Origin of the sequence: Streptomyces humi (assembly GCF_001005085.2) — a bacterium.
GTDB classification, from domain to species: Bacteria; Actinomycetota; Actinomycetes; order Streptomycetales; family Streptomycetaceae; genus Streptomyces; species Streptomyces humi.
In genome coordinates, this window is the sequence record NZ_LBMU02000065.1 from 56,835 (window position 1) to 99,347 (window position 42,513).

Annotated in this window: 31 protein-coding genes (1 of these 31 cut by a window edge); 16 read left to right on the forward strand and 15 right to left on the reverse strand. The window is 72.8% G+C overall.

Annotation, left to right across the window (positions count from 1 at the left end; all coding sequences use genetic code 11):
* The 3 genes in view from AAW13_RS27085 to AAW13_RS27095 are tightly spaced (each overlapping or abutting the next) and all read left to right on the forward strand, a layout consistent with a single transcriptional unit that may run on beyond the window.
* A protein-coding gene (locus AAW13_RS27085) for a glycosyltransferase family 4 protein (protein ID WP_046731979.1) crosses the window boundary here: on the forward strand, positions 1–1,087 show its 3' portion. Its footprint begins 44 nt before the window's first position; the window shows 1,087 of its 1,131 coding nt (coding positions 45–1,131); its start codon lies beyond the left edge, outside the window; it ends in the stop codon at positions 1,085–1,087.
* The gene (locus tag AAW13_RS27090; RefSeq protein WP_079178986.1) at positions 1,084–2,334 is read left to right on the forward strand and encodes a glycosyltransferase; all 1,251 of its coding nucleotides are present in this window, start codon (positions 1,084–1,086) and stop codon (positions 2,332–2,334) included. Before AAW13_RS27085 ends, AAW13_RS27090 begins: the two co-directional genes overlap by 4 nt.
* Positions 2,331–3,182 carry an SGNH/GDSL hydrolase family protein gene (locus AAW13_RS27095; RefSeq protein ID WP_046731980.1) on the forward strand — a complete coding sequence of 284 codons (852 nt, stop codon included), beginning with the start codon at positions 2,331–2,333 and terminating at the stop codon, positions 3,180–3,182. The genes AAW13_RS27090 and AAW13_RS27095 overlap by 4 nt, the downstream gene beginning before the upstream one ends.
* A 26-nt stretch (positions 3,183–3,208) precedes the next feature.
* Here AAW13_RS27095 and AAW13_RS27100 read toward each other — a convergent pair whose 3' ends face one another.
* The 5 genes from AAW13_RS27100 to AAW13_RS27120 all read right to left on the reverse strand — a co-directional run bounded on the left by AAW13_RS27100 (position 3,209) and on the right by AAW13_RS27120 (position 7,814).
* The gene (locus tag AAW13_RS27100; RefSeq protein WP_046731981.1) at positions 3,209–4,078 is read right to left on the reverse strand and encodes a 5-oxoprolinase subunit C family protein; all 870 of its coding nucleotides are present in this window, start codon (positions 4,076–4,078) and stop codon (positions 3,209–3,211) included.
* Entirely contained in the window at positions 4,075–4,692 is a 618-nt protein-coding gene (gene pxpB, locus AAW13_RS27105) for a 5-oxoprolinase subunit PxpB (protein WP_046731982.1), read from the reverse strand. Before pxpB ends, AAW13_RS27100 begins: the two co-directional genes overlap by 4 nt.
* 188 nt (positions 4,693–4,880) lie before the next feature.
* Entirely contained in the window at positions 4,881–5,639 is a 759-nt protein-coding gene (locus AAW13_RS27110; RefSeq protein WP_046731983.1) for a LamB/YcsF family protein, read from the reverse strand.
* A gap of 19 nt (positions 5,640–5,658) precedes the next feature.
* Positions 5,659–6,498, reverse strand: a complete 840-nt coding sequence (locus tag AAW13_RS27115; protein ID WP_107483416.1) for a putative hydro-lyase — start codon at positions 6,496–6,498, stop codon at positions 5,659–5,661.
* The gene (locus AAW13_RS27120; protein ID WP_046732009.1) at positions 6,495–7,814 is read right to left on the reverse strand and encodes an MFS transporter; all 1,320 of its coding nucleotides are present in this window, start codon (positions 7,812–7,814) and stop codon (positions 6,495–6,497) included. Before AAW13_RS27120 ends, AAW13_RS27115 begins: the two co-directional genes overlap by 4 nt.
* A 150-nt stretch (positions 7,815–7,964) precedes the next feature.
* Between AAW13_RS27120 and AAW13_RS27125 the strand changes: the two genes are divergently transcribed.
* The 4 genes from AAW13_RS27125 to AAW13_RS27140 all read left to right on the forward strand — a co-directional run bounded on the left by AAW13_RS27125 (position 7,965) and on the right by AAW13_RS27140 (position 16,046).
* A complete protein-coding gene (locus AAW13_RS27125) occupies positions 7,965–8,660 on the forward strand; it encodes a GntR family transcriptional regulator (protein WP_046731984.1) in 696 nt (231 codons plus the stop codon).
* Between the two features lie 221 nt (positions 8,661–8,881).
* Positions 8,882–10,408, forward strand: a complete 1,527-nt coding sequence (locus tag AAW13_RS27130; protein WP_046731985.1) for a hypothetical protein — start codon at positions 8,882–8,884, stop codon at positions 10,406–10,408.
* 133 nt (positions 10,409–10,541) lie between these two features.
* The gene (locus AAW13_RS27135; protein WP_046731986.1) at positions 10,542–11,411 is read left to right on the forward strand and encodes a hypothetical protein; all 870 of its coding nucleotides are present in this window, start codon (positions 10,542–10,544) and stop codon (positions 11,409–11,411) included.
* A 39-nt stretch (positions 11,412–11,450) separates the two neighbouring features.
* The gene (locus tag AAW13_RS27140) at positions 11,451–16,046 is read left to right on the forward strand and encodes a coiled-coil domain-containing protein (protein WP_046731987.1); all 4,596 of its coding nucleotides are present in this window, start codon (positions 11,451–11,453) and stop codon (positions 16,044–16,046) included.
* A 36-nt stretch (positions 16,047–16,082) separates the two neighbouring features.
* Here the strand turns inward: AAW13_RS27140 and AAW13_RS27145 are convergent, their stop codons facing one another.
* Positions 16,083–16,550, reverse strand: coding sequence for a hypothetical protein (locus tag AAW13_RS27145; protein WP_046731988.1), 468 nt, complete (start codon positions 16,548–16,550; stop codon positions 16,083–16,085).
* A 443-nt stretch (positions 16,551–16,993) separates the two neighbouring features.
* On the opposite strand from AAW13_RS27145, the gene AAW13_RS27150 reads away from it, so the two are divergent.
* Genes AAW13_RS27150 through AAW13_RS27170 form a run of 5 tightly spaced genes read left to right on the forward strand, consistent with a single transcriptional unit; the run spans position 16,994 to position 24,952 of the window.
* Entirely contained in the window at positions 16,994–19,819 is a 2,826-nt protein-coding gene (locus AAW13_RS27150) for a sensor histidine kinase (RefSeq protein ID WP_046732010.1), read from the forward strand.
* On the forward strand, positions 19,816–20,250 hold the full coding sequence (locus tag AAW13_RS27155) for a roadblock/LC7 domain-containing protein (protein ID WP_046731989.1): 435 nt from the start codon (positions 19,816–19,818) through the stop codon (positions 20,248–20,250). The genes AAW13_RS27150 and AAW13_RS27155 overlap by 4 nt, the downstream gene beginning before the upstream one ends.
* Positions 20,251–20,259: 9 nt before the next feature.
* Positions 20,260–20,655 (forward strand): DUF742 domain-containing protein, encoded by a 396-nt coding sequence (locus AAW13_RS27160; RefSeq protein ID WP_046731990.1) that lies wholly within the window; start codon positions 20,260–20,262, stop codon positions 20,653–20,655.
* A gap of 24 nt (positions 20,656–20,679) precedes the next feature.
* On the forward strand, positions 20,680–24,366 hold the full coding sequence (locus tag AAW13_RS27165; RefSeq protein WP_071659699.1) for a hydantoinase B/oxoprolinase family protein: 3,687 nt from the start codon (positions 20,680–20,682) through the stop codon (positions 24,364–24,366).
* Positions 24,347–24,952, forward strand: a complete 606-nt coding sequence (locus AAW13_RS27170; protein WP_046731991.1) for a GTP-binding protein — start codon at positions 24,347–24,349, stop codon at positions 24,950–24,952. Before AAW13_RS27165 ends, AAW13_RS27170 begins: the two co-directional genes overlap by 20 nt.
* Positions 24,953–25,009: 57 nt before the next feature.
* Here AAW13_RS27170 and glpK read toward each other — a convergent pair whose 3' ends face one another.
* From glpK to AAW13_RS27195, 5 genes are all read right to left on the reverse strand, one after another.
* A complete protein-coding gene (gene glpK / locus AAW13_RS27175) occupies positions 25,010–26,530 on the reverse strand; it encodes a glycerol kinase GlpK (RefSeq protein WP_046731992.1) in 1,521 nt (506 codons plus the stop codon).
* Positions 26,531–26,571: 41 nt separating this feature from the next.
* Positions 26,572–27,309 (reverse strand): MIP/aquaporin family protein, encoded by a 738-nt coding sequence (locus tag AAW13_RS27180; RefSeq protein ID WP_046731993.1) that lies wholly within the window; start codon positions 27,307–27,309, stop codon positions 26,572–26,574.
* Positions 27,310–27,615: 306 nt separating this feature from the next.
* On the reverse strand, positions 27,616–29,256 hold the full coding sequence (locus AAW13_RS27185; RefSeq protein WP_046731994.1) for a GGDEF domain-containing protein: 1,641 nt from the start codon (positions 29,254–29,256) through the stop codon (positions 27,616–27,618).
* Positions 29,257–29,368: 112 nt separating this feature from the next.
* On the reverse strand, positions 29,369–30,559 hold the full coding sequence (locus AAW13_RS27190) for a lipid-transfer protein (protein ID WP_046731995.1): 1,191 nt from the start codon (positions 30,557–30,559) through the stop codon (positions 29,369–29,371).
* Positions 30,556–31,002, reverse strand: coding sequence for a Zn-ribbon domain-containing OB-fold protein (locus AAW13_RS27195; protein ID WP_046731996.1), 447 nt, complete (start codon positions 31,000–31,002; stop codon positions 30,556–30,558). Before AAW13_RS27195 ends, AAW13_RS27190 begins: the two co-directional genes overlap by 4 nt.
* A 189-nt stretch (positions 31,003–31,191) precedes the next feature.
* Here AAW13_RS27195 and AAW13_RS27200 point away from each other — a divergent pair, with 189 nt between their 5' ends.
* Positions 31,192–31,725 (forward strand): NUDIX domain-containing protein, encoded by a 534-nt coding sequence (locus AAW13_RS27200; protein WP_046731997.1) that lies wholly within the window; start codon positions 31,192–31,194, stop codon positions 31,723–31,725.
* Positions 31,726–31,735: 10 nt separating this feature from the next.
* Here AAW13_RS27200 and AAW13_RS27205 read toward each other — a convergent pair whose 3' ends face one another.
* On the reverse strand, positions 31,736–34,096 hold the full coding sequence (locus AAW13_RS27205) for a glycoside hydrolase family 31 protein (RefSeq protein WP_046731998.1): 2,361 nt from the start codon (positions 34,094–34,096) through the stop codon (positions 31,736–31,738).
* A gap of 213 nt (positions 34,097–34,309) precedes the next feature.
* Here AAW13_RS27205 and AAW13_RS27210 point away from each other — a divergent pair, with 213 nt between their 5' ends.
* On the forward strand, positions 34,310–36,286 hold the full coding sequence (locus AAW13_RS27210; protein ID WP_046731999.1) for an acetoacetate--CoA ligase: 1,977 nt from the start codon (positions 34,310–34,312) through the stop codon (positions 36,284–36,286).
* A gap of 18 nt (positions 36,287–36,304) precedes the next feature.
* On the opposite strand, the gene AAW13_RS27215 is transcribed toward AAW13_RS27210, so the two are convergent.
* Positions 36,305–37,624 carry an aminotransferase class I/II-fold pyridoxal phosphate-dependent enzyme gene (locus AAW13_RS27215; RefSeq protein ID WP_046732000.1) on the reverse strand — a complete coding sequence of 440 codons (1,320 nt, stop codon included), beginning with the start codon at positions 37,622–37,624 and terminating at the stop codon, positions 36,305–36,307.
* A 111-nt stretch (positions 37,625–37,735) separates the two neighbouring features.
* Between AAW13_RS27215 and AAW13_RS27220 the strand changes: the two genes are divergently transcribed.
* The gene (locus AAW13_RS27220; RefSeq protein ID WP_046732001.1) at positions 37,736–38,944 is read left to right on the forward strand and encodes an MFS transporter; all 1,209 of its coding nucleotides are present in this window, start codon (positions 37,736–37,738) and stop codon (positions 38,942–38,944) included.
* Positions 38,945–38,968: 24 nt separating this feature from the next.
* The gene (locus tag AAW13_RS27225; RefSeq protein ID WP_046732002.1) at positions 38,969–39,862 is read left to right on the forward strand and encodes a hypothetical protein; all 894 of its coding nucleotides are present in this window, start codon (positions 38,969–38,971) and stop codon (positions 39,860–39,862) included.
* A 69-nt stretch (positions 39,863–39,931) separates the two neighbouring features.
* Here AAW13_RS27225 and ptsP read toward each other — a convergent pair whose 3' ends face one another.
* Together ptsP and AAW13_RS27235 are read right to left on the reverse strand one after the other, a co-directional pair.
* Positions 39,932–41,602 carry a phosphoenolpyruvate--protein phosphotransferase gene (gene ptsP, locus AAW13_RS27230; RefSeq protein WP_046732003.1) on the reverse strand — a complete coding sequence of 557 codons (1,671 nt, stop codon included), beginning with the start codon at positions 41,600–41,602 and terminating at the stop codon, positions 39,932–39,934.
* Positions 41,603–41,721: 119 nt separating this feature from the next.
* Positions 41,722–42,171, reverse strand: coding sequence for a PTS sugar transporter subunit IIA (locus AAW13_RS27235; RefSeq protein ID WP_046732004.1), 450 nt, complete (start codon positions 42,169–42,171; stop codon positions 41,722–41,724).
* Positions 42,172–42,513: the final 342 nt, after the last annotated feature.

The following is a 42,513-nucleotide window of genomic DNA, read 5'->3' on the forward strand; positions in this document are numbered from 1 at the left end:
CGGCGTGGCCCACTGCGCGCTTCAGACCGCCCGACACCTCGTCGACCGCGGTCACGTTCCCCTCGTCGTCGCTCCGGCCCCCGCCCCCGGAAACAGGCTTGCCGCGGCCGCCGCGCCCTGCCCTGTCGTCCACGTCCCCTCCCTTCCGCTCCCGGGCTATCCCCAGGTCCGCGTGGCTCTCCCCAGCCGCAAGCTCGCCGCCGCGCTGATCGAGCACCGCCCCGACGTGGTGCACCTGGCCAGCCCCTTCATCCTCGGCGTCCGCGGCATGGCCGCCGCCGCCCGGCTCGGTGTCCCCACCGTCGCCGTCTACCAGACCGACCTGGCCGGATATGCCCGCACCTACGTGGGCGCCGGCGAGGCGGCCGCCTGGCGGCGGATCCGGTCCGTCCACGGCGCGGCCGACCGCACCCTCGCCCCGTCCACCGCCTCGATCGGCGACCTGGAGGCACACGGGGTGCCCAGAATCCAGCTGTGGCAGCGGGGCGTGGACACCGTCCGATTCCGCCCCGAGTTCCGCGACGAGGCACTGCGCCGGGAGATCGCCCCGAACGGCGAGGTCATCGTCGGCTACGTCGGCCGGCTCGCCCCCGAGAAGCAGATCGAACTCCTCTCCGGGGTCTGCGGCCTGGACGGCGTCAAGGTCGTGATCGTGGGCGACGGGCCCAGCCAGGCCCACCTCACCGAGGCCCTGCCCGGCGCGGTCTTCCTCGGCCGCCGCACCGGCGAGGACCTCGCCCGGATCTTCGCCTCGTTCGACGTCTTCGCCCACACCGGCCCCTTCGAGACCTTCTGCCAGACCGTGCAGGAGGCCATGGCGAGCGGCGTCCCGGTGGTGGCACCCGCCGCCGGCGGACCCATCGACCTGGTCGACCACGGCCGCACCGGCTTCCTGGTCCCGCCGCGCGACGCCGGCGCCGTACGGGAGGCAGTCGCCTCTCTCGTCGCCGACGCCCGCCTGCGGACCGCGTTCGGCGCCGCCGCCCGCGCCACCGTCGAGGGCCGCACCTGGGCCGCGGTCGGCGACCAGCTGATCGGCCACTACGAGGACGTGCTCGCGGCGCGCCGGCCGGTGGTGGCGGCATGACCACCTCCGCGTCGACCTCCCCGTCGGCCTCCGCGTCGGCCTCCCCGTCCAGCGCGCAGGCGCCGCTGCGCATCGTCCGGCTGGCCAACTTCGTCGCCCCCTCCTCGGGCGGGCTGCGCACCGCGCTGCGCGAGCTCGGCAAGGGCTTCGTGACCGCCGGCCACGACACGGTCCTGATCGTGCCCGGCGAGCGCTACTCGGACCGGGACGAGGAGCAGGGCCGGGTCATCACCCTCCCCGGCCCGCTGCTGCCCGGCACCGGCGGCTACCGCGTCCTCGTCGACAAGCGGCGGGTGCAGACCCTGCTGGAGCACCTCGCTCCGGACCGCCTGGAGGTGTCCGACCGCACCACCCTGCGCTGGACCGGCCGCTGGGCCCGGCGTGCCCGGATCCCCGCCGTGATGGTCTCCCACGAGACCGCCGACGGGGTCCTGCGCACCTGGGGCATGTCCGAGAACATGTCCCGGCGCACCGCCGACGCGCTCAACCTCCGTACGGCGCACACCTACGCGCGCGTGGTGTGCACCACCGAGTTCGCCGAACGGGAGTTCATCCGGATCGGTGCCCGCAACGTCGTACGCGCTCCCCTGGGCGTCGACCTGATCGGCCGTCACCCCTCGCTGCGCGACCTCGACCTGCGGGCACGCTACGCGCGCGAGGACGAGACGCTGCTCGTCATGTGCTCGCGGCTGTCCGTGGAGAAGCGGCCCGGCACCGCGCTCGACGCCCTGGAGGCGATGGTGCGGCGCGGCCGCCGGGTGGTGCTGCTCGTCGCCGGCGACGGGCCGTTGCGGGAACGTCTCGAACAGCGGGCGCGGGACCGCAGGCTGCCGGTGACCTTCCTCGGGCACGTCTCCGACCGGAGCACCCTGGGCGCGCTCCAGGCGTCCGCGGACGTCTGCCTGGCGCCCGGACCGGCCGAGACCTTCGGGCTCGCCGCCCTGGAGGCGATGGCCTGCGGGACGCCCGTGGTCGCCAGCGCCTCCTCCGCGCTGCCCGAGGTCATCGGGTCCGCGGGGGCCGTCGCCGCCGACCGCGGGGAGGCGTTCGCCGACGCCGTGGAGATGCTCCTGGAGCGCCCCGGCATCGAGCGCCGGGAGGCCGCACGCGCGCGTGCGGAGTGCTTCGACTGGGGGACGGCCGTGGAGGCGTTCCTGAACGCCCACGACGCGCCGGTGGCGTGCCGGCGTGACGAGAGCGGGACGGCGGTACCCGTCCGGCGTGTCGTGCCGGAGGGCGTGGCATGAGAACCGTTCGGTTCGTGGCGCTCGGGGACTCCCTGACCGAGGGCGTGGGCGACCCCGCAGGCGACGGGTGGCGCGGCTGGGCCGCGCTGCTGGCCGGCGGACTCGCCGTGCGGGACGTGGACTTCACCAACCTCGCGGTCAGCGGGGCACAGACCAGGGACGTACTGGAACGCCAGACCCCGGTCGCCCTGGAACTGCGCCCCGACATCGTCGCCGTCGTCATAGGCGTCAACGACACCCTGCGCTGCACCTTCGACATCCATGCGGTGGCCGAACGGCTGGACCAGGTCTACGCGGCCTTCACCGCGTCGGGCGCGACCCTGCTCACGGCCTGTCTGCCCGACCCCGGTTCGATGCTCGGGCTCCCGGGCGCCCTGGCCCGCCCGCTGGCCCGCCGGCAGCGTGCCGTGAACACAGTGGTGCACGCGCTGTCCGACCGGTACGGGGCCGTCCACCTGCACGCGTCCGAGGGGGCCTGGCTGGCCGACCGCGCCATGTGGAGCGCGGACCGGCTGCACCCGGGGGAGCGTGGCCACCGGCAGCTGGCCGCCCGTTTCCACGCGCTGCTCGCCCCGCTCGGCAAGGCCACCGGGACGGCGCCGTCCGCGGAGCCCGAGTTCCCGGCGCCGACCAAGAAGGCGAGCCTGGTCTGGCTGGCCACCGCCGGTACCGCCTGGGTGGTCAGGCGCTGCCGTGACCTGCTGCCCCAACTGCTGCGCCTGGCCCTCGACGAGATGCGACACCGACGCAAGGGCACCAGCGCCCGCCTGGACCTGAGCGCGTCGGCCGCCGTCTCCGCCGCGCTGGCCGCCCTCCAGGCACCGGAGCGCCCGGCCGACGCCGCGTGAGGAGGGCGCCGGGGCGGCTCAGCGGCTCAGCGACGGCGCACGGCCAGGAAGCGGACCGGGATGCCCGGGGCCGCCTGGGCCGCGGCAGGGAGGTCGGCGGTGCGGACCACCGCGATCACCGGATAACCCCCGGTGGTCGGATGGTCGGCCAGGAACACCACCGGGCGGCCGTCCGGCGGGACCTGGACGGCGCCCAGCACCATCCCCTCGCTGGGGAGTTCACCGGGCCGGGCCCGCTCCAGGGCGGGGCCTTCGGTGCGCAGCCCGATACGGTTGCTCGCCGACGACACCCGGTACGCGCGCGAGGTGAACACCCGGAAGGCCTCGGGTGTGAACCAGTCGGCGCGCGGGCCGGGCGTCACCCGCAGCACCAGTTCCGCCGGCGGGGACGGCTGCGGGGCGACGTCCACGCGCGCGTGCGGGCCCGCCGGAGCGCCCAGCGGGAGCACCGTGCCGTCGGTCAGCGGGGCGGGACCGAGCCCGGAGAGCAGGTCCGTGGCCCGGCTGCCCAGCACCGGCTCGACGGCGATCCCCCCGGAGACGGCCACATAGCTCCGTACCCCCGACACGACCGCTCCCACCTCGAGGAGTTCGCCGGCCGGCACCGTGACGGGCGCGCCCCACGCGGCCGGGCGCCCGCCCACCCAGACCGGGCACGGCGCGCCCGCGACCGCGACCACCACCGCGGAACGCGGCCGCAGGGCGCAGCCGTTGAGGGTGGTCTCCAGGACCGCGGCCTCGGGCGGGTTGCCGGCCAGCCGGTTGACGAGGGCCGCGGCGGGCGCGTCCAGGGCCCCGGACCGGGGGACACCGAGATGAGCGTGCCCGGACCGCCCCCGGTCCTGCACGGTGGTCAGCGCCCCGGCCCGTACGACGACGAGCGCGCGGTCCGTCATGCGTCCCCCACCGGCACGAACCGCACCCGCGTCCCCGGCGCCAGCAACGCGGCCGGCACGCGCGCGTGATCCCACAGCACCGCCTCCGTCGTCCCGATCAGCTGCCAGCCGCCCGGCGACGAGCGCGGGTACACGCCGGTGTACGGCCCGGCCAGTGCCACCGCGCCCGCGGGAACGGCCGTGCGCGGGGTGGCCCGGCGCGGCACGTCGTAGCGGGCCGGAAGCCCGGTCAGATAGCCGAAGCCGGGCGCGAAACCGCAGAAGGCGACGGTGAACTCGGTGCCCGCGTGGATACGGGCCACCTCCCGCTCGGACACCCCCCAGTGGGCGGCGACGTCGGCGAGGTCCGGGCCGTCGTACCGCACGGGAAGCTCGATCGCGGCACGCGCGCGCGGGGGAGTGCGGGGGAACTCGGCGGTGGTCAGCTCGGCGGCCCGGCGGGCGGGGTCGTCGAGGCCGTCGAGCAGGACCGTGCGGGCGGCCGGCACGATCTCGCGGACCGTCAGCGAGCCCTCCGCGCGGCGGCGCACCAACTCGGCGTGCAGGGACTGCGCTTCCGCGCCGGAGCCGACCTCGATGAGCAGCGCGTCGTCGCCCACGAGGAGGGCGGTCATGGGCATGGCGCTTCCGGTTGCGGTTGCGGCTGCGGTTGCGGTTGCGGCTCCGGGTTCGACTGCGGCTGCGGCTGCGGCTCCGGTTCTGGTTTCGGCTCCGGGTTCGGCTGCGGTTCCGTTTCCGGCTGTGGCTGTGGCCGCGGCTCCGGTTCCGGTTCCGGTTCTGGTGCCGGTCTCTGCTGGTGTGCTCATGCGAAGGCCGCCACGGTCACGCCCGCCTCCGTGAGCCGTGCGCGCACCTTGTGCGCCAGCTCCACGGCGCCCGGGGTGTCGCCGTGCAGGCAGAGTGAGCGGGCGCGTACGGCGATGCGGGCGCCGGAGTGCGCGGTGACCGCCCCGGAGCGCGCCAGTTCCACCGAGCGCTCCACGACCACCTCCGGATCGCTGACCACCGCGCCCTCGTGCCCGCGCGGCACGAGCGTGCCCTGGTCGGTGTAGGCGCGGTCGGCGAACGCCTCCGTGACGGCCGGCAGCCCCGCCTGCCCGGCCAGCGCCAGCAGCCGGGAGCCGGGCAGCCCCAGGACGGGCAGCGAGCCGTCCGCGAGGCGCACCCCGTCGATCACCGCGGCGGCCTGCTCCTCGTCGTGCACGACCCTGTTGTAGAGCGCCCCGTGCGGTTTCACGTACGCCACGCGCGAGCCCGCCGCGCGGGCGAAGACCTCGAGGGCGCCGATCTGGTAGGCCACCTCGGCCGCCAGCTCGGCGGGCGGCACGTCCATCGCGCGCCGCCCGAACCCCGCCAGGTCCCGGTAGGACACCTGGGCGCCGATCGTCACCCCGCGCCCGGCCGCCAGCTCGCACACCCGCCGCATGGTGGCCGCGTCCCCGGCATGGAAACCGCAGGCCACGTTGGCGCTGGTGACGACGGACAGCAGCCGCTCGTCGTCGGTGAGCCGCCAGCGGCCGAACCCCTCACCGAGGTCGGCGTTCAGATCGATCGAGGTCATGGATCCGCTGTCTCTCCTGTCAGGCCACGCGGAACTGCTCGTCGCGGGCGTCGCTGATGAACATCTGACCGGGCGCGTGAGTGATCGCGAACGGCGGCCGCGAGGCCATCACCGCCGCCTGCGGGGTCACCCCGCACGCCCAGAACACCGGGATGTCGTCCGGATCGGCGTCCACCGGGTCGCCGAAGTCGGGCCGGCCGAGATCGGCGATGCCCAGCGCCGAGGGATCGCCGCAGTGTACGGGGGAGCCGTGCACCGCAGGGAGCAGACTGCTCTCCCGGATCGCCGCCGAGAGGTGCCGTGGCGGCACCGGGCGCATCGACACCACCATCGGCCCGCGCAACCGCCCCGCCGGGCGGCACGGGCGGCTCGTCACGTACATCGGCACGTTCCGGCCCTGCTCGACATGACGGATCGGCACCCCGGCGCCGGCCAGTGCCCACTCGAACGTGAAGCTGCACCCGAGCAGGAACGACACCAGGTCGTCCCGCCAGTACGCCGTCACGTCCGTCGGTTCGTCGGTCAACTCCCCGTCCCGCCACACCCGGTAGCGCGGCAGGTCGGTGCGCAGGTCCGCGCCCTCGGCGAGCACGGTGCCCGTGGCGCCGGCGTCGGTGACGTCGAGCACCGGACACGGCTTGGGGTTGCGCTGGCAGAACAGCAGCATGTCGTACGCCCAGTCGGCGGGCACCGAGATCAGGTTGGCCTGCGTGTGGCCGGCCGCGACGCCGGCGGTGGCGCCCGTGAGGCCCTCCCGGAAGCGGGCCCGGGCGGTTTCCGGGCGCCACGCGTGCGCGTGCCCGTCGGTCAGGACGACAGGGCGGTCCTCCGTCACGAGGACGGGTTCCGTGTGGTTCACGCCAGTTCCTTTCCGCGCGTCTCCGGCAGCCCGAGCAGCGCCAGGGCGGCGAGTCCGTAGCCGGCCGCGCCGAACACCAGCGCGCCGCCGACGCCCCAGCTGTCGGCCAGGAAGCCCACCAGGGTCGGGAAGACCGCGCCGACCGCGCGGCCCGCGTTGTACGTGAAGCCCTGCCCGGTACCCCGGACCGCCGTCGGGTACAGCTCGCTCAGGTACGAACCGAAGCCGCTGAAGATCGCCGACATGCAGAACCCGAGCGGGAAACCGAGGAGCAGGAGCAGCGTGTCGGCGCTGGCGGGGATGTTCGCGTACGCCAGCACGCAGACCGCCGACAGCAGCGCGAACAGCCAGATGTTCCGCCGCCTGCCCAGCCGGTCGGTGAGGTGGCCGCCGGTCAGGTAGCCGAGGAAGGCACCGGAGATCAGGAAGGTCAGGTAGCCGCCGGTACCCACGACCGACAGCCCGCGTTCGGACTTGAGGTATGTCGGGATCCAGGTCGCCAGCGTGTAGTAGCCGCCCTGCACGCCGGTGGACAGCAGACCCGCGAAGACCGTGGTGCGCAGCAGACCGGGCGTCTCGGCGGTACCCGGCCGGAAGATCGCCGTGAACGAGCCGCGCTCCGCGTTCTGTTCGCGCACCGCCGTCGCCTGCGGGGCGTCGTGCACCCGGCGGCGCAGCCACACCACGAGGAGCGCGGGCAGCGCGCCGGTCCAGAACATCACCCGCCAGGCCATGTCGTCGCCGACGAACGAGTAGACCAGCGTGTAGACGATCGCCGCGAGGGCCCAGCCGACGGCCCAGGAGCTCTGCACGGCACCCAGGGTGCGGCCCCGGTGCCGGGCGCTCGCGTACTCGGCGACCAGGATCGCGCCGACCGCCCACTCGCCGCCGAAACCGAGGCCCTGGAGCGCGCGGAACACCAGCAGGGTCTCGTAGGTGGGTGCGAAACCGCAGGCCACCGTGAAGACCGCGTAGGTGATCACCGTGATCATCAGTGCCCGGACCCGGCCGACCCGGTCCGCGAAGACACCCGCCACGGCGCCGCCGACCGCGGAGACCACCAGGGTGACCGTGGTGAACAGGCCGGTCTGGCCGCTGTCCAGACCGAAGTACGCCGCGAGCGCGACCATGCTCAGCGGCAGGGTGAAGTAGTCGTACGAATCCAGGGCATAGCCGCCGAAAGCACCGGCGAACGCGCGTCGGCCACGCGGGCCAAGGGCGCGCAGCCAGCCGAACGCGCCGTCCTCGGCGGCGCGTTCGCCCCTGGCCGGGGATGTGTCGGAGGTCACGGCCTGCGGTGGAGGGGTCGTGCTCATGGGCACCTCGCAGATGAGGGACGGAGGGTGCGGGGACTGAGCAGTGCGGAGCCGTTCCATGAGGAGCGTGATGAGCACCGTAGAGGATTGTTCAACGATCCCTCAATACCTACGTTGTCTCGTTCTTGGGTCTGCGGTTGAATTCCGGGCATGGCAGAGCAGCTGACGGGACTGGCCGACGACCGCGCCCTCCTCGGGCGGACCAGCACCGCCGAACGGGTCTCCGACATCCTCAGGAGCCGGATCGCCGACGGCTTCTTCCCGCCGGGCACCCGCCTGTCGGAGGACGGCATCGGCGGCGCCCTGGGGGTGTCCCGCAACACCCTGCGCGAGGCGTTCCGGCTGCTCACCCACGAAAGACTGCTGGTCCACGAGCTCAACAGGGGCGTGTTCGTGCGGGTCCTGACCGTCGAGGACGTCGAGGACATCTACCGCACCCGCGTCCTCGTGGAGTGCGCCGTCGTGCGCGGCCTCGGCGAGCCGCCGTACGTCCTGGACGCCCTGTCCGCGGCGGTCACCGAGGGGCAGTCGGCGGCGGCCGCGGATGACTGGAAAGCGGTGGGCACGGCCAATATCCACTTCCACCGGGAACTCGTCGCCCTCGCCGGCAGCGAACGCACCGACGAACTGATGCGCAGTGTCTTCGCCGAACTCCGCCTGGCGTTCCACGTGGTGGACGACCCCCACGCCCTGCACGAGCCGTACCTGGCCCGGAACCGCGAGATCCTCCAGGCGCTCAGGACCGGCGACCGGTGCGGGGCGGAACGCCTGCTCGAGACGTACCTCACGGACTCCCTGGAACGAGTGGTGGACGTCTACCGCCGCCGAGTCGACAGCGCCCCGTGATCCCGGCGCGGCGATCCCGGCGTGGCGATCCCGGCGTGGCGATCCCGGCGTGGCGATCGCAGCGTCGTGATCTCGGCGCCCCGTGAGAGGCGCGGGGAACTGCGCGACCAGCCACGTACGGCCCGCACTCCCACGAACCACCCGCAGTCGCCCGGCGCTCCCGGCGGAGCCGTCCCGCGCCGTTTGGGTCGTTGTCAGACCAAGGACCTAGTCTGTGCACCGTGACTTCGCCTGCACCGACGGACAGCGTTCCGCCCCAGCTCAGCGCGGGGCCGCGCCCAGCACCGGGCCCGGCCGCCGACGAAGGGCTGGCGCGGCGGCTGCGCGCGCTCGCGTGCACCGCGCCGCTGCACGACCTGGACGCGCGCAAGGCGAACCTGGCCGGCGAGTACTCGGTGTACGGCATGGCCGAGGTGGCCCTCTCCGCCATCGACCTGGTCACGCTGAACATGGACTTCGACACCGGCGCCGACCACGAGCAGATCGTCGCCCGGCTCATCCCGCGCATCTCCGCCCAGACCCCGCACCGTCCCACCGCCGAGCACGAGCGGGTCGCCCGCTGGGTCCTGGAGAACCTGATCAACGTGGGCAGCGTGGACCGCGGCTTCCGCGCGGTGTACGGCACCTTCGCGCCCGACGGCTCGTACGTCCGCCGGGACTACGACTTCAAGCTGATCGAGGAGGTGCCGGGCCCCGGCGGCACGGTCTACCTCCGCACCACCGACGAAGCGGTCAACGTCCTGGTCGGCGCCCTCGACACGGATGTCACCAGCGCCCAGATCGCCGCCGAGGTCAAGCTGGAGGTGCTGATCAACCGCGGCCGGCTCGCCGACGCCCAGCTCGCCGCGGAGCAGGCCCGCTACCGGACCGTGCAGTACTCGGAGACCCTGCGCCGTGCCCTGGAGGCCACCCGGCGCAACGTGCGCGCGGTGGACTGGCTCAACGCCGTGCCCGACATGATCGCCGAGGCGCTGGACCACGTCGCCGACCGGTACCGGCACGAGAACGCGATCCTCACCAACATCCGCAAGGCCCGTGACGAGACGGAGGACGCCGAGAACAAGCGGCGCGCCGCCGAGCTCGTCGACATCGTCAAGGACTGCATCCGACGCCACACCCAGTTGCAGTCGCGACTGCTGGAAGCCGGGCCGCTGTTCCGCGCGGAGCAGGACCGGCAGGCGTTCGCGACGCCCATGACCACGTCCGGTACGGACCTGTACGGGCATCTCCTGGCGCCGCTGCTGCCGTTGCCGCTGGAGCAGGCGAGCCGGGTCACGGGGGCGTTCTTCGCGCGCGGGGCAGGGCTGCGGACGCCGGTGTCGGTCCGGGTGGGCGACCTCGTCGACATATTGCTCACACCGCCCGTGGAGCGGGAGCACCTGGGCGCGGAGATGCCGGAGCCGGACCTCATCGCCACGCCGGACGACAGCCGGTTCAGCGAGGAGCAGCTGGCTGCCGCCATGGAGCTGCTGGACCTCCCGGCCGACGCCCCGCGGAGGCTGTCGGGGCTGCTGGCGGAGGCCCGGCGGTCGGATCCCGACCTGCCTTATCTGGTCGCCTTGTTGGCGGTGCATGCGGCCAGTCCGGCCGTCGGAACCGCGTATCGGCAGGGCGAGGAGAAGCTGTTGTTCGCGGTGGACGACGGGACCGAGCTGGACGATCCCGAGTTCGGCGGGGCGGATCTGATCGTGGGGACCGCTCTGCTGGACGCGGTGGGGATGGCCGCCGACCGGACCGAGGCCGCGTGATGTCGTGTGCCGGGTGCGGGTCCGTCGTGGCCGGTCGCGCGGTTCCTCCCCCAGCCTTCGGCCGGGGGTACCCCCAGCGCCCTTCGGGGACGCATCAGCACATCCCTGTTCTTGAGTTCGAGGAGTTGTCGTCGTGAGCGAGTACGTCGAGGCTGAGGCGTCCGCCGGGGCGGCGCCCGCTGCCGTCACGCCGGCCGATGCCGCCGATGCCGCGCGGCTCGTCGCCTTCGGGCTTCAGCCCAAGCTTCAGCCCGCGCGTGATCAGGAGTACACCGAACTGCTGCGGCGCTACCGCGAGGACCCGGCCTTCGCGCGGCTCGCGGACGCCGTGGCCGCCGGGCTCGGGCTGGTGGTGCTGGAGGTGTCGCCCCGCGCGGGGATGGCCGTGACCGCCGCCGAGGACTCGGTGTTCGCCGTTCGCATGGGCGACTACGCGCGTCGTACGTCAGCGGACGGCGGCGACCGGTTCCTGCACGGGCTCGCCCATCTCGCCGTCGCCGCGCTGGCGTTCCCGCGCCCCGAGGACCTGGCCGACGACGGCTACATCGGGCGGATCACGGTCAACGGCGTCGACGCCTTCGTCCGCCAGGCCTGCCGGCGCCTGGAGGAGCGTGCCGAGGAACTGGGGGAGAACACCGACCCGGCCACCGACGCCCCCGGCCTGGAGGCCGCCTGGCGGATCTGGGCCAGACGCAGCGCGACCGGCGCCACCAAGGACGCCCGCAGGCTGGCCGGTTCCACCACCGGCATCATCGGCAAGGCGGTCGCCTTCCTCACCGACTCCGGCTTCCTCCAGCGCACCGGCGACGACCAGGGCGGCACCTACCGCACGACCGCCCGCTACCAGCTCCAGGTGCGGGACATGGCCGGCGGCGCCGCCATGGCCGAGCTGCTGGAACTCGGCGTCGTCCCGGTCACCGACGGCACGGCCACGCTGATGCCCGCCGAGCACACCGAGGACCTGGACCTGGTCGCCGACGCCGGGCTGCCGTTCCACTCCTGAGCCCTCAGAACCCTTTCCCACGTCTTACGAGAGTCCGCCATGTACGAGCTGTCCCGGGTCCGCCTCTACTCGATCGGGCCGGCCGGTGCGCGCTACGCCGACACCGTGCTGGACCTGCGGGGCGTCGGCGAGCCGGTGCCCGACCCCGCGCCCGCCCAGGCCGAGTTCTTCGAGGAGGAGCCGGTCGGCCCGCCGCGCCGGCCCGCGCCCGCCGGCGTGCTCTTCCTGGAGAACGGCGGCGGCAAGTCGGTACTGCTCAAGCTGATCTTCTCGGTGATGCTGCCCGGGCACCGCAACACCCTCGGCGGCGCGAGCTCGGGTGTGCTGCGCAAGTTCCTGCTGGCGGACGACTGCGGGCACGTCGCCCTGGAGTGGCAGCACACGCTCACCGGTGAGTGCGTGGTCGTCGGCAAGGTCAGCGAATGGCGGGGACGGCAGGTCTCCAACGACCCGCGCAAGTTCGCGGAGGCCTGGTACTCGTTCCGGCCCGGGCCCGGCCTCTCCCTGGACAGTCTTCCGGTCGCCGAGTCCACCGCCGTACGGCCGCCCGTGGAGGGCGCCTCCGGAGCACAGGGGCGGCGGCGCACCATGAAGGGCTTCCGGGACGCCATCACCGAGGCGGGCAAGTTCTACCCCCACCTCGAAGTGCACTGGGAGGAGATCCACGACCGCTGGATCGAGCACCTCGGCGACCTCGGCCTGGACCCCGAACTCTTCCGCTACCAGCGGGAGATGAACGCCGACGAGGGCGAGGCCGCCGGCCTGTTCGCGGTCAAGAAGGACTCCGACTTCACCGACCTGCTGCTGCGCGCCGTCACCGACACCCGGGACACGGACGGGCTCGCCGACCTGGTCGGCGGTTTCGGCAACAAACTGGGCCGACGGGCCGAACTGATCGCCGAACGGGACTTCACCGCCGGCTCGGTGGACCTGCTCGGGCGGATCGTGGAGGCCGCCGAGGCACGCTCCCGCGCGCGTGACATCCACGCGGGCGCCGAACGCCGTACCCGCACGCTGGCCAGGCGGCTGACCGCGCGGGGCGCCGAGGAGCGGACGCGCGCCGCCGACCTCGCCCAGCGGGTCACGGCCGCCGCCCACACCGTCACCCACTCCGAGGGCGCCCGCGAGCGCAGCGCGCTGATCGCCGCCGAACTCGCCTACCGGCACGCCTCGCTGGCGCTGGCCGCGGGCGAGAAGTCCGCCGCCGCACAGAAGCGCGAGCTGGCCGACGCGCGCACCCTGCACTCCGCCTGGCAGGCCGCCGAGGCCGTACTGCGGCACCGCGCCGCCGCCGACCGCGTCGCCCGGGTCGCCGCCGCCATCCAGGAGGCCGAACGCGACGCGGCCCCCGCCCTCGCCGCGCGCGCCAAGGCCGCCGTCGACCTCGTACGGGCCCTGCACGCCGCCGCCGAGAACGCCGAGAACCTCGCCAACGAGGAGGAGGAGCGGTCCGCCGCGCTCCAGGAGGTCAGCGACTCCGCGTACCGGGACTCCACCGCCGCCGCCACCGAGGCGCAACGTGCCCGCAGCGAGGTGGGGCACCTGCGCCAGCGCCTCAGCGAGGTCCAGCAGGAGACCGCGGAGGCGGTCCGCGCGGGCTGGCTCGACGACACCGCGCCCGACGCCGACCCGGCCCGGGCCGCCCTGGCCGCGAGCGACGCCGAGAAGAGCGCCGTGGCCGCCTGGGACACCGCCCGCGAGGCCTCCCGCCGGTCGGCCGAACTCGCCCGCGAGGCGGCCTCCGCCGAGTCCCGCGCCGAACTCACCGCGGCCCGCGCGGCGGACGCGGCGACGGCGGCCGGGCGCTCGTACGACGCCGAGAAGCGGCTCGCCGAGGGCCTGGCCGCGGAGGAGCGGCTCGCCGAACTACTGGGCCTCACCGGTTCCCGTACGACCATTCCGCGGCCCCGGCACGAGGGCGGCGACGACACGCTCACCCCCGAGGAACTGGACCGGTTCGCCGACGAACTGCGCGAACTCCTCGACGACGCCGTGGGCTCAGCCGAGCGCCACCTGTTCGAGCTGCGCACGGCGGCCGCCGACGACTCCCGCATCCTCGGCGCCCTCGGTGACGGCGGTCTGCTGCCGCCCGGACCCGACGTGCTGGCCACCGTCGAGTTCCTCGGCGAACACGGCATCCCGGCGCTGCCCGGCTGGCGCTACCTCGCACAGGCCGTCGACCCCGCCGACCACGCGCGCGTCCTCGCCGCCCGCCCCGAACTGGTCGACGGCGTCATCATCACCGACCCCGACACCCACGCCCGGGCCCGCGAGGCGCTGGGCGACGCGGCCCTGCTGCCGCGCTCCGCCGTCGCCGTCGGCACGGCCGCCGCCCTGCTCGCACCGACCCCGCCCGCCGACGCCACCCCCGGCGACGTGTTCCTCGTACCGCCGAACCCGGCCATGCACGACGAGCACGCCGCCGACGAGGAGCGGCAGACGCTGCGGGCACGGGCGACCGAGCGGGACGAGGAGATCCGCGCCCTCGCGGCCCGGCTCGGCAAGGACCGTGAACTGGCGGCCCGGCTCGCCTCCTGGCGTACCGGCTGTCCGGCCGGGCAGCTCGTCGAGCTGGCGCGGGCCGCCCGGGAGGCGCGGGTGTTCGCCGAGGAGTCCGAGGCCGAGCTGGCCGAGGCCCGGACCGTGCGGGCCGAGACCGAGGAGGCCGCCGCCGAGGCCGCGCGGCTGCGCGACGAACGGCAGGAGGCCGCCCAGAAGGCCCGGCGCGCCGCCGACGCCCTCGCCGGCCTCGCGTTCCGGCTGCGGGAGCGGGCCGGCTGGCAGGTCAAGCTGCGCGAACTAGCCGACGAGGCCACCGAGTCGGAGGCCCGGGCCCAGTCCTGCCTGGAGCGCGCGCGAGCCGCCGACGAGGACCGGCGCGGCGCCCAGCGAGCCGCCGACGACGCCCGCCGTACCGCCCGCGCGCTGCGTGCCGAGCGCTCCGAGATCGCCGGCGCCCCCGACGACGTACCGGAGGCGGACGAGGACGCGCCGAAGTCCTCGCTGCCCGCCCTCCGCGAGGCCTACCGGACCGCCTCCCAGGTCTACGAGAAGGTCGGCGTCGGCGCCGACCTCCGGGCCGAGCAGGCCCGCGCGGAGAGCGACGACAGCGCCGCCCTCGCCGAGCTGAACCGGCTGAGCAACAAGGTCCGCACCCGCGCGGAGCAGTTGCTCCAGTCGCCGGACGGCTCCGACGGGCCCTCACGGCAGGCCGCAGCCGCCCGCGCGGAGGAACTGGTGCAGCTCCTGGAGACGCGCATGTCCACAGCGAGCGAGCAGCTCGGGCGGTTGCGCGGGGAGGCCGAACGGCACGCCCCCGAGGACGGCGAGGCCCACACCGAGCTTCCCGAGGAACTCCAGCCGCGCGACGCCGAGCACGCGCAGGCCCTGCTGCGCACGACCACGGCCGAACTGGCCTCCCGCACCGAGGCGCTGACCCAGGCCCGCGAGGCCCACGCCGAACTGCTCGACGCCCACCGGGCGGCCGAGGACGCGGCAGGTGGCTTCGACGAACTCGCCGCCATGCTCCGTGACCTGCTGCGCGAACACACCGCCGAGGAGGAGCAGGGGGAGCCCGAGCCCTATCCCGGCAGCCCGGAGGAGGCCCGGCAGGCTGCCGCCGAGGCCCGCAGGTCACTGCGCGGCTGCGCCGGTGACCTGTCCGCCGCCGAGGCCGCCGTGCGCGAGGCGAGTGACGTCCTCGTACGGCACGCCAACTCCACCCGCTACGAGGCGGTGCGCACCCCCGCCCGGCAGCAGATCCGTGAGCTGCCCGCCGCCGCGCTGCCCGAGCACGCCCAGAAGTGGGCCGACGCCTTCGCGCCCCGGCTGCGGGTGCTCACCGACGAACTGGCCCAGCTGGAACGGAACCGGGACTCGATCGTGGACCGGCTGCGTGGGCTGGTGGAGTCCGCGCTGGCCACCCTGCGGTCCGCCCAGCGGCTGTCCCGGCTGCCCGAGGGGCTCGGCGAGTGGTCCGGGCAGGAGTTCCTGCGCATCCGCTTCGAGGAGCCCGACCAGGCCACCCTCACCGAACGCCTCGGCGAGGTCGTCGACGAGGCGACCCGGGCCGCCGTGAAGAAGAACTCCGATCTGCGACGGGACGGAATGTCCCTGCTGCTGCGAGGTGTCGGCGCGGCACTGCAACCGAAGGGCATCGCCGTCGAGATCCTCAAGCCGGACGCGGTGCTGCGCGCGGAGCGGGTGCCGGTGGGGCAGATGGGCGACGTGTTCTCCGGCGGGCAGCTGCTGACCGCTGCCATCGCCCTGTACTGCACGATGGCCGCGCTGCGGTCCAACGACCGGGGGCGGGACAAGCACCGGCACGCCGGCACCCTGTTCCTCGACAACCCCATCGGCCGGGCCAACGCCACCTACCTGCTGGAGCTCCAGCGAGCCGTGTCGGACGCGCTGGGCGTGCAACTGCTCTACACGACCGGTCTGTTCGACACCACCGCGCTGGCCGAGTTCCCGTTGGTCATTCGCTTGCGCAACGACGCCGATCTGCGGGCCGGTCTGAAGTACATCAGCGTGGAGGAACATCTCCGGCCCGGACTGCCGCAGCAGCCGCAGGCAGGCGAGGCGGTGCACAGCGAGATCACGGCCACCCGGATGTTCAAGAAGCCGTCGGCCTGAAGTCCCTCCGCCAGGCTCCGGGCCGCCGCGGCGGCCTCAGGGGTGGGACAGCTGCCCGGTCCGGCCGCCGCGCCGCCGTATCCGCTCCTGCTCCCGCTCGGCGGCGCGCTCCTGCCGTCGGACGGCGCGCCGCTCCCGGCGCAGCGTCCGCGCCGTGCTGCTCGGTTCCGAGACCACGCCGTTGCGCTGGTTCCACACCTGGCGGGTCACCCAGACGTCGACCACGCTCCAGGTGGCCACCAGCGTGCTCGCCACGCTGCTGATCACCATCGGGAACGCCAGCCAGGACTCCGCCATCGTGCAGAAGAACGCCACCATCGCCTGGATCAGCGTCACCGAGATGATGATCAGCGCCCGCACCCCCGCCGTGCGTACCGGATCCGGCATCCGGTACCGCTTGGCGGGTTCCTCGACCCACAACGGCCGGTACTGCGCCTGCTGTTGCACCGTCGAGCGCGTCGCCGCACCGTCCTCGGACGCCAAGCGCCGCTGAGCCGTCCCCATCAACGTGTCACTCCCCACCGCCGGCAGACCCTTGCCCCGGGGTCCGATGACCCCGACTCCCCAGTGGCTGCCCGGCTTACGTTGTTTTACGCCGCCCAGGTACGGGATGCGGCTCCTGTGGCCGATTCCATACCCGTCACTCATCAACAAGGACGAACGAACTCGCCCGAAGATTCCCAACCAGCGAAAAATTCCGGCCAACTGATCCTTCGTGGCGTTCCCGCCCCACTCGCGCGAAGCCGACGCGATCGCGGTGGCAATCTCCCGCAATGCCCGGACAACTCCTCCTGTCTGTTCCTGTCTGTCCGCCATGTCTCGGCCCCGATGCGGAAGTTCACCGTCCGGACAGGTCTTCGAGTTATCCATGTGGCGGTAGTAGGCTCGCGCCGTTTGTTGACGCACATATGTACCCCCGCGCGACGGGGGTCGAGCTGGGGGAGGCCATGCGCTTTCGCGGGAAGTCGATCCGCCGGAAGATCGTGGCGCTGCTTCTCGTGCCGCTGGTGTCCCTGACCGCCGTCTGGGGCTTCGCGGCCGTGCTCACCGGACGCGAAGTCAGCCGGCTGTTCCAGGTGTCGACCGTCGTCGAGGACATCGGCTACCCGACCGACGACGCCATTCAGGTCCTCCAGCAGGAACGCCGGCAGACCCTCGTCTATCTCGCCGACCCGCGCGCCGCCGACGCGCTGGCCGCCCTGCGCCGCACCCGCACCGCCACCGACAGCGCGGTCGCCGAGCTCCGCGGCAACGCCAAGAAGGAGAACGTCCGCGACGGCCTGAACGCCGACGACGGCGAACGCCTCACCGCCGTGCTCGACGCGTTCGACGGGATCGCCCCCCTGCGCCGCAGCGTCGAGGGCGGCACCGTCGCCCGCGCCCAGGCCTTCGACCTGTACAACCGCCTCGTCGATCCCTGCTACGCGCTGCTCACCAGCCTCGACGGCATGGACGACGTCGCGATGGAGAAGCAGGGCCACGCCCTCGACAACCTCACCCTCGCCCGGGAACTCCTCTCCCGCGAGGACGCGCTGCTCGGCTCGTCCCTGGTGGTCGGGAAGGTCTCCCGTGACGAGTCCCGTGAGATCTCCGACCTCGTCGCCCAGCGCACCCTCCTGTACGACACGAGCCTGCCGCTGCTGCCGGCCTCGGAACGCGACCGCTTCGACCGCTTCTGGAAGGACGCCACGACCGCTCCGCTGCGGGCCGCGGAGCAGTCCGTGATCGCCCTCGGTTCCGGGACGCCCGACGACGTCAGCGCGAAGAGCTGGGACACCGCCGCCGGCAACGTCCTCAAGGAACTGGGCACACTCGACGACCAGGTCGCCGACGGCTACCAGAACCGCATCCGGCCCGTCGCCGTCAGCGTGATCGCCCAGGCCGCCGTGGTGGGCGTCCTCGGTCTCGTCGCCGTCCTGTTCTCGCTGGTCATGTCGGTCCGGGTCGGCCGTGCCCTCATCCGCGACCTGCGGCTGCTGCGCCAGGAGGCGCACGAGGCCTCCGGGGTCCGGCTGCCGAGCGTGATGCGACGGCTGTCCGCGGGGGAGGAGGTCGACGTGGAGACCGAGGTCCCGCGCCTGGAGTACGACAGGAACGAGATCGGCGAGGTCGGCCAGGCCGTCAACACCTTGCAGCGCGCCGCCGTGGAGGCCGCCGTCAAGCAGGCCGAACTGCGGTCCGGCGTCTCCGAGGTCTTCGTCAACCTCGCCCGCCGCAGCCAGGTCCTGCTGCACAAGCAGCTCACCCTGCTCGACACCATGGAACGCAGGACCGAGGACACCGACGAACTCGCCGACCTCTTCCGCCTCGACCACCTCACCACCCGGATGCGCCGGCACGCCGAGGGCCTGGTGATCCTCTCCGGCGCCGCCCCCTCGCGGCAGTGGCGCCGGCCCGTCCAGCTGATGGACGTGGTGCGTGCCGCCGTCGCCGAGGTCGAGGACTACGAGCGCATCGAGGTACGCCGACTGCCCCGCGTCGCCGTCACCGGCCCCGCCGTCGCCGACCTCACCCACCTGGTGGCCGAACTCCTCGAGAACGCCACGGTGTTCTCGCCGCCGCACACCGCCGTGCAGGTCGTCGGCGAACGCGTCGCCAACGGCTTCACCCTGGAGATCCACGACCGGGGGCTCGGCATGGCCGCCGAGGCGCTGCTCGACGCCAACCTCAGGCTCGCCGAGACACCGGAGTTCGAGCTCTCCGACACCGACCGGCTCGGCCTGTTCGTGGTCAGCCGCCTGGCCCAGCGCCAGAACGTCCGCGTCTCGCTCCAGCCGTCCCCGTACGGCGGCACCACCGCCGTCGTCTTCATACCCGACGTGCTGCTCACCGACGACGTCCCCGACACCAACGGCATCGGCTTCCGCCTCGACCGCGATCACTCCGCCGTGGAGCCGGCGGCCGAGGAGAGCCGCGCCACCGCCCTGACCCAGGTCCCGGCGCAGCGGCCCGGCATGCCGGCCGCTCTGTTGGACGGGCCGGTGGAACTGGAGGCCCCCGTCGACCTGGACGCGCTGGACGGCTTCCCGGGCGCCCTCACCGGTGACGACAGCGAACGCGGCGGACTGTTCCGCCCCCGCCGCTCCCGCGCGCGGGCCGGAGACGACACCGGGGCCGCCATGAGCGAGCTTCACCAGCCCGAGCCCGGCACCACGGACGGCTTCCACGACGAGCGCCCCGGCGAACCCGTGTCGCTGCCCAGGCGGCGACGGGCGCCCAAGCTGGTCAGCTCGCACGGCAAGCCCGTCACCGAGCAGCGCTCCCGCCGCGCCACGCCCGACGAGCGGGAACCCGCCGATCCGCCCCGCACCGAACCGGGCGGACTCGCCCCGCTGCCGTCCCGCCGCCGCACCGATCCCGCCGCACACGGCGCCACCGGCCCGGCCGAACGCGCCGCGGAACACCCGGCGGCTCCGGCAGCACCCACCGGGCCCGCCGCCCTGCCCCGGCGCGCCCGCCGCTCCGAGATCACCGCCGGCAGCGGCACCGACGACTCCGTCCCGCCCCTCGGCAGCGCATCCCCGGAGGCCGAGTCCGGCACCCGGCCGCTGCCCCGGCGGGTACGGCAGGCCAACCTGGCCCCACAGCTGCGACAGGACCCCGCACGACCCGCTCCGCGCGAACCGGAACCCGTCGAGCGCGACGCCGACGAGGTCCGCAGCCGCATGGCCTCGCTCCAGCGCGGCTGGCAGCGCGGACGTGAGGAGAACGCCACGGGCGACGGGTCCCGGAACGGCACAGCACAAGGAACGACTAAGGGGGACGGTCGATGACCGATCCGAAGACGACCGGCCACACGGCGACGAACAAGGGCGAGCTGAACTGGCTCCTGGACGAACTCGTGGACCGGGTGGCCAGCATCCGCAAGGCCGTCGTGCTCTCCGGCGACGGCCTGCCCACCGGTGTCTCCAAGGACCTCACCAGAGAGGACAGCGAGCACCTGGCGGCCGTCGCCTCCGGCTTCCACAGCCTCGCCAAGGGTGTGGGCCGGCATTTCGAGGCGGGCAGTGTCCGGCAGACCGTCGTCGAGCTCGATGACGCGTTCCTGTTCGTCACCGCCGCCGGCGACGGCAGCTGCCTCGCCGTCCTCTCCGACGCCGACTCCGACGTCGGCCAGGTCGCGTACGAGATGACTCTGCTGGTCAAGCGGGTCGGCGTACATCTGGGGGCCGCTCCACGCACCGATCTGCCCGCGGGCGGGTAGTGAGATGACATGAGCGGAGACGTCCAGGGAAGAAGTCACTGGTTCGACGACGAGGCCGGACCGGTCGTCCGTCCGTACGCCATGACGCGGGGCCGCACCACGAGTGCGGCCCAGCACCGCCTCGACCTGATCGCGGTGGTCGTCACGGAGCCCCACGCGGACGACCCAGAGGCCGACCGGATGCTGTCCCCGGAACACGTCGACATCGTCGAGCTGTGCCGCGACGTCCCGCAGTCGGTCGCCGAACTGGCCTCGGAACTCGATCTGCCCATCGGAGTGGTCCGGGTCCTCATCGGCGACCTCGTCGACGGTGAACTTGTCCATGTCAACCGGCCGGTACCCCCGGCCGAGCTGGTGGACGAGAGTATTCTGCGCGACGTGATCAACGGCCTCCGGGCGCTGTGACCGGCACGGAAGCGGAGTAGTGACGTGACAGGCTGGCAGTTCTGGGTCGACCGCGGCGGTACGTTCACCGACGTCGTGGCGCGGCGCCCGGACGGCCGGCTGCTCACCCACAAACTGCTCTCCGACAACCCCGCGCGGTACGCCGACGCCGCCGTGGCGGGCGTACGCGAACTCCTCGCCGGCTCCGACGACCCCGTGGACGCCGTCCGCATGGGCACCACCGTGGCCACGAACGCGCTGCTGGAACGCAAGGGCGAGCGCACCCTCCTGGTCATCACCCGCGGCTTCCGCGACGCCCTGCGCATCGCCTACCAGAACCGCCCCCGCATCTTCGACCGCCGCATCGACCTGCCCGAGCTGCTGTACGAGCGGGTGATCGAGGCCGACGAACGGATCGCCGCCGACGGCACCGTCCTGCGCCCGCCCGACCTGGACGCCCTGGCGGGGCCACTGCGGGAGGCGTACGACGACGGGATCCGGGCCGTGGCCGTCGTCTGCCTGCACAGCCACCTCCACCCGGCCCACGAGCGGGCGATCGGCGACCTGGCCGCCCGTACCGGCTTCCCGCAGATCTCGCTGTCCAGCGAGGTCAGCCCGCTGATGAAGCTCGTCCCGCGCGGGGACACCGCGGTCGTCGACGCCTACCTCTCGCCCGTGCTGCGCCGCTACGTCCGCCGGGTCGCGGACGAACTCGAAGGCGTGCGGCTGATGTTCATGCAGTCCAACGGCGGACTCGCCGAGGCCGGACAGTTCCGCGGCAAGGACGCCGTGCTGTCCGGACCGGCCGGCGGGATCGTCGGCATGGCCCGGATGTCCCGGCTCGCCGGCTTCGACCGGGTCATCGGCTTCGACATGGGCGGGACCTCCACCGACGTGTCCCACTACGCCGGTGAGTACGAGCGGGTCTTCACGACCCGGATCGCGGGCGTCCGGCTGCGCGCCCCCATGCTGGACATCCACACCGTCGCCGCGGGCGGGGGCTCGGTGCTGCACTTCGACGGCTCCCGCTACCGCGTCGGCCCGGACTCGGCGGGCGCCGACCCCGGCCCGGCCTGCTACCGGGGCGGCGGCCCGCTCGCCGTCACCGACGCCAACGTCATGCTCGGCCGCATCCAGCCCGCCCACTTCCCGCAGGTCTTCGGACCGGACGGGGACCAGCCCCTGGACGCCGGCCTCGTCCGCGCCCGCTTCACCGACCTCGCACGGGAGATCCGCGAACGGACCGGCGACGACCGGACCCCGGAACAGGTCGCCGAGGGCTACCTGAGCGTCGCCGTCGCCAACATCGCGGGCGCCGTGAAGCGGATCTCCGTCCAGCAGGGCCACGACGTCACCCGCTACGCCCTCACCACCTTCGGCGGCGCCGGCGGACAGCACGCGTGCCTGGTCGCGGACTCGCTGGGCATCCGCACCGTGCTGGTGCCGCCGATGGCGGGCGTCCTGTCCGCGCTGGGGATCGGGCTCGCCGACACCACCGCCATGCGCGAACAGTCCGTCGAGGTCCCTCTGGAGCCCGCAGCCATGCCCGGCGTCCGCAAGACAGCCGACGACCTGGAGGCCGCGGCCCGCGCCGAACTGCGCGCCGAGGACGTACCCGAGGACCGTGTCGAGGTCACCCGACGCGCCCAGCTCCGCTACGACGGCACCGACACCGCGCTGACCGTCGAACTCGGCGAGCCCGACGCGATGAGACACGCCTTCGAAGAACGTCATCGCGCCACGTACTCCTTCACGCTCGACCGCCCGGTCGTCGTCGAAGCCCTCTCCGTGGAAGCCACCGGCATCACCCCACCCCCCGATCTGTCCGCCCTCGCCCCGTACGAAGGCCGTCCCGCCGCGCCGCTGAACGTCCGCCTGCACACCGGCGGCGCCTGGCGCGACGTCCCCCTCCACCGCCGCGAGGAGCTGCCTCCCGGCGTGTCCGTCACCGGCCCGGCGATCATCACCGAGACCAGTGCCACGACCGTCGTCGACGACGGCTGGCGGGCCGCGGCGACCGACGACGGGCATCTGGTCATGGAACGCGCGGCGGTCACGCAGAGTTCCGATCTCGACACGGAAGTCGATCCGGTCCTGCTGGAGGTCTTCAACAACCTCTTCATGTCGATCGCCGAACAGATGGGTGCCCGGCTGGAGTCCACCGCCCAGTCCGTCAACATCAAGGAACGCCTCGACTTCTCCTGCGCGCTGTTCGACCCCGACGGAAACCTGGTGGCCAACGCCCCGCACATCCCCGTCCACCTCGGGTCGATGGGCACCAGCGTCAAGGAGGTCATCCGCCGTCGCGGCGCCTCGATGCGCCCCGGCGACACCTACGCCGTCAACGACCCGTACCACGGCGGCACGCACCTCCCCGACGTCACCGTGATCACGCCCGTCTTCGGCACGCAGGGTGACCGGATCCTGTTCTACGTCGCCTCCCGCGGCCACCACGCCGAGATCGGCGGCATCGCCCCCGGTTCGATGCCCGCGAACAGCCGGACCATCGACGAGGAAGGAGTCCTCTTCGACAACTGGCTGCTCGCCGAGAACGGCCGGTTCCGGGAGGCCGAGACCCACCGGCTGCTCGCCGACGCCCGCCACCCCTCCCGCAACATCCGCACCAACCTCGCCGACCTGCGCGCCCAGATCGCCGCCAACCGCAAGGGCGTCGACGAGGTCGGCAGGATGATCGAGGAGTTCGGCCTCGACGTCGTCCAGGCCTACATGCGGCACGTCCAGGACAACGCCGAGGACGCCGTCCGCCGGGTCCTCGACACACTGGACGACGGCGAGTACGCCTACGAGACCGACTCCGGCGCCGTGATCCGGGTACGCGTGCGGGTGGACCGCGACAGGCGGCGCGCGACCATCGACTTCACCGGCACCTCCGCGCAACTCGCCACGAACTTCAACGCCCCGTTCTCCGTCGTCAACGCGGCCGTCCTGTACGTCTTCCGCACCCTGGTCGCCGACGACATCCCGCTCAACGACGGCTGCCTGCGGCCGCTGGACATCGTCGTACCGCCCGGCTCGATGCTCGCGCCCGAGCCGCCGGCCGCCGTAGTCGCGGGCAACGTCGAGACCTCCCAGGCTCTCACCGGCGCCCTCTACGCGGCGCTCGGCGTCCAGGCCGAGGGTTCCGGGACCATGAACAACGTCACCTTCGGCAACGAGCGCCACCAGTACTACGAGACCGTCGCCTCCGGATCCGGAGCCGGTGACGGATTCCCCGGCGCGAGCGTCGTACAGACCCACATGACCAACTCCAGGCTCACCGACCCGGAAGTCCTGGAGTGGCGACTGCCCGTACGCCTCGACGAGTTCGCCGTGCGGCGGGGCAGCGGCGGCGCGGGCCGCTGGCACGGCGGGGACGGCGCGGTCCGCCGCATCCGGTTCCTCGAACCCATGACCGTCTCCACCCTCTCCCAGCACCGCCGCGTCCCGCCGTACGGTATGGCGGGCGGTGCGCCCGGCGCGCTCGGCGCCAACCGGGTGGAGCGGGCGGACGGCACGGTCACCGAACTCGGCGGCAGCGACGCGGCGGACGTCGGCCCCGACGACGTACTCGTCATCGAGACCCCGGGCGGCGGCGGATACGGACCTCCGCCACCCAACTCCGTCAAGAACGACCCGCGACAAGCAAACGACCCGCAGCAAGAAAACGATCCGCAACAAGCAAACGACCCTCATCAAGCAGGAGAAGAGATCGATGATCTTCGGGCGATCTGAGCGCGGCAAGCCCCCGGTCGAGCCCGTCACGCTCAAGATCCTCGTGGCCGGCGGCTTCGGCGTGGGCAAGACGACGCTGGTCGGCGCGGTCAGCGAGATCAGGCCGTTGCGCACCGAGGAGTTGCTCACCGAGGCCGGGCGACCGGTCGACGACACCTCCGGCGTCGAGGGCAAGCACACCACCACCGTCGCCATGGACTTCGGCCGCATCACCCTGCGCGAGGACCTGGTGCTGTACCTGTTCGGCACCCCCGGGCAGGAACGGTTCTGGTTCATGTGGGACGAACTGTCCGAGGGCGCGCTGGGAGCCGTCGTGCTCGCCGACACGCGCCGTCTGGAGGACTGTTTCGCCGCCGTCGACTACTTCGAGCGGCGTTCCATACCGTTCCTCGTCGGCGTCAACTGCTTCGAGGGGTCCGACCGTTACCCGGTGGACGACGTGCGCCGCGCCCTCGACCTCGACCCGGACGTACCGGTCGTCCTCTGTGACGCCCGGGACCGCGGGTCGGTCAAGGAGGTGCTCATCGGCGTCGTGCAGCACGCGATGGCCTACGCGGCGGCGCACCGGCAGGCCGTCACCACCTGAGCGGCGGCACGGCCCGCACCCCCGCCGACCGGGGTACGGGCCGTGGTCCCCTGGGGGTTACCCGTCGTCCTCCGCGAGCCAGCCGAAGCTCTTCTCCACCGCCTTGCGCCAGTTGGCGTACTCGCGGTCGCGTACCGACGCCTCCATGGCGGGCGTCCACTCGACGTCCTTCTGCCAGTGCGACTTGAGTTCGTCCAGATCGTTCCAGACGCCGGTGGCCAGGCCGGCCGCGTAGGCGGCACCCAGGCAGGTCGTCTCGGAGACCCGGGGCCGGATCACCGGGACCCCGAGGACGTCGGCCTGGTGCTGCATCAGAAGGTTGTTCCCGGTCATGCCGCCGTCCACCTTCAGGGTCGTGATCTGCACCCCCGAGTCCTGGTACATGGCGTCCACGACCTCCCGGGTCTGCCAGCTGGTCGCCTCCAGGACCGCGCGGGCCAGATGCGCCTTGGTGACGTACCTGGTCAGCCCGGTGACGACGCCACGTGCGTCCGAACGCCAGTAGGGGGCGAACAGACCGGAGAAGGCCGGCACGATGTAGGCGCCGCCGTTGTCGTCGACGCTCGCGGCCAGGGTCTCGATCTCGTCGGCGGTGCGGATGATGCCGAGCTGGTCGCGGAACCACTGGACGAGGGCGCCCGTGATGGCGATCGAGCCCTCCAGGCAGTACACCGGCGCCTCGTCACCGATCTTGTAGCCCATCGTCGTCAGCAGCCCGTTCTTGGACGGCACCGGCCGGTCGCCGGTGTTGAGCAGCAGGAAACTGCCGGTCCCGTAGGTGTTCTTCGCCGTGCCGACGTCGTAGCAGGCCTGCCCGAAGACGGCCGCCTGCTGGTCGCCGAGCGCGGACGCCACCGGCACGCCGGCGAGCTGGCCGACAGCGGTGCCGTACACCTCGGCGGAGGACCTGATCTCGGGCAGGACCGCCGCGGGGACGTTCATGGCAGCGAGGATGGCGGGGTCCCACCGCAGGGTCTCCAGGTTCATCAGCATGGTGCGCCCGGCGTTGGTGACGTCGGTGACGTGCCGGCCGCCGTCGACGCCACCCGTGAGGTTCCAGATCAGCCAGGAGTCGATGGTTCCGAAGGCGATCTCGCCGCGCTCGGCCCGGTCCCGGAGCCCGGGCACGTTGTCCAGCAGCCAGGCCGCCTTGGGCCCGGAGAAGTAGCTGGCGAGCGGCAGCCCGGTCTGATCGCGGAACCGGTCCTGGCCGTCGCTGCCGCCGAGTTCGTGGCAGAGCGCGGCGGTACGGGTGTCCTGCCAGACGATCGCGTTGTGCACGGGTTTGCCGGTGGCCCGGTCCCACAGGACCGTCGTCTCGCGCTGGTTGGTGATGCCGAGCGCGCTCAGCTGGTCGGCGCGCAGCCCCGCGTTGGCGAGCGCCCCCGCCACCACGGCCTGCACCTTGGACCAGATCTCGGTCGCGTCGTGCTCCACCCAGCCGGGCTTGGGGAAGATCTGGCGGTGCTCACGCTGGTCGACGGCGACGATCGCGCCGCCGTGGTCGAAGATGATGCAGCGGCTCGACGTGGTGCCCTGGTCGATGGCGGCGACGTACTTCTCGGCGGTGTCCGGCATGGCTACCCCTTGGTCGCTGGATCAGAATGCTGCGTTCTGGATCAGAAGGCTGCGTTGTAGATGAGGCCCGCGAGCGCCCCGCCGACCAGCGGGCCGACGACCGGGATCCAGGCGTAGCCCCAGTCGGAGGTGCCCTTGTGGGGGATCGGCAGGAAGGTGTGCACGATCCGGGGGCCCAGGTCGCGGGTCGGGTTGATGGCGTAGCCGGTGGGCCCGCCGAGGGACAGCCCGATGCCGACGACGAGCAGCGAGACGATCAGTACCGTGACGCCGGACTCGCCGAGCCCCTTGGTCAGTCCGAACGCGAGGATCGGCAGGACCAGCGCCACCGTCGCGATGATCTCGGTCACGAGGTTGGCGACGGGGTTCCGGATCTCCGGGATGGTGGAGAAGATGCCCAGCGTCGGTGTCGGTTCCTCGCCCGACTCCGGGTCGGGCACGTTGGCCTGGAACTGGGCCAGGTAGACCAGGTACGTCAGGACGGCGCCGAGCATCGCGCCGACGAACTGGCCGAGCAGATAGATCCAGACCTTGCCCCACTTGCCGGTGTCGACGGCGATGCCGATGGTCACGGCCGGGTTGAGCTGCCCTCCGGACAGCGGGGCGGCGGTGTAGGCACCCGCCAGCACGCCGAAGCCCCAGCCGAACGCGATCACCACCCAGCCCGAGGCCCGGGCCTTGGAGTGTCTGAGAGTGACCGCGGCGCAGACACCGGCACCGAACAGGATCAGGATGGCCGTACCGATGACTTCGCCGACGAATATGTCTCCGTTGCTCATGGCGGCTCCTAGGGCGCTGGCCGGGGATCGACCCCGGCGCTTAGAGCAGGAACGGTTCCCTTGGCGACGTCAGCCGAAGGCAGGGAAGGTCCTGCGCCCCGCCCGGCGTCCGTGACGAGCGTGCCGTAGCAGCCGAATCGCCCATGGGAGAACGGGCCTTCAGACAGGAGCAGCCCATGGCGCAGTGCCTGATTACGCCGAGAATGTACGGCGATGTCGACCGACACGGGAAGTTTTCACCGGCGCCCAGGGAGCGTCAAGGTCGTCGACCGCAACGATGACAGGCAACCCGTCGGAGAACCGTTCTCACGGCTCCACCACCGCATAACCCGCCTGGGCCGAGGACGCGCCCGAGCCGCGCCGGATCTCGTACCCGGGCAGCCCCGCCCGCCCCAGCACCCAGCTCGGCCCGGGCAGCGCCTTGGCGGCCTTCTTCAGCGGTGCCAGGTACGCGGCCGCCTGCCGGTGGTCGGCCACGCTGCCCGGACCGCAGACGACGGTGGCCAGGGAGAGCGAGACCGGCCGGCCGCCCGCCGACCAGGGCAGATCGAGGACGGCGGCGACCGGACCCAGTCCCGTCTCGTCGGCCAGCACCAGGAAGTCGTCGCCGCCGATGTGCCCCACGCGCGCGTGCCCGGCGGCGGTCTCCTGGAGCGCCCGTCCCACCGAGCGGATCAGTTCGTCGCCCGCGGCGAAGCCGGCCCCGTCGTTCACCTGCTTGAAGTGGTCGATGTCCAGCCAGCTGAGCGCGAAGCCCCGGCCACCCGCGACCCGTCGGTCCGCCTCCTGGGTGATCGCGTCCGAACCGGGCAGTCGCGTCAGCGGGTTCAGTCCGGCCGCCTCCTCGACCCGGGTCTCCGCGAGCGCCCGCAGCAGGTCGGCGAGGCGTACGACGCCCACACAGCGCCCCAGCCGGTCGACGACGGCCACATCGTCCGAGGCGCGGTCCCGGCCGCCGACGGCCACCACGTCCAGCACCTCCCAGGCGGTCGCGTCGACACCGACCGTGAGGGGCGCGTCGCCCAGCTTGACGGCCGGACGGTCCGCGTACAGGGCGTGCCCGTAGCGGCCGGACATCGACAGCAGGAACCGGGACCGGTGCACGGACCGGACCGGGGCTCCCGCCTGGTCCACCAGGAGGACGCCGGAGACGTCGGGGGAGCCGGTCAGCAGCGTCCGCACCTGTAGTGCCGACGCGGTGACCGGCAACAGCGCGGCGGGCCTGACGAACTCCCGTACGAAGGGCCCGGAGCGTGCCGTCGGCACGGCGGCGGGGGAGCGTGGCGGAACGTATACGTCCGCTACCGGGATCCGGGCCGGCGGTGCGAACAGTTCGCCCTGGGCCAGCTGCGCACCGGCCGACAGGGCCGCCGCGTACTGGCGTTCCGTCTCGACGCCCTCGACGGCCAGCAGGGCGCCCAGTTCCTCGCACAGGGTGCGCATGGCCCGGACCGCGGCAGGCCGGCCGAGCAACGAGGCGTCCAGCTTGACCAGGTCGGGGGAGAGGTCGGTGAGCAGTCGCAGGGGCACGTCCCCGTCGCCGATGCCGTCCGCGCTGATCCGGAAACCCTGACCGCGCAGCGCCGCCACGGCCTCCAGCAGGGCCCGCTGCGGCACGTGCGCGTAGGGCGGGACGATGTCCAGGGTGACCTCCCAGGGCATCCGTCCGGCTTCGCGGATCGCCCCGGGCAGGGACCCGATGCCGCCGAGGTCGGCGAGCGTGGCCGCGAACACGTTGATGTGCAGCGGCAGGAGGGTCTCCTTGCGGGCCGCCGCCCGGAAGGCCAGTACGGCCAGCCTGCCGTCGAGTTCGGGGTTCCGGTGGGCTTCGGCGAGGATGTCGCCGGTCTCGGGGCGGGCCAGGATCTCCAGTGCGGCTGTCGCGCCGGTCGTCAGGTTGACCACCGGCTGGAAGGCGAAACGGAGAGCATCCGTCCAGGAGGGCACGGCAGCATGGTGGCCCACCGGGCGTCCGCCCAAGGGCAGTTCATGAGACGTTCACGCACCCTTTTGGGGTGGTCACGCCCAGTGTGCGAGCTCCGGGGTCGCTCCGGGCCCGCTAACGCACCGCTATCACGGACGAACCGTGCCCGAACAGCCCCTGGTTGGCCGTGATCCCCACGCGCGCGTGCGCCACCTGCCGCTCACCGGCCGCGTCTCGCAACTGCCAGGTGAGCTCGCAGACCTGGGCGATCGCCTGGGCCGGTACCGCCTCCCCGAAAGAGGCCAGACCACCGCTGGTGTTGACGGGTATGCGTCCGCCCAGGGCCGTCGATCCCTCGCGCAGCAGTTTCGCCGCCTCGCCCTCGGCGCACAGCCCCAGATCCTCGTACCACTGCAACTCCAGTGCGGTGGACAGGTCGTACACCTCCGCCAGGGACAGCTCCTCGGGGCCGATGCCCGCCTCCTCGTAGGCGGCCCGTGCGATCGACGCCCGGAAGGTCCGTGCCGGCGGGCCGGTCACGGCCGCCGAGTCCGTGGCGATGTCCGGCAGATCCAGCACCGTGCTCGGATAGCGCGGCGTGACCGTGGACACCGCGCGGATCCGCACCGGCCGCGCCACCCCGCGCCGGCGGGCGAACTCCAGGCTGGACAGCACCAGTGCGGCTCCGCCGTCCGAGGTCGCGCAGATGTCCAGCAGCCGCAGCGGATCGGCGACCACCTGGGAGGCGGCGACCTCCTCGGCGGTGACCGGCTTGCGGTAGCGGGCGTACGGATTCGCCGCCCCGGCCGCCGAGTTCTTCACCTTGACCAGCGCGAAGTCCTCGGGGGTGTCCCCGAACACGGCCATTCGCCGACGCGCGTACAGCCCGAAGTAGGTCGGGTTCGTCGCCCCGAGCAGCCGGAACCGCAGCCAGTCGGGATCGTCGGGGCGGTCTCCGCCCGCGGGCCGGAAGAACCCCTTGGGCGCCGCGTCCGCGCCCACCACGAGCACCACGTCCGCGAGCCCCGCCAGGATCTGGGCCCGCGCCGCGGCGACGGCCTGGGCCCCGGAGGCGCATGCCGCGTAGACGCTGGTGACCCGGGCCCCCTGCCAGCCCAGCGCCTTGGCGAAGGTCGCGCCCGCGACGTAGCCGGGATACCCGCCACGCACGGTGTCAGCGCCCACGATCGAGCCGATGTCCCGCCACTGGAGCCCCGCGTCCTCCAGTGCCGCGCGGGCGGCGGCCGTCCCGTACTCGGCGAAGCCGCGCCCCCACTTGCCCCAGGGGTGCATGCCCACGCCGAGCACCGCCACGTCAGTCGTCATGCCGCCACCCCCGTCGGCCGCCAGTGCCAGGTCGTCCAGGTCGACTCCGCGTCCTCGTACAGCACGCCGGGGACGACCTCCACCTCCGTGCCCACCGCCAGGTCGGCCACGGTGATTCCGGGGACCGCCTGTCCCAGCACCACGATCTGCTCGGACTCCAGCTCCACAGCGATCAACGTGTAGGGCTCCCAGGGAAGTTCCGGGTCGCTCACATAGGGTGACGGAGGACGGTATCTGCTGTCGGTGAACGACCAGATCCGTCCTCGCCGGGACAGTGGGACCTCCACCAGATCGCCGCCCTCGCACCCGGGGTTGCGGCAGTGGACGTCCTCGCGCGGGAAGAAGACCGCGGCGCAGGCCGCGCAGCGAGTGCCCAGCAGCCTGAAGCCGTCTCCCTCGCCGGTGAACCAGCCGTCGACCGCGGGCGTGCGTGTACGCGACAAGGGCCCTCCAGGACACTGGATCTGACGGAACGTCAGAAGTGTGCCACGGGCCACCGAAATTGGGCAGGCCGCGCCGTCGGACAGTGCTCCCTCGGCGGGTCTCCCGATCACTCAGTGTCGCTTCACTTCCGGAAGAAGGCGTTCCCCCGGCCGTAGGACGACGTTCTCGTGATCGGATAAAGTCCGCGCGTGTCCGAAAATCAGCACCCCCTCGCCAACTCCGCTCCGGGCTCGCATTGTTCGAGCTGTGGAGCGGCCTACGGAGCCGGCATCTCCGGCTGGCCCCGCACCTGTCCGGCCTGCGGCCACACCGCCTACCGCAACCCGCTGCCGGTGGCGATCGCCCTCCAGCCCGTGTACGACACGAAGGGCACCGCCCTGGTCGTCATCACCCGCACCGTCGCCCCCGCACGCGGCGGCGTCGCGCTGCCCGGAGGCTTCGTCGACGACCGCGAGGACTGGCGACTGGCCGTCGTCCGCGAACTCAAGGAGGAGACCGGCATCGACGCCGCGGCCCGCGACGTACGCCTCGTCGACGCCATGAGCTCCCCGGACGGGCACCTGCTGCTGTTCGGCCTCCTCCCGGAGCGCCCGGCCGAAGGTCTCCCGGCATCGGGCGCGACCGACGAGACGGAGGGCTGGCACCTGCTGCGCCGTGCCGAGGAACTCGCCTTCCCCCTGCACAGCGTGGCCGTCCGCGCGTGGTTCGAGGGCCGCTACTGAGCCCTCCGGCTCACCCCAGCCCCCTGACCCGGACGGGGCGGGACGGCTCGCTCACGCCGTTCTCCCCCTCGCGCCGGACCACCACCCGCCTGCCCTCCCAACGGGTGACGTAACGCTCGAGTTCCGGCTCGTCCCAGCCGTCGCCCGCGTCCGGTACGACCAGCCCGCCGCCCGTCCGGCCCCGGACGGGCGCCCACACCTCCAGATGCGTCCCGCCGTCCTCGCCCCGTACGGGAAGGACGGCACCCGCGCGCGCGAGCACCGGGATCCGGGACAGCGGGGCCTCCACGAGCACCTGCCCGGGACCCTCGTACGCCCGCTCCGACCGCGTGTCGTACCAACGCCCCCGGGGCAACTGCACCGCACGCCGGTCGGCGCCCGGATCCAGCACCGGCGCCACCAGCAGAGCGTCGCCCAGCAGGAAGGCGTCCTCGCAGTCACGCAGCGCCCGGTTCTCCGGCGCACTCCACCACAGGGGCCGCACGTAGGGTGCGCCGGTGCGTCTCGCCAACTGCGCCAGCGTCATGAAGTACGGCAGCAGACGCCGTCGTTCGAGCAGCGCCCCCCGCGCGTGCTCCAGCACCTCGGTCCCGAACTCCCACGGCTCCCGGCGCCCCGCGCGCATGCTCGCGTGCGTACGGAACAGCGGCAGGTAGGCGCCCAGCTGGAACCAGCGCAGAAACAGCTCGGGCGACGGGTCCCCGTCGAACCCGCCCACGTCCGGCCCGGAGTACGGCACCCCGCACAGCCCCAGCCCCAGCACCAGCGACAACGACGCGCGCAGCCCGGGCCAGCCGGTGGCGACGTCACCGGACCAGGTGCCGCCGTAGCGCTGCATGCCGGCCCAGCCCGAGCGCGAGAACAGGAACGGGCGCTCCTTGGGCGCGAGTTCACGCAACCCCTCGTAGGCCGCCCGGGCCATGCACAGCGCGTACACGTTGTGCGCCTCGCGGTGGTCGCCACCGCGCCCCTCCAGGGCATGCCGTGCCGAGCGCGGCAGCGTCGACTCGCCGAATGCGGTGAAGGACGTCGGCTCGTTCATGTCGTGCCAGAACCCGGCGAAGCCCATGGCGAGCCGCTCCTCGTACAGACCGCCCCACCACGTGCGCACGCGCGCGTGCGTGAAGTCGGGGAAGACCGACTCCCCGGCCCACACCACCCCCTCGACCGGCCGCCCCGCCGGGTCCCGCACGAAGGCGTCCACGGCCGTCCCGCCGGCGTGGACCGGGTTGCCCGGCTCCGACTTCACCGCCGGGTCCACGATCGACACCAGCCGGATCCCGTCCCGCCGCAGCTCCTCCGCCAGGGTCGGCAGCTTCGGGAAGCGTTCCTGGTCGACGGTGAACACCCGGTGGTCGTCGTAGTGGTCGATGTCCAGATGGACGGCGTCCAGCGGCAGGTCACGCTCCTGGTAGCCGGCGACGATACGCCGTACCTCCTGCTCGCTGCCGAAGCCCCAGCGGGCGTGGTGGTGACCCAGTGCCCACGCGGGCGGCAGCGCCGGCGGGCCCGTCAGCGAGGCCCAGGTGTGCAGCACGCGCGCGGGGGTGCCCACCATCACCCAGCAGCGCAGCGGCCCACCGTCCACGCGCAGCTCGCTCCGCCCGGTCCGGTCATGACCGGAACCGGCGCCCTCCTCACCCTCCCGGAGGGTCACCGTCCCGTCCCAGGAGGTGTCGTGGAACACCAGGTGCGTGGCCGCGTCCGCCACCACGAACTGCACCGGCATGGTGATGTACAGCGGATCGTCCCCGGGGCCGAAGGCGTGCCCCGGATCGGTGTTCCACAGCCGGTACGTCCCGTCCCGCAGCCGAGGTCCCGAGGCCCGCCCGCCGAGCCCGAAGAACCGCGCGTCCGCCGCCACCTCCGAGCGCTGCACCCAGCGCGCCGCACCCCCGCCCACCGGCTCCCACCACCGCGGCGGCAGATCCCGCCGCAGCATCACCCCGCCGGGCGTGCACACCTCGATCGCGCCGTGCCGCGAGACGCTGACCTTCACCCGCTCCGCCACGACCCGCCAGCCGCCGTCCGTGTCCGGTTCGAGGACCGCCCGCGGGTCCGGCTCCGGACCGCGGCCCGCGAGCGCGTAGGACGGCTCGGGACCGGCCCCGTCCCAGCCCCAGAAGACCGCTCCGTTCACGGCGACCGTGATCCGCAGCTCGGACCGGCTGAACCGGATCACCCCGCCCCCCGGACCGGGCTCCGCCCCCAGCACGGGCCCGGGCACCCGGGCGCGCTCCGACCCCCGCGCGGGCAGCCCGGCGGCGTCGATCCGCCGCCTGCGCCACGCGGCCCGTACGGTACGCAACCCCAGAGCCGCCTTCCTCGAACCGACCACTCTTACCGAACGCACCAGGTCACGACCGTCCATGCTGCTCACCCTGCCACTCCACGCTCCACGCATGCGCGCCGTTCAACTGCCGTTCACCCGTGCCGGGACCACATCTTCACGACACGGACTATGTGGAGCGCGCCCTGGTGCAGAAGTCGATCACATGGCATCGTCCCTGTCAGCCGCGTCACGCGCACACCCCAGCCCGTGCGCGTCCCACGCACACCAGCGCAGAAGCCCGGGAGCCGCCCCATGTCGACCGCGAACCCCCAGCCGCTCTGGCAGCCCGATCCGGAACGGATCGCCCGGGCACGCATCACCAGGTTCCAGTCCTGGGCGGCGGACCACCACGGAGCACCCGCCGACGGCGGGTACCCGGCCCTGCACCGCTGGTCCGTCGATCACCTGGACACCTTCTGGAAAGCCGTCACGGACTTCTTCGACGTGCGGTTCTCGACGCCCTACGCGCGCGTGCTCGGCGACCGTTCCATGCCGGGCGCCGAGTGGTTCCCCGGCGCCACCCTGAACTACGCCGAGCACGCCCTGCGGGCCGCCGCCACCCGCGCGGACGAACCCGCGCTCCTGTATGTCGACGAGACCCACGAACCCCAACCGGTCACCTGGGCCGAATTGCGCCGCCAGGTGGGCTCGCTGGCCGCCGGACTGCGCGCCCTCGGCGTCCGCCCGGGCGACCGCGTCAGCGGCTACCTCCCGAACATCCCGCAGGCCGTCGTCGCCCTCCTCGCCACCGCCGCCGTCGGCGCGGTCTGGACCTCCTGCGCACCCGACTTCGGCGCCCGCAGCGTCCTGGACCGCTTCCAGCAGGTCGAGCCCGTCGTCCTGTTCACCGTCGACGGCTACCGCTACGGCGGCAAGGAACACGACCGCCGCGAGACCGTGGCCGAACTCCGCGCCGAACTGCCGACCCTGCGCGCGGTCGTGCACATCCCGCTGCTCGGCACCCCGGCGCCGGAGGGCGCCCTGGACTGGTCGGACCTGACCGCCGCCGACACCGACCCCGAGTTCGAACAGGTCCCGTTCGACCACCCTCTGTGGGTGCTCTACTCGTCCGGGACCACAGGCCTGCCCAAGGCCATCGTCCAGTCCCAGGGCGGCATCCTCGTCGAGCACCTCAAGCAGCTCGGCCTGCACTGCGACCTCGGCCCGGACGACCGCTTCTTCTGGTACACCTCGACCGGCTGGATGATGTGGAACTTCCTCGTCTCCGGCCTCCTCACGGGCACCACGATCGTCCTGTACGACGGCAGCCCCGGCTACCCCGACGTCAGCGCCCAGTGGCGGGTCGCCGAACGCACCGGAGCCACCCTCTACGGCACGTCCGCCGCCTATGTGATGGCCTGCCGCAAGGCCGGCGTCCACCCGTCCCGCGACTTCGACCTCTCCCGGGTGCAGTGCGTCGCCACCACCGGTTCGCCGCTGCCCCCCGACGGCTTCCGCTGGCTGCACGACGAGTTCGCGGACAGCGGGGCCGACCTCTGGATCGCGTCCGTCAGCGGCGGCACCGACGTGTGCTCCTGCTTCGCGGGGGCCGTACCCACCCTCCCCGTCCACACCGGCGAACTCCAGGCCCCCAGCCTGGGCACCGACCTCCAGGCCTGGGACCCGCACGGCAACCCGGTCGTCGACGAGGTCGGCGAACTGGTCGTCACCAACCCGATGCCCTCCATGCCGATCCGGTTCTGGAACGACCCCGACGGCAGCCGCTACCACGACAGCTACTTCGACACCTATCCCGGCGTCTGGCGCCACGGTGACTGGATCACCGTCACCGCGCGCGGCTCGGTCGTCATCCACGGCCGCTCCGACTCCACGCTCAACCGGCAGGGCGTCCGGATGGGCTCGGCCGACATCTACGAGGTCGTCGAGCGGCTGCCCGAGATCAGGGAGTCCCTGGTCATCGGCGTCGAGCAGCCCGACGGCGGGTACTGGATGCCCCTCTTCGTCCACCTGGCGCCCGGCGCGGTCCTGGACGAGGCCCTGCTGGACCGCATCAAGCAGGCCATCCGCGAACAGCTCTCTCCCCGGCACGTCCCCGACGAGGTCATCGAGGTGCCCGGCGTCCCGCACACCCTCACCGGCAAGCGCATCGAGGTCCCGGTGAAGCGGCTCCTCCAGGGTGCCCCCCTGGAGAAGGCCGTCAACCCGGGCTCCATCGACAACCTCGATCTGCTGGGTTTCTACGAGGACCTCGCCCGCAAGCGCGCCTGAGCTCCGTACGGCACGCGATCAACCGCCGTAGGTCGCCTCGGACTCGCCCAGCACCGCGGCGAAGTCCGAGGCCAGCCGCACCGCGTCGGCAGGCTCCAGACCGGCGGTCGAGATCCGTACCGCCGGGCCGGACGACAGCCGGAAACGCGCCCCGGCCGCCACCCACCAGCCGTACGACCGCAAGCCGTTCACCACGGCCGACTCGTCGCGCACGGGCACCCACAGGTTCATCCCGCTCGCCCCGTGCGAGGCGATCCCACGCCCCGCGAGCTCCGCGGCGAGCGCCTCCCGGCGCACCGAGTACGCCACTCGCGCACGTGCCACCAACGCGCGCGTGTCCGTGTCCGTCATCAGCCCGAGGACCGTCTCCTGCAACAGGTGGCTGACCCAGCCCGACGTGAGCAGCAGCAGACCGTCGTGGCGCGCGAGCGTCGTCGCGTCACAGGCGGCCGCCGCCCACCGCAGGTCGGTGCCGAGGAACTTGCTCACCGTCCGCACATGCACCCAGCGCGCCAGGCCCGCGCCGGCCACCGAGTGCAGCGGGGCGTCGGTCACCGAGGACGCGTGATCGTTCTCGACCACCAGGACGTCGGGCTCCTCACGCAGCACCTCGGCCAAGGCGTCCCGGCGCGCGGCCGAGAAACAGCCGCCGTACGGATTCTGCGCCCGCGGGCTGTACACCACGGCGCGCACACCCGCGCGCAGCGCCCTGCTCAGACCGTCCGGACGCAAGCCCTCGTCGTCCACGGCCACCGGCACGATCCGCAGCCCCAACGCCGGGACGAGATCGAGCAGATGGTGGTACCCGGGGTCCTCCATGGCCACGGCGTCGCCTGGCCGCAGCTCCACGGAGAGAATGCGGCCGATCAGGTCCAGCGCCCCGTGCGCGAACGTCACGTGGTCCACCGGGACGCCGTCCGGCCGCAGCCAGTCGCGCACGGCCTCCTCCAGCCTCGCGAGCCGGGGTGCCGAACGGTGTGACCGGGCGCCGGGGGACAGTCGCGAGGGCGGGACCAGGCCCGGCAGCAGGGCGGCGTCGGGATGGCCGCCGGCCAGATCGCGGAGCCCCGCGGGGACCCGCGGCGGTCGCCGGGACGCCACCGCCGGAGCGGGCGCGACGACCGTGCCGCCACGCCCGCGCGTGACCACGATCCCGCGCCCGCGCAGCTCCTTGTACGCCGTCGCGACCGTGCCGGGACTCACCCCCAGTTCCTCCGCGAGCCGCCGGACCGGCGGAAGCGCCGCCTCCGGGGCCAACGCACCCTCCGCCACGCCCCGTTCCACGGACGCGGCAATCCCCTTGGCTGTCGTACCGGTGATCCCATATTGTGTTACCACGTTGGCAAGTATGTATCAGTACATAATTTCCGGCAAGGGGGAGCAGTGCAGAGAACGCCCGGCGCGACTGAACGACTCGAACGCATACCCGGAGGCCGCGACGGACGCAGAATGCTCGTCATCGCCCTGGTCGACCGCGTCGGCAGCGGCCTCTGGGCGTCGGTCTCGGTCCTGTACTTCACCTACGTCTCCGGACTCTCCCTCGCCGAAGTAGGCACCCTCGCCGCCCTCTCGGGTGCCATCGGCATCGCGGGAGCACCACTCGGCGGCCGCCTCGCCGACCGCCTGCCCCTCACCCGCGTCCTGATCGCCCTCCAACTCCTGCGCGCCCTCGCCTCCTTCGCCCTCCTCACCACCGACGACTACACCCTGCTGCTCGCCGTCTCGGCCGTCGGCGCCCTCGGCGACCGCGCCGCCAACGTCCTCACCAAGCTCTACGCGACCCGCATCGCCGGACCCGACCGAGTCCGCTACCAGGCACTCAGCCGCACCCTCGCCAACGCCGGCTGGGCCCTGGGCGGCCTCGCGGCCGCGGCGGCCCTCGCCCTGGGCACCACCACTGCTTACCGCTGGCTCCTCGCTGGCGACGCCCTGTCCTTCGTCGCGGCAGCCCTGCTCACCCTGCGCTGCGGCGAGCCCCCCTCACCCTCCCGGATCGTGACCGGCTCCAGGACCGGCGCCAAGCCCCAGAAGCCCGCCAACCCCTGGCGCGACCGGACCTACCTCGCCTACGTCGCCACCGACACCGTCCTCTTCCTCGACGACGCCGTCTTCAAGATCGGCCTGCCCCTGGCCATCGCCCACAGCACCGACGTCCCGCACGGCCTCGCGCCCCTGCTGCTCGTCCTCAACAACGTGCTGGTCGTGGCACTCCAGGTACCGCTCGCCCGCTTCGGCACCAGCAGCGAGGCCGCCCGCCGGCTCCTGGTCCCGCTCTCCGCCGCGTTCGCCCTCGGCGGCACCACGATGGCCCTCTCCGCCGCCGGCGGAACCCTCACCGCGGTCCTCCTGCTCACCGCCGCGGCCACCGCCTTCACCGTCGCCGAGATGCTGCACGCCACCATCTCCTGGGAACTGTCCGTCGCCCTGGCACCCGACAGCGCTCAGGGCACCTACCTCGGCGTCCACGGCCTCGCGCAGTCCGCCCAGCGCAGCATCGGCCCACTCGCCGTCACCGCCGCCATCGCCACCGGCCCGCTCGGCTGGACAGCGTTCGGCGTGGCTATCGCCTTGACCTGCGGAATTCAGCACCGGATCGTCCGCGACCGGCTGCCACGACCCTCGTTGTCAGTGGCTCCGGTTACGGTGAGTGAGCATTGATCGACCGCACACAGGGGGAAAACCATGGCGCGCACCGACCACCGGGCACTGCGACGCGTCCTGCGCCGCGAGATCGCCGGGACCATCGGCCTGCTGACCGACGAACACGACTTCCGCGCCATGCGGCGCTACCGCACCTTCACCTTCGACGACCACCTCACCTATCTCCACCAGATGGAAGCCGTCCTCAGGACCCGCGCCTCGGAGGGCACCCACACCACCCTCGCCCTGTTCGACCCCGAGGAATACGCCGAGTTCTGCACGCACACCGGACTCGACCCGGACGCCTCCGCGAGCCGCACCCGCTTCACCGCCGAACTCGCCGCCACCGGCGCCACCATCCCCTACGACGGCCGGCCCCTCACCGACCTCGTCCCCACCCTCGTCGACGAGGCGGTACGCCAGGCCACCTGGGAGTACGCAAGCACCCTCCTCGCCCGCCTCGGCCCCTGCCACACCTGCGGCGAAGACATCGGACGAGCCGCCTTCACCCGCGCCTCCCACCTCCTCACCCGCATCCTCGACACCGCCCCACCAGGCGAGCGGCACCTCGTGTGCAGCGTCTCCGGATCACCCGAAACCCTCGTCACCGTCCTCCACGCAGACCAGGACACCGAGGGCACCACACGGCTCGACGAAGCCGAGACCCTCGAATTCACCAGCGTCCTCGCCCTCGGCCTCGCCACCCGCAGCCCCGGCGGGCTCGTCATGCGAACCAGCGCCCCGGGTTCCCCCGACCGCGTCTACGGCTGGCGCCTGCGCGGCGACACCCTCGCCCCGCTCACCGCCGGAGAGGTCTTCGACGCCTACTGCACCGACGTCGAATCCGGCGACCTCATCTCACCGGAATCCGACGTCGACTACTGCGCACCACCCGACCTCGGCACCCAGGAGAAGCCACCGGGCCACCACCACTGAACGCGCCAGGGGCGCCCCACCCGCAGGTGGAGCGCCCCTGGAAGGACAGCCGAGCCCGGCCGCGACCGGCTACTCGCCGGACAGCACCGCCTGAGCCGCCGCGCGGGCCTCGTCCGCGCTGTCGGCCGCACGCGCGGCCGCCGCGGCCCGCTCGCACTGGGCCAGGGTGTACTTCGCCAGCATCGCCCGGACATAAGGAATCGACGCCGCACCCATGGACAGGGAGGTGACGCCCAGACCCGCCAGCACACAGGCCAGCAGCGGATCGGACGCGGCCTCACCACACACACCGCAGCTCTTGCCCTCGGCCTTCGCCGCCTCCGCCGACAGCGCCACCAGGTCGAGCAAAGCGGGCTGCCACGGATCCTGGAGGCGTGACACCGCACCCACCTGACGGTCCGCGGCGAAGGTGTACTGCGCCAGGTCGTTGGTCCCCAGCGACAGGAACTCGACCTCCTGAAGGATCGAACGCGCCCGCAGCGCGGCCGACGGGATCTCCACCATCGCGCCGAACTTGGCCCGCAGCCCCGCCTCCCGGCAGGCGTCCGCGAACGCCTTGGCATCGGCACGGTCGGCCACCATGGGCGCCATGACCTCGAGGTAGACGGGCAGCCCCTCCGCCGCCTTCGCCAGCGCGGTCAGCTGGGTGCGCAGCACGTCGGGGTGGTCGAGGAGGGTCCGCAGCCCACGCACGCCCAACGCCGGGTTCGGCTCGTCGGCCGGGGTCAGGAAGTCCAGCGGCTTGTCGGCACCCGCGTCCAGCACCCGTACGACCACCCGGCCCTCGGGGAACGCCTCGAGCACCTGACGGTAGGCGTCGACCTGCTTCTCCTCGGAAGGAGCGTTCTTGCTGTCGTCCAGGAACAGGAACTCGGTACGGAACAGACCGACGCCCTCGGCACCCGCGGCCACGGCCGCCGGGACATCCGCGGGTCCGCCCACATTGGCCAGCAGCGGCACCTTGTGCCCGTCAGCGGTGACACCCGGACCGGTCGAGGCGGCCAGCGCGGCCTTGCGCGCGGCGGCCGCGGCCTCCAGCTCCGCCTTCTTCTCCGCACTCGGGTTCACGAAGATGTCGCCGGTGCTGCCGTCCACGGCGATGACCGTGCCCTCGGCGAGCTCACCGGCACCCGGCAGCGCCACGACCGCCGGCACACCGAGCGCCCGGGCCAGGATCGCGCTGTGACTCGTGGGCCCGCCCTCCTCGGTGACGAAGCCGAGCACCAGAGTCGGGTCGAGCAGCGCGGTGTCCGCCGGCGCCAGGTCCCGGGCCACCAGGACATAGGGCTCGTCGCTGTCCGGGACACCCGGCATCGGAACCCCGAGCAACCGGGCGACGATACGATTCCGCACGTCGTCCAGGTCGGCCACCCGGCCGGCGAGGTACTCGCCGGCGCCGGCCAGCAGCTCGCGGTACGCGGCGAACGCGTCGTACACGGCACGCTCGGCGGTGCTGCCGACGGCGATACGCCGGTCCACGTCTGCCATCAGCTCGGGGTCCTGGGCCATCATGGCCTGCGCCTCGAGCACCGCCTGGGCCTCGCCGCCGGCCAGGTTGCCGCGTGCCATCAGGTCGGCGGCCACCGCCTCCACGGCCTGCCGGGCCCTGCTCTGCTCCCGCTCCGCCTCTTCGGCCGGGATCTGCTTGGCAGGCGGCTCCAGCACCGCCGTTCCCATGTGCCGAACCTCGCCGATCGCCACTCCGTGGCTCACGCCGACGCCTCGCAGCGTTGTCTCCATCTCACCCGTCTCCGATAGTGCGGCGGGTCCCGCCGCCGCGATGGTTGTCGTGGTCGCCGCCCGCTCCGTCATATGACGGCACGGCGGCGAGGTCGTCCGTCTTGTCAGTGTCGGACGAGTCAGTTCCAGGTGAAGAGACTGTCGCCGGCCTTCACGTCACCGTCTTCGCGCAGGTCGCCGAGGGAGTCGGCGGTGGCCTCCAGGGCGACGACGGGGCACACCGGGGACTTGCCGGCGGCCTCTACGGCGGCCGGGTTCCAGCGCACGACGCCCTGGCCGCGGCTCACGGTGTCGCCCTTGTTGACGAGCAGCTCGAAGCCCTCGCCGTTGAGCTGGACGGTGTCGATACCGAGGTGGGTGAGGACGCCGTGGCCGTTCGCGTCGACCACGACGAACGCGTGCGGGTGCAGAGAGACGATGACCCCGTCCACGGGTGCCACGACCTCGGAAGGCTCGCGCGCGGGGTCGATCGCCGTACCCGGGCCGACCATGGCCCCGGAGAAGACCGGATCGGGCACTGCGGCCAGTCCGATGGCGCGTCCTGCGAGAGGGGACGTCACGGTGGTCATGGGAAGCCTCCCAGAGTGGAGCTGCTTACGGGCCGTCACTACCTGTCCCGGACGGCACTGAGCAGCAGCGTATGTCATGTGAAGTGGCGGTTCCGCATGGAAGCTACCAGCAAGTGGTCTAGACCACCAGTCCAATGGATTTGCACGGGCTCCGAAGCCCCGTGTACAGTCGTACTCCTGCTTGGGGCCGAGCGGCGCGGAAATGCGCCCTTGGTCGGCAGAACCCAAACTCGTCAGATCCTAACTTCGGATCATCTTCCGCATGCCTGCGGGAAGGTGGTCAGGAGGCCGGAAAAACACTGATAGAGTTTGAAACACCGAAGGGAAGCCCGGAGGAAAGCC

What these genes read in the sequence shown, in the direction of transcription:
- AAW13_RS27210 (WP_046731999.1), top strand. Translation starts at nt 34,310, where the DNA reads ATGTCGACCGCGAACCCCCAGCCGCTCTGGCAGCCCGATCCGGAACGG.
- glpK (WP_046731992.1), bottom strand. Translation starts at nt 26,530, where the DNA reads ATGCCGGACACCGCCGAGAAGTACGTCGCCGCCATCGACCAGGGCACC.
- AAW13_RS27155 (WP_046731989.1), top strand. Translation starts at nt 19,816, where the DNA reads ATGACCGATCCGAAGACGACCGGCCACACGGCGACGAACAAGGGCGAG.
- AAW13_RS27095 (WP_046731980.1), top strand. Translation starts at nt 2,331, where the DNA reads ATGAGAACCGTTCGGTTCGTGGCGCTCGGGGACTCCCTGACCGAGGGC.
- AAW13_RS27140 (WP_046731987.1), top strand. Translation starts at nt 11,451, where the DNA reads ATGTACGAGCTGTCCCGGGTCCGCCTCTACTCGATCGGGCCGGCCGGT.
- AAW13_RS27145 (WP_046731988.1), bottom strand. Translation starts at nt 16,550, where the DNA reads ATGGGGACGGCTCAGCGGCGCTTGGCGTCCGAGGACGGTGCGGCGACG.
- ptsP (WP_046732003.1), bottom strand. Translation starts at nt 41,602, where the DNA reads ATGGAGACAACGCTGCGAGGCGTCGGCGTGAGCCACGGAGTGGCGATC.
- AAW13_RS27220 (WP_046732001.1), top strand. Translation starts at nt 37,736, where the DNA reads ATGCTCGTCATCGCCCTGGTCGACCGCGTCGGCAGCGGCCTCTGGGCG.
- AAW13_RS27235 (WP_046732004.1), bottom strand. Translation starts at nt 42,171, where the DNA reads ATGACCACCGTGACGTCCCCTCTCGCAGGACGCGCCATCGGACTGGCC.
- AAW13_RS27190 (WP_046731995.1), bottom strand. Translation starts at nt 30,559, where the DNA reads ATGACGACTGACGTGGCGGTGCTCGGCGTGGGCATGCACCCCTGGGGC.
- AAW13_RS27120 (WP_046732009.1), bottom strand. Translation starts at nt 7,814, where the DNA reads ATGAGCACGACCCCTCCACCGCAGGCCGTGACCTCCGACACATCCCCG.
- AAW13_RS27205 (WP_046731998.1), bottom strand. Translation starts at nt 34,096, where the DNA reads ATGGACGGTCGTGACCTGGTGCGTTCGGTAAGAGTGGTCGGTTCGAGG.
- pxpB (WP_046731982.1), bottom strand. Translation starts at nt 4,692, where the DNA reads ATGACCGCCCTCCTCGTGGGCGACGACGCGCTGCTCATCGAGGTCGGC.
- AAW13_RS27225 (WP_046732002.1), top strand. Translation starts at nt 38,969, where the DNA reads ATGGCGCGCACCGACCACCGGGCACTGCGACGCGTCCTGCGCCGCGAG.
- AAW13_RS27100 (WP_046731981.1), bottom strand. Translation starts at nt 4,078, where the DNA reads ATGACGGACCGCGCGCTCGTCGTCGTACGGGCCGGGGCGCTGACCACC.
- AAW13_RS27150 (WP_046732010.1), top strand. Translation starts at nt 16,994, where the DNA reads ATGCGCTTTCGCGGGAAGTCGATCCGCCGGAAGATCGTGGCGCTGCTT.
- AAW13_RS27160 (WP_046731990.1), top strand. Translation starts at nt 20,260, where the DNA reads ATGAGCGGAGACGTCCAGGGAAGAAGTCACTGGTTCGACGACGAGGCC.
- AAW13_RS27110 (WP_046731983.1), bottom strand. Translation starts at nt 5,639, where the DNA reads ATGACCTCGATCGATCTGAACGCCGACCTCGGTGAGGGGTTCGGCCGC.
- AAW13_RS27090 (WP_079178986.1), top strand. Translation starts at nt 1,084, where the DNA reads ATGACCACCTCCGCGTCGACCTCCCCGTCGGCCTCCGCGTCGGCCTCC.
- AAW13_RS27170 (WP_046731991.1), top strand. Translation starts at nt 24,347, where the DNA reads ATGATCTTCGGGCGATCTGAGCGCGGCAAGCCCCCGGTCGAGCCCGTC.
- AAW13_RS27125 (WP_046731984.1), top strand. Translation starts at nt 7,965, where the DNA reads ATGGCAGAGCAGCTGACGGGACTGGCCGACGACCGCGCCCTCCTCGGG.
- AAW13_RS27180 (WP_046731993.1), bottom strand. Translation starts at nt 27,309, where the DNA reads ATGAGCAACGGAGACATATTCGTCGGCGAAGTCATCGGTACGGCCATC.